46 protein-coding genes and 1 riboswitch are annotated in these 57671 nt (G+C 62.2%); of the genes, 26 read left to right on the top strand and 20 right to left on the bottom strand.

Features of this window, described 5'->3' with window-relative positions; translation table 11 throughout:
• Positions 1 to 13 precede the first annotated feature (13 nt).
• The 7 genes from SFHG_RS07715 to SFHG_RS10475 all read left to right on the top strand — a co-directional run bounded on the left by SFHG_RS07715 (position 14) and on the right by SFHG_RS10475 (position 5451).
• The gene (locus SFHG_RS07715) at positions 14 to 1861 is read left to right on the top strand and encodes an FAD-dependent oxidoreductase (protein WP_042435908.1); all 1848 of its coding nucleotides are present in this window, start codon (positions 14 to 16) and stop codon (positions 1859 to 1861) included.
• Between the two features lie 9 nt (positions 1862 to 1870).
• Positions 1871 to 2587 (top strand): hypothetical protein, encoded by a 717-nt coding sequence (locus tag SFHG_RS07710; RefSeq protein WP_202898151.1) that lies wholly within the window; start codon positions 1871 to 1873, stop codon positions 2585 to 2587.
• Between the two features lie 327 nt (positions 2588 to 2914).
• Positions 2915 to 3847 carry an FAD:protein FMN transferase gene (locus SFHG_RS07705; RefSeq protein ID WP_042435904.1) on the top strand — a complete coding sequence of 311 codons (933 nt, stop codon included), beginning with the start codon at positions 2915 to 2917 and terminating at the stop codon, positions 3845 to 3847.
• A gap of 309 nt (positions 3848 to 4156) precedes the next feature.
• Positions 4157 to 4426, top strand: coding sequence for an AbrB/MazE/SpoVT family DNA-binding domain-containing protein (locus SFHG_RS07700; protein ID WP_148514813.1), 270 nt, complete (start codon positions 4157 to 4159; stop codon positions 4424 to 4426).
• Positions 4423 to 4767 (top strand): type II toxin-antitoxin system PemK/MazF family toxin, encoded by a 345-nt coding sequence (locus SFHG_RS07695; RefSeq protein ID WP_042435901.1) that lies wholly within the window; start codon positions 4423 to 4425, stop codon positions 4765 to 4767. Before SFHG_RS07700 ends, SFHG_RS07695 begins: the two co-directional genes overlap by 4 nt.
• A gap of 119 nt (positions 4768 to 4886) precedes the next feature.
• Entirely contained in the window at positions 4887 to 5156 is a 270-nt protein-coding gene (locus SFHG_RS10640; protein WP_042435898.1) for a type II toxin-antitoxin system Phd/YefM family antitoxin, read from the top strand.
• Position 5157: 1 nt separating this feature from the next.
• Positions 5158 to 5451: a type II toxin-antitoxin system RelE/ParE family toxin gene (locus SFHG_RS10475; protein WP_162096569.1), complete on the top strand. Its 294-nt coding sequence runs from the start codon at positions 5158 to 5160 to the stop codon at positions 5449 to 5451.
• Between the two features lie 84 nt (positions 5452 to 5535).
• Here the strand turns inward: SFHG_RS10475 and SFHG_RS07685 are convergent, their stop codons facing one another.
• From SFHG_RS07685 to SFHG_RS07675, 3 genes are all read right to left on the bottom strand, one after another.
• On the bottom strand, positions 5536 to 6210 hold the full coding sequence (locus SFHG_RS07685; protein ID WP_042435894.1) for a DUF3800 domain-containing protein: 675 nt from the start codon (positions 6208 to 6210) through the stop codon (positions 5536 to 5538).
• Positions 6211 to 6384: 174 nt separating this feature from the next.
• Positions 6385 to 6738 (bottom strand): hypothetical protein, encoded by a 354-nt coding sequence (locus SFHG_RS10980; RefSeq protein WP_042435891.1) that lies wholly within the window; start codon positions 6736 to 6738, stop codon positions 6385 to 6387.
• Positions 6731 to 8047: a Y-family DNA polymerase gene (locus SFHG_RS07675; protein ID WP_042435889.1), complete on the bottom strand. Its 1317-nt coding sequence runs from the start codon at positions 8045 to 8047 to the stop codon at positions 6731 to 6733. The genes SFHG_RS10980 and SFHG_RS07675 overlap by 8 nt, the downstream gene beginning before the upstream one ends.
• 110 nt (positions 8048 to 8157) lie before the next feature.
• On the opposite strand from SFHG_RS07675, the gene SFHG_RS07670 reads away from it, so the two are divergent.
• The gene (locus SFHG_RS07670; RefSeq protein ID WP_148514812.1) at positions 8158 to 8454 is read left to right on the top strand and encodes a hypothetical protein; all 297 of its coding nucleotides are present in this window, start codon (positions 8158 to 8160) and stop codon (positions 8452 to 8454) included.
• A gap of 146 nt (positions 8455 to 8600) precedes the next feature.
• Here the strand turns inward: SFHG_RS07670 and SFHG_RS07665 are convergent, their stop codons facing one another.
• The 3 genes from SFHG_RS07665 to SFHG_RS07655 form a co-directional block, all read right to left on the bottom strand.
• Entirely contained in the window at positions 8601 to 9806 is a 1206-nt protein-coding gene (locus tag SFHG_RS07665; protein WP_042435885.1) for an ATP-binding protein, read from the bottom strand.
• A 277-nt stretch (positions 9807 to 10083) separates the two neighbouring features.
• Positions 10084 to 12075 carry a bifunctional metallophosphatase/5'-nucleotidase gene (locus tag SFHG_RS07660; RefSeq protein ID WP_042435883.1) on the bottom strand — a complete coding sequence of 664 codons (1992 nt, stop codon included), beginning with the start codon at positions 12073 to 12075 and terminating at the stop codon, positions 10084 to 10086.
• A 113-nt stretch (positions 12076 to 12188) separates the two neighbouring features.
• Positions 12189 to 12611: a peptide deformylase gene (locus SFHG_RS07655; protein ID WP_042435881.1), complete on the bottom strand. Its 423-nt coding sequence runs from the start codon at positions 12609 to 12611 to the stop codon at positions 12189 to 12191.
• A 148-nt stretch (positions 12612 to 12759) separates the two neighbouring features.
• On the opposite strand from SFHG_RS07655, the gene SFHG_RS07650 reads away from it, so the two are divergent.
• Together SFHG_RS07650 and SFHG_RS07645 are read left to right on the top strand one after the other, a co-directional pair.
• Positions 12760 to 13785, top strand: coding sequence for an EamA family transporter (locus tag SFHG_RS07650; protein WP_081469013.1), 1026 nt, complete (start codon positions 12760 to 12762; stop codon positions 13783 to 13785).
• A 424-nt stretch (positions 13786 to 14209) separates the two neighbouring features.
• Entirely contained in the window at positions 14210 to 15529 is a 1320-nt protein-coding gene (locus tag SFHG_RS07645) for a dicarboxylate/amino acid:cation symporter (protein WP_081469012.1), read from the top strand.
• Between the two features lie 123 nt (positions 15530 to 15652).
• Here SFHG_RS07645 and SFHG_RS07640 read toward each other — a convergent pair whose 3' ends face one another.
• A complete protein-coding gene (locus SFHG_RS07640; RefSeq protein ID WP_042435880.1) occupies positions 15653 to 16447 on the bottom strand; it encodes an HAD family hydrolase in 795 nt (264 codons plus the stop codon).
• A gap of 198 nt (positions 16448 to 16645) precedes the next feature.
• Complete coding sequence (gene pdxR / locus SFHG_RS07635) at positions 16646 to 18316, bottom strand: MocR-like pyridoxine biosynthesis transcription factor PdxR (RefSeq protein WP_052297866.1); 1671 nt, start codon at positions 18314 to 18316, stop codon at positions 16646 to 16648.
• 254 nt (positions 18317 to 18570) lie between these two features.
• Here pdxR and SFHG_RS07630 point away from each other — a divergent pair, with 254 nt between their 5' ends.
• The gene (locus tag SFHG_RS07630; protein WP_042435877.1) at positions 18571 to 19371 is read left to right on the top strand and encodes an SDR family NAD(P)-dependent oxidoreductase; all 801 of its coding nucleotides are present in this window, start codon (positions 18571 to 18573) and stop codon (positions 19369 to 19371) included.
• Between the two features lie 84 nt (positions 19372 to 19455).
• Here SFHG_RS07630 and SFHG_RS07625 read toward each other — a convergent pair whose 3' ends face one another.
• Both SFHG_RS07625 and SFHG_RS07620 read right to left on the bottom strand, forming a co-directional pair.
• Complete coding sequence (locus tag SFHG_RS07625; RefSeq protein WP_042435874.1) at positions 19456 to 21279, bottom strand: ABC-F family ATP-binding cassette domain-containing protein; 1824 nt, start codon at positions 21277 to 21279, stop codon at positions 19456 to 19458.
• A gap of 145 nt (positions 21280 to 21424) precedes the next feature.
• Positions 21425 to 23251: a hypothetical protein gene (locus SFHG_RS07620; RefSeq protein ID WP_042435871.1), complete on the bottom strand. Its 1827-nt coding sequence runs from the start codon at positions 23249 to 23251 to the stop codon at positions 21425 to 21427.
• Between the two features lie 143 nt (positions 23252 to 23394).
• Here SFHG_RS07620 and SFHG_RS07615 point away from each other — a divergent pair, with 143 nt between their 5' ends.
• The 8 genes from SFHG_RS07615 to SFHG_RS07580 all read left to right on the top strand — a co-directional run bounded on the left by SFHG_RS07615 (position 23395) and on the right by SFHG_RS07580 (position 32091).
• The gene (locus tag SFHG_RS07615; protein WP_042435868.1) at positions 23395 to 24276 is read left to right on the top strand and encodes a ChbG/HpnK family deacetylase; all 882 of its coding nucleotides are present in this window, start codon (positions 23395 to 23397) and stop codon (positions 24274 to 24276) included.
• Positions 24277 to 24782: 506 nt separating this feature from the next.
• A complete protein-coding gene (locus SFHG_RS07610; protein WP_042435866.1) occupies positions 24783 to 25370 on the top strand; it encodes a ClpP family protease in 588 nt (195 codons plus the stop codon).
• Positions 25371 to 25382: 12 nt separating this feature from the next.
• Entirely contained in the window at positions 25383 to 26798 is a 1416-nt protein-coding gene (locus tag SFHG_RS07605; protein ID WP_081469011.1) for a VirD4-like conjugal transfer protein, CD1115 family, read from the top strand.
• Positions 26799 to 26897: 99 nt separating this feature from the next.
• Positions 26898 to 27722, top strand: a complete 825-nt coding sequence (locus tag SFHG_RS07600) for a hypothetical protein (RefSeq protein ID WP_042435864.1) — start codon at positions 26898 to 26900, stop codon at positions 27720 to 27722.
• A 253-nt stretch (positions 27723 to 27975) separates the two neighbouring features.
• Positions 27976 to 29586, top strand: a complete 1611-nt coding sequence (locus SFHG_RS07595; protein WP_042435862.1) for a peptide chain release factor 3 — start codon at positions 27976 to 27978, stop codon at positions 29584 to 29586.
• A gap of 83 nt (positions 29587 to 29669) precedes the next feature.
• On the top strand, positions 29670 to 29975 hold the full coding sequence (locus SFHG_RS11260; RefSeq protein ID WP_081469010.1) for an LOG family protein: 306 nt from the start codon (positions 29670 to 29672) through the stop codon (positions 29973 to 29975).
• Positions 29976 to 30041: 66 nt separating this feature from the next.
• Complete coding sequence (locus SFHG_RS07585) at positions 30042 to 31001, top strand: DMT family transporter (protein WP_042435861.1); 960 nt, start codon at positions 30042 to 30044, stop codon at positions 30999 to 31001.
• Between the two features lie 313 nt (positions 31002 to 31314).
• On the top strand, positions 31315 to 32091 hold the full coding sequence (locus tag SFHG_RS07580) for a dimethylarginine dimethylaminohydrolase family protein (protein ID WP_042435858.1): 777 nt from the start codon (positions 31315 to 31317) through the stop codon (positions 32089 to 32091).
• A 252-nt stretch (positions 32092 to 32343) separates the two neighbouring features.
• On the opposite strand, the gene SFHG_RS07575 is transcribed toward SFHG_RS07580, so the two are convergent.
• Positions 32344 to 32676 carry a helix-turn-helix domain-containing protein gene (locus SFHG_RS07575; protein WP_042435855.1) on the bottom strand — a complete coding sequence of 111 codons (333 nt, stop codon included), beginning with the start codon at positions 32674 to 32676 and terminating at the stop codon, positions 32344 to 32346.
• A 131-nt stretch (positions 32677 to 32807) separates the two neighbouring features.
• Positions 32808 to 32881, bottom strand: a riboswitch (cyclic di-GMP riboswitch).
• A 508-nt stretch (positions 32882 to 33389) separates the two neighbouring features.
• On the opposite strand from SFHG_RS07575, the gene SFHG_RS07570 reads away from it, so the two are divergent.
• The 3 genes from SFHG_RS07570 (at position 33390) to nifJ (ending at position 40979) form a co-directional block, all read left to right on the top strand.
• A complete protein-coding gene (locus tag SFHG_RS07570) occupies positions 33390 to 34805 on the top strand; it encodes an alpha-isopropylmalate synthase regulatory domain-containing protein (protein WP_042435852.1) in 1416 nt (471 codons plus the stop codon).
• Entirely contained in the window at positions 34805 to 37297 is a 2493-nt protein-coding gene (locus SFHG_RS07565; protein WP_042435849.1) for an AMP-binding protein, read from the top strand. Before SFHG_RS07570 ends, SFHG_RS07565 begins: the two co-directional genes overlap by 1 nt.
• Positions 37298 to 37385: 88 nt before the next feature.
• Positions 37386 to 40979 (top strand): pyruvate:ferredoxin (flavodoxin) oxidoreductase, encoded by a 3594-nt coding sequence (gene nifJ, locus SFHG_RS07560; protein ID WP_042435847.1) that lies wholly within the window; start codon positions 37386 to 37388, stop codon positions 40977 to 40979.
• A 111-nt stretch (positions 40980 to 41090) separates the two neighbouring features.
• Here the strand turns inward: nifJ and SFHG_RS07555 are convergent, their stop codons facing one another.
• The 7 genes from SFHG_RS07555 to SFHG_RS07525 form a co-directional block, all read right to left on the bottom strand.
• Positions 41091 to 42866 (bottom strand): PAS domain-containing hybrid sensor histidine kinase/response regulator, encoded by a 1776-nt coding sequence (locus tag SFHG_RS07555; RefSeq protein ID WP_052297864.1) that lies wholly within the window; start codon positions 42864 to 42866, stop codon positions 41091 to 41093.
• Between the two features lie 100 nt (positions 42867 to 42966).
• Entirely contained in the window at positions 42967 to 43197 is a 231-nt protein-coding gene (locus tag SFHG_RS07550; RefSeq protein WP_052297863.1) for a winged helix-turn-helix domain-containing protein, read from the bottom strand.
• 299 nt (positions 43198 to 43496) lie between these two features.
• On the bottom strand, positions 43497 to 45464 hold the full coding sequence (locus SFHG_RS10170; protein WP_052297862.1) for a hypothetical protein: 1968 nt from the start codon (positions 45462 to 45464) through the stop codon (positions 43497 to 43499).
• Positions 45465 to 45720: 256 nt separating this feature from the next.
• On the bottom strand, positions 45721 to 46614 hold the full coding sequence (locus SFHG_RS07540) for an aldose 1-epimerase family protein (protein ID WP_042435842.1): 894 nt from the start codon (positions 46612 to 46614) through the stop codon (positions 45721 to 45723).
• A 221-nt stretch (positions 46615 to 46835) separates the two neighbouring features.
• Entirely contained in the window at positions 46836 to 47819 is a 984-nt protein-coding gene (locus SFHG_RS07535; RefSeq protein WP_238318306.1) for a TlpA family protein disulfide reductase, read from the bottom strand.
• A gap of 17 nt (positions 47820 to 47836) precedes the next feature.
• Complete coding sequence (locus SFHG_RS07530; RefSeq protein ID WP_238318305.1) at positions 47837 to 48685, bottom strand: 4Fe-4S binding protein; 849 nt, start codon at positions 48683 to 48685, stop codon at positions 47837 to 47839.
• 64 nt (positions 48686 to 48749) lie between these two features.
• Entirely contained in the window at positions 48750 to 48896 is a 147-nt protein-coding gene (locus tag SFHG_RS07525; protein WP_202898160.1) for a CD1871A family CXXC motif-containing protein, read from the bottom strand.
• A 72-nt stretch (positions 48897 to 48968) separates the two neighbouring features.
• Here SFHG_RS07525 and SFHG_RS07520 point away from each other — a divergent pair, with 72 nt between their 5' ends.
• Both SFHG_RS07520 and SFHG_RS07515 read left to right on the top strand, forming a co-directional pair.
• Positions 48969 to 49661, top strand: a complete 693-nt coding sequence (locus SFHG_RS07520; protein ID WP_081469008.1) for a response regulator transcription factor — start codon at positions 48969 to 48971, stop codon at positions 49659 to 49661.
• The gene (locus SFHG_RS07515) at positions 49658 to 50800 is read left to right on the top strand and encodes a sensor histidine kinase (protein WP_042435830.1); all 1143 of its coding nucleotides are present in this window, start codon (positions 49658 to 49660) and stop codon (positions 50798 to 50800) included. The genes SFHG_RS07520 and SFHG_RS07515 overlap by 4 nt, the downstream gene beginning before the upstream one ends.
• A 278-nt stretch (positions 50801 to 51078) precedes the next feature.
• Here SFHG_RS07515 and SFHG_RS07510 read toward each other — a convergent pair whose 3' ends face one another.
• Together SFHG_RS07510 and SFHG_RS07505 are read right to left on the bottom strand one after the other, a co-directional pair.
• Entirely contained in the window at positions 51079 to 52452 is a 1374-nt protein-coding gene (locus tag SFHG_RS07510) for an SPFH domain-containing protein (RefSeq protein ID WP_042435827.1), read from the bottom strand.
• 144 nt (positions 52453 to 52596) lie between these two features.
• On the bottom strand, positions 52597 to 54048 hold the full coding sequence (locus SFHG_RS07505) for a TFIIB-type zinc ribbon-containing protein (RefSeq protein ID WP_042435825.1): 1452 nt from the start codon (positions 54046 to 54048) through the stop codon (positions 52597 to 52599).
• A gap of 360 nt (positions 54049 to 54408) precedes the next feature.
• Between SFHG_RS07505 and SFHG_RS07500 the strand changes: the two genes are divergently transcribed.
• Together SFHG_RS07500 and SFHG_RS07495 are read left to right on the top strand one after the other, a co-directional pair.
• Complete coding sequence (locus tag SFHG_RS07500) at positions 54409 to 56196, top strand: hypothetical protein (protein WP_042435822.1); 1788 nt, start codon at positions 54409 to 54411, stop codon at positions 56194 to 56196.
• Complete coding sequence (locus SFHG_RS07495; RefSeq protein ID WP_042435819.1) at positions 56196 to 57632, top strand: sensor histidine kinase; 1437 nt, start codon at positions 56196 to 56198, stop codon at positions 57630 to 57632. Before SFHG_RS07500 ends, SFHG_RS07495 begins: the two co-directional genes overlap by 1 nt.
• The last annotated feature ends 39 nt before the right edge of the window (positions 57633 to 57671 follow it).

The following is a 57671-nucleotide window of genomic DNA, read 5'->3' as shown; positions in this document are numbered from 1 at the left end:
GAAAGGGGAGGACATGAGCAAGCACGATAGCGAAGCGCGCGGCATCACGCGCCGCGGCTTTCTCAGCGCCGCCTGCGCCGTAGTGGGCACCACGGCGGCGACGGCGGCCATGCCCGCGGCGGCGCTGGCTGTGGAGCAGGGCGTTATCGGCGATTGGACGGCCGACGGATCAAAGAACGTCGCCGTGCCCGACAGCGCCGCCACCAACGCCAGCGGCTTGGACGGCACGTACCGCGAGCACAACGCCGCGGCGTTCCCGGCAAACGACGCCACGCCCATCGCCCCGCGCGCGGTCCCCGAGACGTGGGACTACGAGTGCGACGTGTGCGTGGTGGGCGCGGGCGGCGGCGGGCTGAACGCGGCCGCGCGCGCGGCCGAGCTGGGCGCCGACGTCATCTGCGTGGAGGCGCTGGGCCTGCACGGCGGCAACGCGCAGTCCGCGGGCATGTGCGGCATCCTGGGCGGGTATTCCGGCCAGAACAAGAAGCACTTCGCCTTCCCCAGCTACCCCTTCGACGCGCAGGCGCTGACCGATTGGGCCATGGACGAGTACCATTACGCGGCCGACCCGAAACTCATCTACAAGATCGCCAGCGAAGGCGGCAAAAGCCTGGACTGGATGGCCGACTGCGGCGTGCGCTGGCGTTTGGGCGAGGTGCCGGTGTACGTGGCGCCGAAGAACGCCACGCTCGACCACCACGTGCTGAAGATGAAGGACGCCACCGACGCCATGTTCGCGTTCGGACAGAGAAACGGCGTGCGCTACAAGTTCCAGTGCCCGGCAACGGCGCTGGTGCGCGACGATTCGGGGCGCATCGTGGGCCTGGTGGCGCGCGAGGATTTCGGCCGCGAGGTGTACATCCACGCCAAGGGCGCCGTCATCCTGACGGCCGGCGGCTTCTGCAACAACAAGGCGCTGCTGGAGAAATACATCCCCACGGCGGCCATGGGCTGCGCGTCAAGCTACCTGGTGGGCGGCGAAACGGGCGAGTGCTTCCGCATGGGCCTGGGCGCGGGCGCCGACGTGTCGGGGTTCAACAGCTCGGCCAGCTTCGACGGCGGCGTTGACTGGCAGGCAGAAGGCGGCCAGTGGGCGCGTTTCCTGTACGACGGCATGACGCAGCTTTCGCGCCAGCCGTGGCTGACCATCGACCGTTGCGGCAACCGTCTTCGCTATATGGACAGCCGCGTGGCCGAGGACGGCGCGAACGCCATCTACGCCCTGGGCGACCTGGCCACCATCCAGATGACGCCTCCGGGGCATCGCAGCTACATCATCTTCGACGCCGATTACGAAGATCACCTGGCGGGGTTCGCGCAGGAGCATTGCCGCAAGCTCATCACGCCCGATCTGGAGCAGATCGACAAGGTTCCCGAGCATTACCGCGACTGGCATCACGGCGTGCAGGACGCCATCGACGCCGACGTGCTCAAGCGCCGCGACACGCTTGAGGAGCTGGAGGCCGACCTGGGCTTCGCGCCCGGCGTGCTCACAAGCGCGGTGGCGAAGTGGAACGAGTGCTGCGAGCGCGGCGAGGACGACTTCATGTACCCCATGCCGCCCGAGTGGCTGCACGCCATCGTAAAGCCGCCGTTCTACGGCTGCCGCATCGGCGGCAACCTGTACGGCACGAAGGCCGGCCTGCTGATCAACGACCAGATGCAGGTTGTGGGCACGAACGGCCTGGTCATCCCCGGTTTGTACGCCGGCTGGCACACCGCCGGCGGCGCGTGCGGCGAGAACAGCTACATCGGTGACCCGATCCTGGGCTCGCTCATGGGCGACGTGGGACTGGCGTTTTGCGGCGGGTACCTGTGCGGCACCTCGGCCGTGGAGCACGAATTGCAAGGCGCGAAGTAGGGAAGGGGCGTGACGGAAATGAAGGATTCCATGCGCACGATGGCGCGACCGTACGCCATCTTGTTCGCCATCGCGCTGGTGGTGGCGCTGCTTGCCCGCATCGGGCTTGCGGCGATGGACGCCGCCGGATGGCTGGCGTACGACTACATCTCGGCGTCGAGCGCGCCCATGCTCGACGTGATCTGCTCGATCTTGACCGGCTCGGCGTTCGTGGCGTTCCTGTTCGCGGCGGCGCTCACGCTGATGGTGTCCGCGGCCGGCGCGGTGCTGCAGGCGGCGCTGTTCGCGAAGGGCGTCCAGGGCGCCGGCAAGCCGGCGGCGGCGTTTCTGTGGGGCTGGGCCGCGGCGGCGATGTCGCTGGTGTGCCTGCTGGTGGTAGCCAGCGGCATTTTGAGCGACGTGCAGGTGGGCTCCATGAGCAGCAAGCTGCCGGGCGCGGGCGCGCTCGTGCTGGCGGCGGTGTGCTTCACGGCGTTTTTGGGTACGCTTCTGGGCGCGGCTTCGCAGGTCATGTGCGCGTGCATCTCGCGTGCGGGCGGACGTGCGAGTTGGAACCTGGTGGGCGCGGCGGCTGCGTGCGGCGCGGTGGTCATGGTGCTGACGGTGCTCACGTTCGCAGCCATCAACACGGCAAGCCCGAATGTGGCGGCTGTGGGCGGCCTCCTGGCGGTCGACTGCGTGGTGAACGTGGCGCTGCTGCTGGCGCCGGGCAGGTTCACGAAGTAGGGAAGTGCGGGGGCTTTTGCGGAAGCGCAAAAGCCCCTGTTCGGCGTTGTGCGAGGGGGTTGCTTGCGGATGGCGGGGTTCGCGATGGTGCCGCCAGCCCCGTTCGAGGGCGAGGTCTGCGTTGCTGGTGCATGGGTGATACCGCAAGCTCTCAGTGGCGATGGTTTTCCGTTCGTGCAAACCTCTCTGCCTGAACGGCGTGTGGGGATTCTCTACCTGCGTAAGCTTCATCGCCCAGTACCATTGTGGATGCTTGCTTAGCTGGTCCCCAGCTTTGCGCGTGGTGATTGCTGGTTTGCGAATCGTGGTTTTGGGAGGAGGCGCGGCATGCGCGAGCTTGGTTCCGTGACGTTTCGGGCGTTCGATACTGTGTGCGCCGTGTCGGCCGATGTCGATGCGGCAGCGTTGCGCGAGGTCGAAGCGCTTTGCGCGCGATACGAGCTGCTGCTGAGCCGCTTCAACCCGGAAAGCCGGCTGTTCGCGCTTAACGCTGCGGAGGGCAAGTGGATCGATGCGGGCGACGAGCTTGCCAGCGTTTTGCGTGCTGCGCTGGGATATTGCGAGCGCACGGGCGGGCTGTTCGATATCACCATGGGAAGCGTGTGCCGCCTATGGGATTTCAAGCGCGGGGTTGTGCCCGGCGGTGCCGCCATTGCCGAAGCGCTCGCGCACGTCGATTGGCGCAACGTGCAGGTTGAGGGGGTACGGGCGCGCATCATCGACCCGCAGGCAACGATCGATCTTGGCGGCATGGCGAAAGGATATATCGCAGATAGGGTGATTGACCTGCTGAAACGCCATGGCGCAACCAGCGGCGTGATCAACCTGGGCGGCAACGTGGCGTGCTTGGGCGGCAAACCCGACGGCAGCGCATGGAACGTGGGCTTGCGCGCGCCCGTGCCTTCGGGCGGCAGCTTGCAGGCCGCATCGTTCGCCAGCGTTTCCGTACGCGGGAAGTCAGTAGTGACCAGCGGCGTCTACGAGCGGTCCTTCGTGCGCAACGGTCGCGTGCTCCACCACATTTTGGACCCCCGAACAGGCAAACCGGCGGAAACGGACGTGCTGTCCGCAACCGTCATAGCCGACAAATCGCTCGACGCCGATGGCTACACCACCGCGCTCATCATCATGGGCGCCGACGAAGCCCTAACCTTCGCCGAGCAAACCCCCGGCATAGAAGCCGTCCTCCTAACCACCAACGCCCGCCTGCTAAAAACCACCGGCTTGCAAGGTGAAGGTGCGCAACTGCATGTAGGATAACGGACATAGCTAAAATAATCTGTATTGCTACTAGCGAACATACGTTCCAGTATAGTATACTAGCTGTATCCACCGAGCCAGTACGGGCGCATCGATTCAGTATAAGCCGATGCCCATTGCTACGTTTGTCTCCGGAACGTACCTAAAGCCCGTAAGATCCTCGCAATCACGGAGTTTCCTTTGCATTCTTTTTTCGTCTAGTTTCTGGGACTCTATCCGTTTGCATAGGACAAGGAAGCGAGGTTGTAACCGATGCAGCTGGTTTCTATAATGGATATACACAGATATCCATTCTTGGGAGGTAGCCCTATGGACGCAGTGCTCGGCAAATGGGGGAACAGCAAGGCCTTGCGGGTTCCAAGCGAACTGTGCAATCAGCTTGGAATCGACGTCGGCAGCGTTGCGAAGGTAACCGTCAACGAATCTTCTCGATCTCTCACATTTTCGTTTGAAGCACCGCAACAAGCTTACTCACGGAGCAAACGAATGACTATGGAAGAGTTTGCCGCAGGCTGGGAAGGCCCTAGAGTCGGTAAAGAATGGGGCGGCAGCGATGTCGGAGCCGAGGTGGTCGAATGACCTTATACGAACAAGGCGACATCATCGAAGTTGATTTCGACCCCACCCTTGGACACGAGCCGAAGAAAATGCGGCCCGCTTTAGTGGTATCTGTTGGATATTTCAACAATGTTCTCTCAAGCCTTACCGTAGTGTGCCCCATTACATCAACGGTTAACGGGCATCCCCTACATGTGAAGATAGCAAGCGATAATGCCGTACATGGATGTATATGCTTGGAGCAAATACGCGCCATCGACTTGAACAGCCCCAAACGTCGCGCCAAGAAAACAGGGCTATCAATGGATGCGGAAACCATGACGCGGGTGCTCGACGGCATCGGCGCAATGTTCGGCATCTAATTGCGTAAGGGCCCGATTCGAATGCTCGAACTGGGCCCTTGTACTAGGGGGAGGTAGCAAACTATACCACGATTATGGTATAGTGCCGATATCATGGTATATATGCAAGGAGGCTTCTCATGCCAGTTTGCGTTCCTATTAAAGAAATGAAGAACACGGCATCGTTCACCGAAACGGTCATGGAAGCTCAAGAGCCCGTTTTCGTCACAAAAAACGGTCGCGAGGCAATTGTGTCGATGTCGCCGGAGGTATACGAAGGCTTGCTTAGGGAAGCGGCTCGTGCTCGCTTGTATGATATCGTCGAGCGAGGATTGGATGATGTGCGCGCCGGTCGTGTTTCCGATGCAAAATGCGTTACTGCAAACCTGCGGGCTGCATATGGTGCTTAATGTGGTGATTTCCGAGTCCGCACAAGCCGGACTCGCGGAAGCTTGCGGCTATATAGCCGGAGTTCTGAAAGAACCATCGGCGGTCGTCACGCTGCTCGATGCATTCGACGAGTTTGTGGATGCGGTATCGCAGCTTCCTGATCTATATCCGCTTTGCAACGAGCAGCGACTTGCCGGTATGGGGATTCGCAAAGCCCTCATCAGGGGATATGTTGCACTTTATGTTCGAAACAATAGAGAAGTTTCAGTAATCGCATTCTTTCATCAGACGCAAGACTACGCAAAGCTTATATGATGATCCGCCTCTTTGTTGGGCCGTCTATCCATTGCCGTTCTCGACTTCGGCGATACTTCTATAATCCACCAAAGGCGCAGAGCATTAGCTAAGCCGTTTACGTTTGATCGCTTTCATGTAGTTGTTCTTAAACGCATGGGCGTTGCCGAACATTTTTATATCGGTACGCGTTGCTTCCTTGTTGCGGTATTTTTCCGCCGTTAGCTCAAGTGTGCACAGCATGTCAGCGGCTTGCGCGAGCATGAAATCAGCAGCATTGGTTTTGCGGAATAAAACGCTTTCCTTTGAGAGCGCGTATTCGACGGCGCCGCGCAGCGCGTGCGCAACGATTTCCTGCCCGTTGTCGTAGTAGATTTTCACCTTGTCGTACGACTGGAAAAACTCCAGGTTGTCGAAGAACAGCGTAATGACGTCGCGCTTCATTTTCGTGGCAAGCTGAGTGCTGCCGCCAACTTCTTTACGCTTATACAAGAACGTCTGATATGTGATGGGGAGTTTTTGGACGCTGATGAAGAACAAGGTAAGGTACGACTTCCTTGTTTCGAAATCCATGTACTCGAAATCGTCGTGCCCAGTCATAATAGGACCAGCGTGAAAAGGCACTTCATCAAGGCCGCGATCAGCAAGGCCTTTACGATGCCTGGTCAAATGCTCTTTTAGGTTAAATGACTGGTCATGAAAGACAAGCGTGAGTACGTAGTATTTCGAATGGCCGTCTTGCCCGCCAGATTCATCGACAAAGATACTGATTTCGCGCAATGCCCCCTCCTAAATATAAAAAAAATGCGGGAGGACACCCCCCCGCTACTTGGAGGAAACATCAAGCGATGTCTCCGATATCTTTTTACCACGCCAGCCATGCTCTTGTCTAGGTTGTTTCGAAGATTCACGAGTGCCGCATCCAATCATGGAGGGCAACGTAGCTTGTAAGCCCTAGGCGTTTCGTTCGTGTCGTAGCCCTTCTCTGATTGATTCGAACACTTCATTGTGCTGGTATCTCAGGGATGTTTCCTCGGCTTGCGTGTCGGCGGCATCAAGTGCTTCCTCGGCGTTGCCGTTTTCTACTTCGGCGATCACCTCTTCGTAGCCTTTAAGCGCTGCGAAGGGCATGAACTGGCTGCCACGATCGGGCGAGGGGACCGATACGCGCACGCCGTCGGCCGCTACGCGTTGCGCTATGCGGTCGAGCACCTGCGCGCGGTATTCGCGCTCGTCGGCCGACAGTCCCGGCCACACGTCCGGCGTGGGCAGGCCGGCGGCTACGCGTGCCTGATCAGGGCTAAGCACGATGCCCGCCTACCTGGTTGTTGCGCTCCATGGCGTTCGCCTCCTCCTTCAAGCTTGTGGCTTTCAGCAGCGCGTTCGCGCCGAAGCGCTTGCGCACATCTACCATGGCCCGCGACAGGGCGGCTTGCTTGCGCTCGTTCGCGGCGTCGTCGAACAGCGTGGGCTGCACCTTATCAGCGGGCATCAGGTCCGCCAGCGCTATGTTCACGCGACGGATGAAAAGCCCCGGCGTCACGCGGGCGCGGTAGATTTCCAACACGGCGTCGGTTAGCGCGTCCACGGCGTTGGTGGGCTTGGGCAACTTCGCCGACCCGCCCGCGCCGGCGGCCGCGGCGCCGAGCGGCCCGCACTTCTCCCACGATTGGTGGGGGAAGTTGCTGGCCGAATACCCCACGTACACGCTTGCCACCTGGGCACATAGCCCCTTCTCCACCAGCTCCAGCGCGCTGCCCAGCACCATCTCGCGCAGCAGCGTTTCCACCTCGCGGCAGCTGTAGTCGCGCATGAGCACCTGCCCGTTGGTCAGCGAATGGCCGCGCGGGCGGTAGCTGCGCGCCTGTTCGACGGTGCACGCCTCCAGGCCCCACGCGTGGTCGATAAGGTATTCGGCGTTTTTGCCGAACTCGTGGCGCAGCACCTTGGGGTTGACGGCGCAAACCCCCGCAAGGTCGTACGCGCCGTGCTTGGCCAGGCGGCGGGCGATGCCCGGCCCGATGCCCCAGATGTCGGTGATCGGGCGGTGGAACCAGATCTCGCGCTTGAACGATTCGTCGTCAAGCTGGCCGATGCCGTCGCTGGCGTGCTTCGCGCAAATGTCGAGCGCCACCTTGGCCTGGAACATGTTCGGCCCGATGCCGGCCGTGGCGGTGACGCTGGAAACCTCGAAGGCGCGCCGCATCAGGCGTTTTGCGAACGTGCGCGCGTCGGTGCGGTAGAGGCGCAGGTAGGGCGCGGCGTCGATGAAGCACTCGTCGATGGAATACACCTGCAGGTCCTGTGGGCTGACAAGCTCAAGGTAGCTGCCCACGATTTCGCCGCTGACCTGCATGTATCGTTTCATGCGAGGGATGGCGGTCAGGTACTCGATACCCGGCGGGATGTCGCGCACGCGGCAGCGGTTGCGCACGCCGGCGGCCTTCATGGCCGGCGTGATGGCAAGGCAGATGGTGTTTGCGGAACGGTCGGGATCGGCCACCACCAGGTTGGTGGTGAACGGGTCAAGACCGCGATCGGCGCATTCCACGCTGGCGTAGAACGACTTCAAATCGATGCATATAACGCAACCCGAGGTTTTGCGCAAATCCGTCACCCGCCAATCCTTTCCGTTTCTCCATCGTTTGTTCGCTAGCAATTTTCGAACGCGCGTTCGATAATACCATAGCGATGGATTTTATGACGAAAGACGGCGAAAGGCGAGGCGTGCACAAAATGTACGTCAACGTCGTGCTGCACGTGAACGATGAGGGGCGTATCGACCCGCTGGCGGTCATATGGCCTGATGGGCGCACGTTTCGCATCGACGAGGTGCTCTACCGCGGAGAGCCGGGGCAAATGCAGAAGGGGGCGAAAACGTCGCGCTTCCGCATCCGTTTCGGGCGGAAGGAAACCAATCTGTACCTGGAGCGCCGCCAAGGTTCGCCGGCGCTCGGCACCCCCGACGTCGACCGCTGGTGGGTCAACGCCATCGACAACACCCCGACTAAGCCTAGCTGCTAGGGGACGAGGTGTGCTTGCGGCAGGGTGGCCGGCAGCCCGCGACGCACGGCGCAGGAGGTGAAACAAGATGCTTTTAGCAGCAGGGCAACCGGTATCCTATAGTGTGTGGTCGCCGCGGGACGGCGGCTTCGGCGGGAGGTCGGGCTCTACTCAAGCAGCCAGTCGATCACGTTGTGCTTCTTCACGCCGTCGTAATCGGCGGTTCCGAAGATCGTGTCAAGAGTGAGCAGGATTTTGGGGTAGTTGTCGCGCACCGCCGCGAACGGCGCAAGCTCCCGCTTCAGCGTGGACTCCTCAAGCGTCGTCGCCGAAACCTGGAAGTACTGCGTATCATCGGGTTTGATGGCAACGAAGTCGATCTCGCCGTTTTCGATATCGCCGACGTACACGTCATATCCTCGACGGAGCAGCTCCAAATACACGACGTTTTCCAGGATGTGCCCGATATCGCTGTCGCTTGTTTTCACCAACGCATTGCGTAACCCCAGGTCAACCGCATAGTATTTGCAATTCGTGGAAAGAAGCTGCCTTCCTTTGACGTTGTAACGAGGTGCCGCGTACAGCGTCAGGCTGTCGGTGAGCCCTTTGATGTACTTCGACACGGTTTTCTGATCGACCTTGTTACCCGAAGACGTCAACGTATCGGCGATCTTCTTGTGCGACACCTTGCTGCCTATGTTATGCAGCAAAAACTTCGTGATATTGAGAAGCGTCGACACGTCGGAAACGCGCAGCCTGTCCACCACGTCGCGCACGATGATGGTGTCGTAAAGGCTGCGCACATATTCCTTCGCCTTTTGCTCATCGATCTGCGTTTCGGCGATAAACGGAAACGAGCCCGAGGTGATGTACTCGTTGAACAGCATATCGCGGCTCTTTTCGGCATTGCCCTCCGCCGAGCAAAACTCCTTGAACGACAGCGGCAACATCTTGAGCTCGATATAACGGCCGGAAAGAAGCGTGGCAAGCTCGCCCGACATGAAATAGGCGTTTGACCCCGTGATATAGACGTCAACGTTGTCCTTTATGAACAGCCCGTCGACCGCTTTCTCGTAGTGATCGACGTGCTGGATTTCGTCAAGGAACACGTAGGTTGTTTTGTCGGGCGCCAGCCTTGCGTTTACATAATCGTAGAGTTCCCGATAAGACGTCAGGTCCTCGTATTCAAGCTCTTCGAAGTTGATGGCGATGATTTGGTCCGCCGTAACGCCGTGCTGCATAAGGTAATCGCGGTAGATCTCGAAGAGCTTCGACTTGCCGCAGCGGCGCACGCCCGACACGACCTTGATGACATGCTTGTCTTTCCAGGAAAGCAACCACTCAAGATATCGATTCCTAGCAATAAGCTGCATGCCTCACGCCCCCTTGTTGCCGATTCGCGTCATATTCCGCATTCGGTGATAGTTTATATATGGATTATAGTCCGTAAAATGCGACATTTCCCGTGAAAATGGATTTCAATCCATTTTTGTCTGAGAGTCCGACATTTTATGGAATGTATTCCATTTCTATAGCTTCACTACGGCATTGCAAGCGCCGCGATAGGGGACGGAGCGCAAAAGCGCGAAAACGAAAGCGGGCCGAAGGGAGAGCGCCCCTCAACCCGCGAGCATTTAGACGAGCTTGTGACTATGCGCGTTCATCCTTGGTTTCCGCGTGGGTGGTGGCGAAAGCGGCTGCTCCGACTGCCGCTGTAGCGGCAACGGCTGCGGAGGCTGCCTTCAAGGTGCCATCATCGCCGGTCGGGGCAAGGGGTTTGGGGTCGCTGACGTCGTTCGCCGGCGGCTGCGGTTCGGGCTGCTCGGGCTCGGGCTTTGGCTTGGGGTCGGTGCCTGGATCGGGCCCAACTTGCGTCGCAATACGCCCCTGACCTGCGGCGCCTGCATATTGCTGCCCGATAATGCCGCGCAGGTTCAGCTGCACGTATTCCATAAGGGCATCGTTGTCCAAGCCCAGCAGCGTGACCGGGTTCTTGCACAGCATGCTGTACGAACCGCCGCCTTCCACCAGGTAGTACGAGTGGCATACCAGCGTGTATGCCGCTTGCGGGTCGATGGCCTTGCCGTGCAGCTTCGCTCTGCGCACGCGGCGCTCCTTCGCGTCGTCTATGCCGACGAACGTGCCGCCCGAGCGCAAAACAGGCGAGTCGATGTCGGTGCGGATAACGAACTCCAGCCCCTCCGAAATCTGGAGAAAGTCGCCGTTGGACTCGGGCAAGCTGCTTGCCGAGAGCTCGAGCGCATCGAGCAGGTCCTGCCCCGAAACGCTAGTGTAGCAAAGCTGGTTGTTGAAGGGGTTCACGTTGATGAGGTTGCCCTTTGTCACGTTGCCGCTGTTTAGGTTCGCGCGAACGCCGCCGCCGTTGACGAACGCGATGTCGGCCATGACGCCCGCGTTCGTCGCATAATAAAGGTATGCGTCGCACACGAAGTCGCCAAGGTTCGTTTCGTGCGCTCGCACGGCCCAGGTGTAGTTATCGTCCTCAAACGCGTACAGGTTCACCTCGGATTTGCCGATCACGGTTCCCGTTTGAGCCTCGACATCCGCAACCTTTTTGTTGATGGCATCCTGCACGCTGGCATCGCGCCCGAACGTCGCCTCCTGCACGTATGCGGGATCGCCGCTTTTGCGAGCCTCGCGCAAAAGCGTGGCCTCGAAGGCGGGCGTGCTGGCGGAGATGGTGCCGCTGTCCGGGTTGATAACGACCTGGCCCACGCTGGAGAACTGCGTGCCCGTTTGCGTGATGATGACGTTTTTGCCCTCGGCGTCTTGCTTGACCTGCACATATTCCTGGTGCGAATGGCCGTCGATGATCACGTCGATACCGCGGCAGCGCTTCGCCAACGCGTCGGAGCGCCAGATGTCGGGCGACCCGTCCTGGCCAAGGTGCGCCAGCAGCACAACGTAATCGGCGCCCGCCGCGCGTGCCTGATCCACGGCGTTTTGCACTGCCGCAGCAAGCGCCGCGCCGGTGTCGTCCTCGCAAAAGCCGTACACGCACGTATGGTCGTCGTCGCTTCGCCAGAACGATTTCGGCGACGACGCCGTCAGCGTCGCCGGCGTGGTAACCCCTACGAACGCCACGCGCGCAGTGCCGCCGTCGGCAAGCGGATAGTCCTGGATGGCGTACGGAGCGAACATAAGCGTGGGCACTTCGGGACGCTTGTCGGTGAAGTTGCAGCTCAGGTACGTGGCGTTCGCGCTTCCCACCAGATGGTTGAACTGTGGCATCCCGTAGTCGAACTCGTGGTTTCCGGGAATCACGTAGTCGTAGCCCGTTGCGTTCATGATGTCGACGAGCGCTTGGCCCTGCGTCAGCGTGCCCATGACGTTGCCCTGCACGGCGTCGCCGGCATCCACAAGCGTGACGTTCCCGCTGCCGAAAACGCCTTTGCGATCAGCAACGTAACTTGCCAGAGCCGAATACCCCAGCGGTGTCGCTCCCGTTTTATCGGCTTCGCCAACGGCGCAGTGGACGTCGTTGGTGTGCAGGATGACGATGGCGCTGCCCGCCTGCGCATCGTCGGCGAACGCGCGACGCGGCAACCCGAACACAGCGCTGCCAAGAGCGAAGGCGGTTGCACCGGCAAGGAACTGGCGACGGGAAAGCTCGTTGCTCATAAGAATGTTCCAATCTGCAAAAGGAGTCGGGCGGGGCGCCGCAATAGGGGATGCAGCGCAAACCACGCAAAAGAAAACGAGCCGAAGGGGAGTGCCCTTCGGCTCGTAAGCGCTTAGATGAACTTGCCCTTGCCGTGGTCGGCCATGTGCTGGATCAGCTGCGCGACCCAGCCGCGGAAGTCGCCCTTGCGGGGGACCAGCTTGCCATCTACCAGCTCCTCGTAGGAGACCTTGATGCGGTCGTAGCGGGTGACCGTGACGGGCTCTTCGTGGGTGAAGCAACCTTCGACCTGCTTGCTTGCAGCCAGGCCCAGCTTGATGACGGGGTTGAACATGACGTGCTGCTTGTCCTTCTCGTCAACATAGGCGAACAGGTTGTGCGTCACGCCGATCTGGTTTGCGTGCAGACAGGCGGCTTCGTCGAGCGACGCCATGGTGTCCAGCAAATCCTGCGCCACCTGGGCATCCTCGGCCGTTGCCTTCTCGCAGGGAGTGGACAGCACTGCTTCGTCGTGGACCAGTTCCTTGATAGCCATAAGACTTCCTTCGCTTCGACGCCGGCGCAAACGTGTGCGCATGCATTTCCGCATGCACGCTCGCATGCACCTGCCGACGTATTGCTCTACAATCGCTTTCGATATTCTATCGTATACGCCGCCACACATCGGGGAAGGTTTAATTTACATGGCGAAAACGAAAGCGAAGCAGCCCAACAAGCAAACAGCAGATGCCAGCCAGCCAACGGGTGGACAGCCGCTTGCTGAGCAGCCAGTAGGCGCACGGCGCCGCGTCTTCTGGATCGGCATCGCCTGCGCGCTTGCTGGCGCCGGGCTGTGGGGCGTGTCGGGCGCATGCGCCCAGCATTTGTTCTCGCATTACGGCATCACGCCCATGTTCGCCACGGCCGTGCGCTCGCTCGTGGCCACGCTGTTCTTCTTCGGCGTGCTGGTGCTACGACGCCGCTATATGCTCGAGCTGATATGGAAGAGCGAGCCGCGCGTGAAGCTGTTCTTCCTGGTGTTCGGCGGCGCGCTGTTCGTCGACCAGTTCGCGTACGCCATGACCATCGCGTTCACCAACGCCGGCACCGCCACCGTACTGCAGATGCTCAGCACGGTGTTCGTCATGCTGTTCACGTGCGTGATGGGGCGTCATTTGCCGAAAGGGAACGAATTTGCGGGCCTGATCTGCGCCTTCGTGGCGACGGTGCTTATTGCCACGCAGGGCGACCTGGGCACGCTGGTGCTGCCGGCAGCCGGTCTGTTCTGGGGCCTTTTGAACGCCGTATGCGTTGCTGTCTACGTGCTGACCCCGCGCGTCGCAGGCTTGTTCGACCGTTTCGGCAGCTTTGCGGCCACGAGCGTCGGCATGCTGGTGACGTGCGTCTGCTCGGGCATCACGTACGCCGTGCAGCTTGCCATGGGCGCGGGCGCTCCCGAGGCGGTTGCGGGCATGGATGCATTCGGTTGGCTGGTGCTCATTGGAGGCCTGGCGTTTCTGGGGACGTTCGTGTCGTTCGGGCTGTACTTGCGCGGCGTGGCGTTCGTGGGTTCGGTCACCGGAAGCTTGCTGGGCGCCATCGAGCCGATCAGCGCCAGCGTGTGCGCCTGCGTGTTCCTGGGCACGGCGTTCTCCGGCTTCGATTGGGTGGGATTGGTGCTCATGCTGATCATGCTGGCGCTGGTGACGTTGGGCGGGAAGCCAAGATAACATAAGATATATTATCGATATTGTTTGGGCCTCGCTGTCATAGCGCTTGCAACAGCGCCAACGTTGTTCCATGCGCTTGTCGCTCATTGCGCCGGAAAGTTCTTCGCCGACCTCGACGGGTTTGCTCGTATGGCCCTGCGCAAAACCTTGAGCCTTCCTGATCCGCTTGCGCAACGCTTAATGCAAGCTCTGGGTTGACCCGAACCCATGTCGCCGCGAAACCCGACAACTCGATGACGTAAAACGTACTACTGAGGTTCCTTCGCCGTCGATTTCCTTCGGCGACCGAAAACGATGGCAACTTTGGGATGTTTTCGTAGAGTTTCGGGTACAATGCGCGATTGTGCCTTATGGCGCCTCAATTGCAGCAACATGCGCACGCACCTGCTGCACAGGAAGGGTTTTTGAGTTAGAGAGGGTTCACATGTCCAAGATCAACGACCTCGAGCGAGAGGTCAAAGCAGACGTTAAGGAGGCTACGGAAGCGGTTTCCGCCGAAAACGCCGACAAGCCGTGGTTCAAACGTCTTTCCCTTACCACGTGGATTTTCATTGCGTTGGCCTTGGGCGTCGTGGCCGGCCTTGCCCTGCAGGGCACCCCTGATATCGCCACCACCTACATCAAGCCCCTGGGCACCATCTTCCTGAACCTCATCAAGATGATCGTGGTGCCGCTGGTCATCTTCTCCATGATCGCCGGCGTCATCAGCCTATCCGATATCAAGAAGGTCGGCGCCATCGGCGGCAAGACCATCGCGTACTACCTGTGCACCACCGCATGCGCCATCGTCATCGGCCTGATCATCGCGAACGTGTTCAACGTTGGCGGCGGCTACACCCTTACCGCCGACGAGCTTTCGTATGAGGCCAAGGCCGCGCCTTCTTTCATCGAGACCATCGTCAACATCTTCCCCAGCAACTTCGTGCAGCCCATGTCCGACGCCAGCATGCTGCAGATCATCGTGATTGCGCTGTTCTTCGGTTTCGGCATCCTGGCCGCCGGCAAGAAGGCGCAGCCCGTTGCCGACTTCGTCAACGGCATGTCCGAGGTGTGCATCAAGATCATGCACATGATCATCACCATCGCGCCGTTCGGTGTGTTCGGCCTGATCACCCCCGTGGTTGCCACCAACGGCCCCGACATCTTGCTGCCGCTGCTCAAGCTCATCCTGGTGGCCTACCTGGCCATGATCCTGCACATGGTGGTGGTCTACTCCGGCATGGTGAAGGCCATCGCGAAGATGGGCCCGCTGACGTTCTTCAAAGGTCAGGTCCGCGCCATGACGTTCGCCTTCGCATCCGCATCCTCCGTGGGCACGCTGCCCATCAACATGGAGTGCTCCGAGAAGCTTGGCGTGCGCCGTGAGGTCTCCAGCTTCGTGCTGCCGCTGGGCGCCACCATCAACATGGACGGTACCGCGATCTACCAAGGCGTTTGCGCCATCTTCATCGCCCAGGTGTTCGGCATCGACCTGACCATCGGCCAGCAGTGCGTCATCGTCATGACTGCCGTGCTGTCCTCCATCGGCACCGCCGGCGTCCCCGGCTCCGGCATGATCATGCTGGCCATGGTGCTGCAGTCCGTCGGCCTGCCTGTCGAGGGCATTGCGCTGGTTGCGGGCGTCGACCGCGTGCTCGACATGATGCGCACCGTCGTCAACATCACCGGCGACCAGTCCGCCGCCGTGTGCGTGGACTCCCTGGAGAAGCGCAAGGAGGCCCGCCAGGCCGCCAAAGCCGCGTAAACTGCGCGCCGCGACAAACGTTGGTCTTTATGGGATGGCTGCAGAAAAAATCCGCTGCCATCCCATTTCTTTTATTGTATCATCGAACAAGCGTTCGTTACGAAATCGTAAGTTTGATTGACGCTACTTCCCCATCATGCTGAGCAGGGCTTCCAGCTCGCGCTGCACGGCATGCTCGGTGTTGGGCCCGATCACCTTAGTGGAGATCTCCTTGATGGCGGAGCGGCCGTTGCCCATGGCAATGCTCGTGCCCACCATGCGCAGAATCTCGTAATCGTTCATGGAGTCGCCGAACGCCACCACTTCCTCGGCGCGGGCATGACGTGCGGCCATCACCTGCTTGATGCCCGTGGCCTTGCTCACGCCGCGCTGCATGACGTCGATCCATTTGCGGCCGGACGGTGCGAACACGAAGTCCTCGCCCATCTCGCGCTCCAGGATGTATGCCATATCCATGACGGCGTCATCCACGTAGATCGAGGCTTTGATGATGCTGGTGTCGGGGCGCGGCAGGTCGCGCACACGCAGCGGGTTCGGCAGGTTCTTGTCCAGCTCGCGCTCGAAGCGTTCCTCGTCGTCCAGCAGGTAGGAGATCTTGCGGTCGAACACCACCAGGTGCAAGCCGTCGAACAGGTCGACCACGTCCTTGAGCCTGCGCAGCGCGGCATGGCTGAACACCTCGCGGTCGACAAGCCGGCCCGCAACCACCACCTGCGCACCGTTGGAGGCTACGAAATCCATCTGGTCGCTCACGGGGGCGAACAGCTCCTGCAGTGTATCGAAGCGCCTACCGGAGGACGCCACAAAACCGATGCCCGCAGTCCTCAGCCGCTTGATAAGGTTGAACGTCTCAGGCGGCACATTGCCTTCGCCGTCCAGAAGCGTGCCGTCCATATCCGATGCGATGAGCTTGATCATGTTACCTCCTTTGCCGCAACGCCCCATGCGCTGCGCGTTTGTTCCGTATCCTTCGCTTCGCCGCCATTGTACGGTGCTTTTCGCAAGCGAAAACGCCGGACATGAAACCTGCGCAGGATGCTTACCGGCCGTTAACGGGACGTTGAGGGGCTGTTAACGGAAACGCGTCATCCGTATCTGCAGACTTCCTTCTCGACCCTATTCGCACTCTGGGAACACGCATGCCAGACGACGCACCGTTTCCGACAGGCGTTCCGGCTCGATGCCGGCGTAGTTCAGCACCAGTGCGGTTTCGCCGTTCGAATACTGCTCAAAACGCTTCGTTGTGCGCTCGCTTAACCCGTCGCCATCGCGCAGCAGATAGTCGTTGAACAACGAGATGTTGAGCCCCTGCTCCGCGCCGCGCTGTCTGACCTGGTCGTGCGTAAGCCTCGTGCGCACGTACAGCAAGAAGTGCGTGCCCGCGTTGCGCTCCTCAACATGCGAGATCTCCGCCAGCGGCGATTGCGCGATCTCGCGCAAAACCGCCTCGCGTTGGCGGCGATAGAAGTTTCGCGTGCGGTTGATGTGCCGCTCCAAGTGGCCCTCGTCGATGAAGCGCGCGAGCGCGTACTGCTCGAAGCTGGAAACCGTGCACGAGTAGAAGCTCATGGTGTCAACGTAGCGCGCCAGCAGCTTCGGCGGCAGCACCATGTAGCTGATGCGCAGGCTGGGCACCATGGTTTTCGAGAAGGCGTTCAGGTAAATCACCTTGTCGGACGCGTCGTCGGCGAACAGCGGCATGATCAGGCGGCCGCTGTAGCGGAACTCGCTGTCGTAATCGTCCTCGATGATATAGCGTTTGCGCGCGCTGTTCGCCCACTCGAACAGCTCCAGGCGCCGTTTGATGGGCATGACGATGCCCGTGGGGAAATGGTTTGCCGGCGAAACGTGCACCACGTCGGCGCCCGATTCTTCGAGCTCGTCCACCAGCAGGCCCGATTCGTCGATGGGAACCGGCCGCCAAGGGTTGCCGAACGCCTTGGAGATGGCGGCGAACTTGCGATAGCCGGGGTTTTCCATGGCGAACGTGGTGGTGGGCCCGAGCATCTGCAGCAGTCGACCGTACAAGTACTCGCTGCCCGCGCCGATGATGATGCAGCCGGGCGAAACGTCCATGCCGCGCGTGCGCCGCAGATACGACGCGATGGCGCGGCGCAGCTCGGGCAGGCCGTTGAACGGGATCGAACGCAGCAGGTTGTCGCTGGGAAGCGAAAGCGCCTCGCGCATGTAGCGCCCCCACACCGTAGCCGGGAATAACGACACGCTGGTGCGATTAGCCTTCAAGTCCACGAAGTACTCCGGGTCGCGGGCGCGCTCGATAGCGTGCGGGGTTTCGGCGGCGGGGGCGTCGCTAGCGGTATCGGCGGAGCTCCTGGCGGTTCTGCGATGTCTGCTGCTGCGTCCTGCCGAAGCGTCACCGAATCTCGCATCCTGAGCGTCGTGCGCAGCAAAAACGCCTCCCGCTGCCGCATTCTGCGCACCGCATTCGGCGCCGACGCTCTTTCCATCTTCGCTATTCAAATCTTTGACCTGGGATGTAACCGGCTTACACCGGAACTCCGAGACGTCTTCCACAAAATAACCGCGGCGTTGCTCGGTGCGTACGAACCCTTCCGTGATCAGCTGGTCGTATGCCGCTGTGACCGTTGCAACGCCGATATCGAGATGCTGGGCAAGGTTGCGTTTGGACGGCAGCTTCGTCCCGCAGGGGATTCGGCCGCGCGCGATGTCCTCGCGAATGGACTGGTATAGGAATTCGTAAAGCGAGCTGGTGCCGCGCGAGCGCAAATCGTACGTAAGCATACCTGCCTGCTGAGATGCCGACATGGGCTGATCCTTTCGCGTACGGCCGCAAAAGCGCGTTTTTCGGTGCGCTTGCAGCGGGAACGGCCGGTTTGAGCGGTTGAACGAACTGGTGTAACTGGTCTATCTGGTACGTAAAACTATCACTGTTTTGGTTCTTTTGACCAAACCAAATACCGATTACACTTTTGTTGCTCATTGAATCCGGCCGCAACGATTCCTTGGCTGTTGCGGCCATTTGCATGTATGCCAAGGGCACACGAAGACGGGAGACGAACATGGGTTACTTCACCGGCAAAACCATCATCATCACCGGCGCGGGCTTTGCAGCGCTGAAGGACGGTTCCGCGGGCTCCATCGGGTTCGGCATCGCCACCGCCTTCGCCAAAGAGGGCGCAAACCTTGCCATCACCGGCCGAAATGTGAAGAAGCTCGAAACCGCCAAGGAGCGTCTTGAGGGCGAGTTCGGCATCCGCGTGCTGCCTGTTCAGGCAGACGTAAATGCTCAAGCTGACAACCAGGCTGTCGTTCAGTCCGCCGTCGACCAGGTTATGGCCGAGTTCGGGCGCATCGACGCGCTGGTGAACAACGCCCAGGCCTCCGCTTCCGGCGTCACCATCGCCGACCACACCACCGCCCAGTTCGACCTGGCGCTGTATTCCGGCCTGTACGCGGCCTTCTATTACATGCAGGCGTGCTACCCGCACCTGAAGGAGACGAAGGGCTCCGTGGTGAACTTCGCCAGCGGCGCCGGTCTGTTCGGCAACTACGGCCAGTGCGCTTACGCCGCAGCTAAGGAAGGCATCCGCGGCCTGACGCGCGTCGCCGCCACCGAGTGGGGCCCCGACGGCATCAACGCCAACGTGGTTTGCCCGCTCGCCTGGACCGCTGCGCTCGAGAACTTCAAGGAACAGTACCCCGAGGCCTACGAGGCCAACGTGCACATGCCTCCGATGGGCCACTACGGCAACGTCGAGACCGAGATCGGTCGCGCCGTCGTGCAGCTGTGCGGTCCCGACTTCAAGTTCATGAGCGGCGAGACCATCACGCTGGAAGGCGGCATGGGTCTGCGCCCGTAACCTATTTCCGATTCTACCCGGATCCCTCCGGTGGAATATCAAAAGCGCCTCGGGCATCTGCGGTCCGAGGCGCTTTTGCGTGCCCTACTCCCCTAGCGCCTCAGCGGCTTCGAGCCACTGCTCATCAAGCTCGTCGATTTGGGCTTGGAAGTCGTCGATCTGCTGCTGGAACTTGCCAAGCGCCTCGAAATCGGACGGGTCAGCGGCTGCCATGTCGGCCTGTGCCTGCTCGATCTTGCCGCGCAGCGTGTTCGTCTTGTTCTCGCAGCTGCGCATGCGCTTCTTCAGCTCGCGGATCTCGCCGCCGGAAAGCTGCGGGCCGTCGCCGGCAGCAGCGTCCTTCGCGCTCTCGCTTGCCGCTGTGCCCTGCGGCGCCTTTGCGTGCGCAACCGGCTTCGGCGCGCGTGCCGACATCTCCAGGTACTCGTCAACGCCGCGCGGCAAGTGGCGGATATGCCCATCTACCAGGGCGAATTGATGATCGGTGACGCGTTCCATCAGGAAGCGGTCGTGCGTGACCAAAAGCAGCGTGCCCGGCCATGCGTCCAACAGCTCCTCGATGGCGGCCAGCATGTCGGTGTCCATGTCGTTGCCCGGCTCGTCCAGGATGAGCACGTTTGGCTCGTCGAGCAAGATGAGCATAAGGGCCAGACGGCGCTTTTGACCGCCGGACAGGTCGCACACCGGCTCGTTAAGGTCGGCACGCGAGAAGCCCAGCTTCTCCAACAGCTGCGCAGGTGTCATCTCCTTGCCGTCGAGCATCATGCGGCGCGTGTAGTTGCTAATCACCTGACGAACGCGGTCGTCACCGAAGCGGGTGAGGTTGTCCAGATGCTGCGACAGCACCGCGAACTTCACCGTTTTGCCGATCTTCACGAAGCCCGATGTGGGCGCCTGCACGCCCTGGATCACCTTCAAAAGCGTGGTTTTGCCCACGCCGTTGGCGCCGACGATGCCGTAACGATCGCCAGGCCCGATGATCCAGTCCACGCCGTCGAGCACAGGCGCGGGCTTGCCGTCGAAGCGCACCGTGACGTTCTTCAGCTCCACCACCTGCTTGCCCAGGCGCGCCATGGCCATGCGCTTGAGCTCCAGCTCGTTGCGCAACGGCGGCACGTCGGCGATCAGCTCGTGCGCGGCGTCCACGCGGAACTTCGGCTTCGTTCCGCGAGCCTTCGGGCCGCGCGCCAGCCAGGCAAGCTCGCGGCGCAGGGCGTTCTGCCGCTTCTCCTCTGCCAGAGCAGCCAAACGGTCGCGCTCGACGCGCTGCAGGATGTACGCGGAGAAGCCGCCTTCGAACGGCTCGACCACGCGGTCGTGCACCTCCCACATGCGCGTGCACACCTCGTCCAAAAACCAGCGGTCGTGCGTGACCACCAGCAATGCGCCCTGACCGGCGCGCCAGCGGTTCTTCAGATGGTTCGCCAGCCAGGTAATGGCGCGAACGTCCAGATGGTTGGTAGGCTCGTCAAGTGCCAGAATGTCCCAGTCGCCGATGAGCAGGCGCACCAGGTCGACGCGGCGGCGCTGGCCGCCGGAAAGCGTGCCCACCTTCGCATCCCAAGGGATGTCGCTGGCAAGGCCTGCGATGATGTCGCGGATGCGCGCGTCGCCGGCCCATTCGTATTCGGGGATATCGCCCACCACGGCGCGCTCGACGGTGTCGTCGTCGCTCAGCTTGTCGAACTGCCCTAGCACGCCCACGCGCACGGCACCGTTGCGCAGCACGCGGCCCTCGTCGGGCTCGAGCATGCCCGCCATCACCGACAGCAGCGTGGACTTGCCGTCGCCGTTGCGGCCCACGATGCCGATGCGATCGCCCTCGTCAACGCCCAGCGACACGCTTTCGAACACCGTTTTCGTGGGGAAATCCACGCGCACTTTCTCGCAGCCCAGCATAAACGCCATAGGTACCAACTTCCTTGCATATATAAGCGCCTTGGCCGCAACCGCGCCAAAAGCGCGAACGCGACCAAGGACCTGCATCGATTCCAACGCACCATGATATCAAATGCCCAGCCAACTATCGCCCGAGCCTCGCAATGCTGCCCGCCTACGACTTGGTCATCACGGCGACGGTCATCCAGGTGCGTTCGTAGGGGCGGTAGTAAGTGTGGTATTCCACCAGGTTGAAGCCGTCCTTTTGGCTGAGGTCGGAAATGTCGCGCGGCAGGCTGTCGTTTTGCGCCTGGCCCAGGCAGATGAAGGTGCCATGGAAGTTGTTGAAGATGATTTCCCAGCTCATCTTGCTGACAAGCGTGGGCGAATACGCCATGTACGCACGGTCCCAGTTGCCCTTCTGCCAATCCATATAGGTTTGCGGGATGTCGGGGCACATGACCGATGTGACGCCCATGTAGCCGATATCGGTGGACACAACCAGGGGCGACTGGCCGCCGTTCTGGTCGGCAACGCGGTCGACCGTTTCGCGGAACTGCTGCACGGGAACGTTGTTGGCCGGGTCGTAGTCATCGCGCACAAGCAGCGCCTGGTTCACCACGGAAGCCGCCAGCGTGACTGCCACCACGCCTGCCACCAGCGGTTTCGTACGCACATGCGACAGCACCGCCGCAATGGCGAACAGCAGCGGGCCGATGGCCACGAACAAGTAGCGGTAATACAAGATCATCGAGTTCATGACCATGGACGCCGTCCAGGAAATGGCGAACACGCCGAAGTACACCACCAGCGCAGCAGCTACCGGCGCAATAGGATCGGAGACGAGCCACGCGTAAAAGCGCTTCAAGCGCAGATGCTTCACGGGGTAGGCGGCCGCGCTCGCGCTCGCGCTCGCGGCTCCGTCCGTGCGCTGCGCCTTCGCCGCCGCGATCTGCTGCTTGCGCGCTGCGCGATGCAGCCCGATGCGCCATGCGGCCCAACGCGCTGCCCACGCGATCAAGAACGCCAGCACCACCGCGGCGGCATAACCGATGCCCTGCACGAGCACCTGCGGCACCACACCGTAGCTGCCGCGCGCCGCAAACGACAAGGGGCTCGTCAAAAACGCGTACGTGGCCAGCTCGATATAGGTGGTCGGGAACACGATCTTCGCCCAGTAGGTGCCACCTACCACGCCCATCTGGCTGGTCACGGCGGTGACGATCCACGGCAGGTACAGCGCTACCTGGGCAACGCAGCCGATGATCAGCACGCGCAGCGGTGCGCCCGCGCAAACGGCCTGCTCAGGCAGCGGATTGGAGCCGCTCTTGCGATGCCGCCAAGCACGCGCCCCAAGTGCGAATAGCAGCACGACATTGATCATGAACGCCGACATGGCGCCGAAATAATGCAGGTACGCGCACGCCAAGCTGGACGCGAAGCACGTGATCCACCAGCGCCGCGGCGTGCCCGCCCAGCATTTAAGCCCCCGAGCTGCCTCCGCGATGCGTGCCGGCGGCGTGGCCAACTGCGTGCCGATGATGCGTATGGCGTAGATAAAGCACAGCATCACGGCGAACGTGGCCCATGAGTACATGCGGATCTCAACGGCCATCAGCGAAATGTAAGGCGTGAACAGGGCGAAGAAGCTGAACAGCACGCCGGTCGCCCAGCCATGGTCGCGACGAACATGGGTATATCCCAGCACCGCCATAGCGATGGCGCCCGCCACGGTGAACAGGCGATATATGGTGATGTTCTGCCCGAACACCAGGTTCAGCACGTGCAGCGCCCAGTAGATCAACACGGGGTGCACGTCTCCGGAACTGTAGTACCAGATGTCGGCGAAGCTGTGGTTTGCGATTCCCACCGAGTAGCTTTCGTCGAACCACACGTTGCCGTGGAACGCGTCGGCGAGCAAGAAGGCGGCACCTGCAACAAGCAGGAGGATATGGAACGCGCTTGATGATAAACGTACGTGCGCGCCGCGTGAGAGCTTCATGTTGTTTGCCTTCGCCTAGAAACCTGTCATAATGCGCTGCTAGTCTAACATTGCATGCACAAGCGGGAATAACCTGCGTAGAAAAACCCGGGGGCTACCCTAGGGTTTTCACAACCGCAGGTAGATAAGGTAAGAGGGGCATTATGAGCGTCACGTTCCATGCGGACGACTACGGCATTACCGAACAGCAGGCCGCCGACATCCTTAAGCTGTCGCAGGTTTGCGGCGGCCAGGGCGCGTTGTCGTCGGTCAGCATCTTCGCGAACAGCCCCGCCTTCGAGGCGGCCGCCGAGATGGCGCGGCCCTACGTGGAATCCGGCAAGCTTGCCATGGCGTTGCACCTCAACCTGGTCGAGGGCCGTCCGTGCGCGCCGGTTGCGGAGGTTCCCCTGTTGGTCAACCAGCGCGGCACGTTCGCCAACGATTTCGTCGGCCTTCTGAAACTGTCGATGGGTGCGCAGCGCTGGGCGTTCCGTCAACAGCTCCAGCGCGAATGCGTTGCGCAGATTCAGCGTTATCTGACCGCATTTCCCCAGATGAAACGTACGATGCGCGTGGATAGCCACCAGCACACGCATGCGGTGCCGGCCGTGTTCGACGCGCTTTCCCAGGCAGTTGCGGAGCTGGGGGTCACGGTCACGCATCTGCGCTGCCCCATCGAGCCTTTGGCGCCGCACCGTGCTGCCGGCAGCAACATGCCTCCTGTCAACCTGGCGAAGGATGCGCTCATCACGTGGTTGTGGCGCAAGAACCGCGGCAAGATGCCCGCCGCATGCGAGGTCCCGCTGTTCTGCGGCGTGGTGCTCTCGGGCGCCATGGACACGGTCGATTGGCCGCTCCTGGATGCGTTCGAAAGCCTGGCAGCCGACCGCGGCAAGAACGTCCAGGTGCTGTTCCACCCGGTCAGCGTGCCGATCGAGCAATGTCTCGACCCGGAAAACGCCCCCTTCGCCGGCGCCTGCGCATCCGAGGCCCGCAACCGCGAAGCCGAACGCCTACGCTACCTGGCCGAAACCCATCGATAGCTGCCACACCGAACCCGCGGGTTGCACGCCGGCCGCTGTCCCTCAACCCGCCACACGGCGGCCAAATCCCATCCCCAGCCGGTGACCGATTATCACCGGTTATCGGACGCATCGGAAAAACAAGAATCAGGGGATTGACAGTACCCCGAACGCTTGTGCTATAGTTGGGATGCACCCGAGGGCGAAAGCCCTATTCTTCAAGGACCGATGAAATGACGCACGTCGGCGTCAGGCTGATCGGCCCATCAAGTTTCACCACCACAACTGAAGAAGAAGCCGATATGCGACCGCAAGCGTGGCTTGTTGCGCCCTGTCGTCTTGCTCAGCGCGTCTTCGCGCTGCTTACTGCATGACGAAAGCCGCAGCTTTGCGTTGCGCATCCCCGTCGGCCGGCAACGCTGCTGCGCCGCTTCCAGGATAGCGCGACGCAATGCGGCACGGCGGCAGCGCGCACCCATGCCTCGTCACGCGGTCTTCGGTAACCTGCGCCCTCGAAAGGATCGAACATGTGCGTTTCCACCTATTCCCCACTCATCCTGCATGAAACCTGCGAAGGCATCCAGCGCTTCGACGTGCGCGACCAGATGCTGGCCGACCGCCAGATCGAGCTGGCCGGCCCCATCGACGCGAGCTCGGTCGCCTGCGCCGCGCGCTGCCTGCTTCACCTGCAGAAATGCGACCCGCAAGCACCCGTCACGCTGTTTATCAACAGCCCCGGCGGCGAGGTGCAGTCGGGGCTTGCGCTCTACGACGTCATGCGCGCCATCTCCTGCCCGGTGCACACCGTGTGCATCGGCACGGCGGCCAGTATGGCGGCGTTGCTGTTCGTCGCAGGAGACCGACGTGACATGCTGCCCCACAGCCGCGTCATGATCCACGACCCGCTCATCGGCTCCATGGGCGGCAGCGCGCTATCCGTGAAGGCGCGCGCCGACGACCTCATGCGCATCCGCGACATCACGGCCGCCGTGATCGCCGAGCACACCGGCATGACGCTTGACCAGGTGTTCCAGCTAACCGCGCAAGACACCTACTTCGAAGCCGAAGCCGCCGTCGAAGCCGGTCTGGCCGACCGCGTGATCCACGAGCTGTAAGGAGAGGCAACCATGCTCAAGAACAACACCCCCGCTTTTGCCGCCAACGCCCCGACCGACCCCGCAGGCGCCGCAGAACGCAGCGCCTACCAGGGCAGCATGCTGCTCACGGCCAACCGCACGGCCGACACCGACACGTGGCGAAGCGGCCTGAGCAACAACGTGCTCGTGCTTGGCAGCTCGGGCTGCGGTAAGACGCGCAACCACCTGAAGCCGAACCTGTTGCAGGCCCAAGGCTCCTACATCGTGCTCGACTCCAAGGGCATCTTGTATCGCGAAATGGCCCCGTACCTGCGCAAACAAGGTTACCAAGTGGACCAGCTCGACTTTGTGGGCATGAACGGCACGCTGGGGTACAACCCGCTCGACCACATCCGATGTCAAGACGGGCATCCTGCCGAGCAGGACATCATCGCCATCGCCTCCGCGCTCTGCCCGCGCGAAGACCACGAGAGCGACCCGTTCTGGGCGCTTGCCGCCGCGAACTATCTGACCAGCTACATCGCCTACGTCCTTGAGGCGATGCCCGAGCAGGACCGGACCATGGCCGAGGTCATCCGCGTGTTCGATGAAGCCTGCTCCGGGCATGCCGAGCGTCTGTTCGACGAGCTGGAGCGCAAAAATCCCGGCAGCTACGCCGTGAAGCTGCGCCGGCGGGCCCAAACGACGATCAGGGCCGAGCGCATGCACGCAAGTATCGTCGGCATCATCGCGGCGAGCCTGCTGCCGCTGGGCTTCACCGGCGCCATGGCCGCCTACCAATGCCCGCGGCGCGTGGACTTCCACGAGTTTGGCCGCAAGCACTGCGCGCTGTTCGTCACCATCGACGACATGGACACCAGCTTGCGCCCCCTGACCAGCCTTTTCATCCGCCAAGCGTTTTCGTCCCTGTGCGATGCCGCCGACCACGGCTCCCCCGACGGGCGCCTGGCCGTGCCGGTTCGGCTGATGCTCGACGACTTCGCCAACCTCAACGTGGCGAACTTCGACAACATCCTGTCCGTCACGCGCAGCCGCGAGATCAGCTGCACCATCGTCTGCCAAACCGTCAGCCAGCTGGAAGCGCGCTACGGCAAGCCGGCGGCGAACTCGATCATCGGCAACTGCGACCATCAGCTGGTCCTGGGGTTTCAGGACGAGGCGACGGCGCGCTATTTCAGCTTGCGCGCGAACAAACCCGCCGCAAGTTTGCTTGCCACGCCGACCGATCGCTGGTGGCTGTTCCAGCGCGGGCATGCGGCCGTGTGCGACAAAGCCTACCAGCTGGAGCAGCATCCGCGTTACGCCGACCTTGCGGCCTGCGGGCAGGCCGAGCCGGGTGCAGACCTTACGGAGATGTGGCTGGACGACATCGACCAGGAGTTTTTCGACTTCGAGGAGCTAGGGCCCGAGGACCTCGAGCTTTTCGGGGATGCGAACGCCGCCTAGCGTAATGCCGCCGCAAGGTACAATAACCTGCAGGCAAACCGCACGCGAGGCGCCGCACCGGCGGCGCCTCGCGTCCTTCCCGCATCCGAAAGGAACCTCATGGACTTCTATAACCTGCTCTACCACGGATACACCGGCGAATATCAGCTGGTCAGCTCCTTGTATCGCAACGGGCTCGACGCCGTGCGGCCGCCTGCGGACATGGGAGTGGACGTCGTCTCGCTCAACCTGAAGGCGCAGCTCGAGAACCCGCAAGCAGCCCCCGAAACCTTCTTCTTCCAGGTGAAAACCGCCTCAACGCCCATCAACGACGCCTCCATGAGCAACGGGCTTCGTGCATTGACCACCGTGCAATTCAAGCTAAAGGAATCCGAGGTCGACCTGTTGGGCAAAAGTTCCGACCGTGCGCTTGTGTGTTACGTCTACAGCAACGACAACGACGCGCTCGCCGACGCTACCGAAGCGCCCTTCCTGTATTTCTGGCTCGACGGCACACGCATCGAGAACATCCGCCGCGCGGGCGCTTTTTTCCAGCAGCCCGGCGAGGCGAAGCTGACGCTTTCCTGCCAGCTGCGCAAGCCCGCAAGCGAGGCCGGCCACTGGTACGCCGTGATCGTCGACAAGCACGGGCGACAGGTCGAAGAGGGCTACTTAGGCACCGTCGACGGCGACAACGAGCACACCCTCGCCTCCGACGGGGCCAACCACTACAGCATCAAGGGCTACCTTGATTTCGCACGTCGAATGCGTGGAAACCAGCAGCCCGGCGAAGCCTTCGGCGCATGCCAGGGCGGCTGTGCGGCAGGCCCCGGCCCCGAAAACGCCCTTGGCGACCTTTGGCGTGCCGACGTCGAAGCCTCCTTCGGTCGGCCTTCGGCCTCTGCGGAACGAAAGGGCCCAGACGACGATTCCCCGTTCCGCTAACGCCTGCGCCATCCGGCCATCGCCTACGTATCCGAGGCCCACTACCAACCAATCGCCCTTGGTACCCCTTCCCTCATAGCCGGTCACCGCTTGCAACCGGTATTTCCTGTTCTTTCCCTATACGCTCGCAAGCTCCCCTTCCGCCGATTGGGACATCCCGCTATACTAAATAAGTTACGCACGAAACAACCCACCGGCCTTGCCGCCGCGCATGCGCGCCCGCGCAAAGCCGGTTTTTGCGGAAAGGAACCCCATGCCAACGCTGGCAGAACACATCGCGTCGCGTCGCACGTTCGCGATCATCTCGCACCCCGACGCGGGCAAAACCACGCTGACCGAGAAGCTGCTGCTGTATTCAGGCAGCATCCAGACCGCCGGCTCGGTCAAGGGAAAGGCAAGCTCGAAGCATGCCGTTTCCGACTGGATGGACATCGAGAAGGAGCGCGGCATCTCCGTCACCTCCTCCGTGCTGCAGTTCGAGCACGACGGCTGCTGCGTCAACATCCTTGACACCCCCGGTCACCAGGATTTTTCCGAGGACACGTACCGTACGCTCATGGCCGCCGACGCCGCCGTCATGGTCATCGACGCCGCCAAGGGCGTCGAGGCGCAGACGAAGAAGCTGTTCAAGGTGTGCACGCTGCGCCACATCCCCATCTTCACGTTCGTGAACAAGATGGACCGCGAAAGCCGCGACCCGTTCGAGCTCATGGAGGAGATCGAAACGGTGCTCGGCATCGGCACCTACCCCATGAACTGGCCCATCGGCAACGGCCGCACGTTCCGCGGCGTGTTCGACCGCCAAACGCGCAACGTCATCGCCTTCGACGGCGAGGGCCGCGGCAACTCCACCAAGAAGGTCGCCGAGATCGAGGCCGAGCTGGGCGACGCAGCCCTTGACGAGCTCATCGGCTCCGACAACCACCAGAACCTCATGGACGACATCGAGCTGCTCGACGGCGCCGCCGACGAGTTCGACCTGGACGCGGTCCGCGCAGGCAAGCTGTCGCCGGTGTTCTTCGGCTCGGCGCTCACCAACTTCGGCGTGGAACCGTTCCTGAAGGAATTCCTGCGCCTGGCCCCCGCGCCTCTGCCCTACACCGACACGCTCTCGGGCGACCTGGTCGACCCGCAGCGCAAGGAGTTCTCCGGCTTCGTGTTCAAGATCCAGGCGAACATGGACAAGAACCACCGCGACCGCATCGCGTTCGTGCGCATCTGCTCGGGCAAGTTCGAGCGCGGCATGGAGGCGTTCCACGTGCAGGGCGGCAAGAAGCTGAAGCTGGCAACGGGCACGTCGCTCATGGCCGACGACCGCGCAACGGTTGACGAGGCCTACGCCGGCGACATCGTGGGCCTGTTCGACCCCGGCATCTTCAGCATCGGCGACACGGTGTGCAAGGGAGAGCACGTGCAGTTCCCGCCCATCCCCACGTTCTCGCCGGAGCATTTCGCGCGCATCACGCAGGTGAACACGCTCAAGCGCAAGCAGTTCGTGAAGGGCATGCATGAGCTGGCCCAGGAAGGCGCCGTGCAGATCTTCCGCGAGCCCGGTTTCGGCATGGAAAGCGTCATCTGCGGCGTCGTCGGCGTACTGCAACTCGACGTGCTTGAAACGCGCCTGAAGAACGAATACGGCGTGGAGGTGCGTCGCCAGGGCATGCCCTACACCGACATCCGCTGGATCGCCAACGACCTCAACGAGCTGGACACCTCGCGCCTGAACATCACACGCGACACCAAGCTGGTCGAGGACATGCGCGGCGGCAGGCTGCTGTTGTTCACGAACTCATGGAACGTGAACTGGGCCATCGACCACAACCCCGACCTAAAGCTGTCCGAGGTCGGCAACGTTAACTTCTAAACAGGTCGAAAGCCGCAGGTCAAGCAGCAGGCGATAACGGCGAAGATACGATAACCGAAACATAAAGCCGAGGGCGACGGCGTTTGCGAAAGCAGGCGCGCAAAGCCCTCGGCCCTTTTGTCTCAGCCGGTTTCGCCGCACGATGTCCGGTCCCCACGCCTGGGGGCACGCGGACATTGGAGGATGTTTCGGAAGTCATTTCCCTCATAGCCCTTGCGCAGTTGGACGCGCCGTGCATACTGTTCAACTTGAACGGTTTCTACGATGATCTGCGCGCGCTTCTCAATCGAATGAGCGATATGGGGCTGTCCTCGCCGCGCAGGCAGCGGGGCATGCATTTCGCAGATTCGCTTGAAGAGGTGGCCGACATCCTAGCTCCGTTGCACTAACCGTATCGTTTCTCCGAGTTGCCAGGAGCGTGAGCAATCATGGGCGTCCCCGACAAGCAGTACCCAATGACCGTATATCGCCTCATCCTTATGACGGCGGCCGCGGTTTGGGGCCTGGGCTTCGTGATCGGCAAAAGCGCCATCGCCACCGTGGGCGCCACGTGGTTCACCGCTATCCGCTTCCTTGGGGCAGGCATCGTGCTTGTCATCCTCTTGTTTCCCCACCTCAAGCGCAATTTCTGCCGTAAAACGCTGAAGGCGGGCCTGATCATCGGCGTTGCCACGTTCATGGGCTTCTGGACGCAATTCCTAGGTCTGGGCCTGACCACGCCCTCGAAGAACGCCTTTTTGAGCGCGTGCTATTGCCTGACCGTGCCGTTCATCTGGTGGGTGGTCTCGCGTCGCCGTCCGCCCGCAAAAACCCTTATCGCCGCGGCCATCTGCACCGTCGGCATCGGGCTGGTGTCGCTCACCGAGGGCTTTTCCATCAGCTTGGGCGACGGCGTCAGCATCGCCTCGGCGTTCCTCTACGGCGCCGAAATCGTGATCATCGGCCTGGTCATGCGCGACAACGACGTCCTGACCATCACCGTTATCCAACAGTTCACCGCCGGAATCCTGGCCCTGCTGCTCGCCTTTACCACGCAGCCCATGCCCACCATGACGCAGGTTGCCACGCCCGAGTTCATCGGCGCCATGACCTACGTTGCCATGCTCTCGGCGGCCTTCGGCGCCGTGGCTCAGAACACGGCCCAGGCCCACTTATCGCCCTCCGAGGCGGGGCTGCTCTGCTCGCTTGAAAGCGTGTTCTGCGCCCTGTTCAGCGTGGTGTTCTTCGGCGAGGTGCTCACAGCTCGCATGGCGGTGGGCTTCGCGTTCATCTTCGCCGCCATCGTGGCAACCCAGCTCGGTGACAAGGGCGGCGAAGCGGCTGTGGCCGACTCCGGTGCCCACGGATCTGCAGGTTGCGAAAGCCCCGCATCGGGAAAGCCCGCCAAGCGAAACCGCGGCCGAATCGCCCGCTGACCTGCGAGTATCGCAGCGGGTTCAACCGATTTCCCTAACTAGACGCGACAGATTCGGGCCCGCGATGCCATGTCCACCCTTACTCAACCGATGGCATTTCGGCCCCGTTTCGACGGGCCCGTCGCCACCAAACGCGCCTGCCCCATACCCCCGACAGTAAGTCCGCCGTGGGCAACACTTTGTTTCCGGCTTGTTTCGGCGGCTTCGGGGCTATAATGCCCAAGGAAGCAGCTATCTTTTATCCCTACGAACGTGCCGCGCGACAAGCAGCTGCAATGCGCGCCGGCAACCATGCGCCCAAGGAGAGAGAAGCATGACGAAGTTCAACCATGTCATCATCCGCCGCCCTGGTAAGTCGCTGTGCGACGGCATCACCAGCGCACCCGAGCTGGGCCAGCCCATCTACGAGCGCGCCATCGAGGAGCACTACGACTACGAGCATGCCCTCGAGCAGTGCGGCGTCGACGTCACCGTCCTGCCTGCCCTCGAGCAGTTCCCGGACAGCTGCTTCGTTGAGGACCCGGCCGTCATCACCCGCTGCGGCGCCATCATCACCAACCCCGGCGCTGCCAGCCGCAACGGTGAGAAGGACGAGATCGAGCCCGTGGTCCGTCGCTTCTTCGACGACGAGCACGTCAAGCACATCGTCGCCCCCGGCACCCTTGATGGCGGCGACGTCATGATGGTGGGCGACCACTTCTACGTGGGCCGCTCCGCCCGCACCAACGAAGAGGGCATCCGCCAGTTCTGCGAGATCCTGGCCGGTTGGGGCCTGGAGGGCTCCGAGGTCCCGCTGGAGGAGGTCCTGCACCTCAAGACCGGCGTGAACTACATCGAGGACAACAACATGCTGGTGTCCGGCGAGTTCATCGACAAGCCCGACTTCGCCAAGTACAACAAGGTCATCGTGCCCGAGGACGAGGCTTACGGCGCGAACTGCATCTGGGTCAACGGCACCGTCATCGTGGCGGAGGGCTACCCCACCGTGCTGAAAGCCGTCCAGGACCTGGGCTACAAGACGCTGGTGGTGGACACCTCCGAGTACCGCAAGATCGACGGCGGCCTGTCCTGCCTCAGCCTGCGCTTCTAGCACACGCTTAAAACGCGCGGTCCCGCAAAGCCCAAGCGCTTCGCGGGACCGGCAACAGAAAGGCCGGCGGGCGTTCGGGAAACCGAGCAAACCCGCGGGTCTTTCCGTATTCGGGGAACCGAATCGTAAAACACGAAGAGCCTGATTCCAGATGGGAATCAGGCTCTTCGCTTTCAGGGACGAGGAACCGTCCGCAAACCCCCGCTATATTTGTAGCTACGTCGCAATGCGCCCCGTCCGCCAGGGATCATCTTACCCGGCAATCGCGTGCAGCTGCTCGTCTTTCGCCTCCGGCGTGGGCACGTGGTAGGTGTTGCTCAGACGCATGCCGTTTTCCGCATAGCGGGCCACCGAGATGATGAAGCCCTCCTTGCGCAGGCGCAGGATGGCGCGGTCGACGGTCTTCAGGCTGACCTGCAGCGCTTCTGCGATGTCGCGCTTGGACTCGGAGCAGCCCGCTGCGCCGTACGAGGCGATGAAGCCCAGGATGAGCAGCTGCGAGTTCGTCAGCGTGCGCTTGCCGTCCGCAAGCGTGATGTCGTCATCGATTTCGGTTGTGGTCTCAGCGGTCATCTCAGTCGTCATAGTCCTTCTCCATAGGTTCGCGTTCCAATGCTTATGACCCCCGCTCGCCAACAACGCAAGGCGAGCAAAACCTGCAAGCTGAACCGGAGAATAAAAAAGCAGCCAGCTGCAGTGGCTCCCCGAAAGGGGAACTGTGCAACTGGCTGCCATTTCAGGCCCTATAGCTTTGCGTCATCACCTTTCGATGATTTTGCCGATTCGAAAAATAGCACGCGGCAAACCAATTGTCAAGGGGTGTCCGCCCCTCCCCATGGCAGGCCCCCTACCACGGGTTGCATCAACTCCCCAAAAGGCAGAACGGACACGTGGGACGAACCTCCAGATAATCAAGAAACGCCATGTCAACATGCCTTTCTACAGCAAATGAGCAGGACACGCCAGAGGACGATTCCCAACTCAAACCCGACATTCCGGCATCCCTACAACTCCCCGGTGTCGAGCCCTCGCACCCCTCGTCTTCGGCCCCTTCCGGCCGTACGCACCCACACTTTTCGCAATCTGTGGATACCCGTTCCGCATACGCTTGCGATTCTGTATTAACTCTTCATTAATTTACGACAATGCCGTAGTTATGCAGCTTGATACGTTATAAGTTGCGATAATCTATCTTCTTAGCATTTGGCAGGCGTTCGGCCACCTGCGGGTGCTGCAATCAACCGCTGAGCAGCATCTTCAAAGAAGAACACGTTCGCATAGTAGGTCAGGAGTCACACATGAGAGACATACGTGTCAGCGACATCACGATGAGGGAGGCAATCGCCTCCAAGGCGCTTTCCCTATCCTTCAAGGAAAAGCTAGAAATCGTGAAGATCCTAGACCGTATCGGCGTGGGCTCCATCGAGGTCGAGGGTATCGAATCCTCCAAGGTTGACAGCTTGCGAATCAAGTCCATCGCCTCCCTGGTGAAGAACAGCACGCTTGCCGTGCCGGTGAAAATGGACGAGGACAGCATCCAGGCCGTCTGGAACGCCGCGAAGGGCGCGAAGCACGTCCGTCTGCAGGTGGAAGCGGCCGTCAGCCCCTCCTGCATGGAGTACATCCAGCGCAAGAAGGCCGACACGCTGATCGCCGACGCCGCCGAGGCGGTGGCGAAGTGCGCCCAGCTCACCGACGACGTCGAGTTCGTGGCCATCGACGCCACCCGCACCGACGTGGCCTACCTGGCCCGCGTCATCGACGCCGTGGTCGCCGCCGGCGCCAAGACGGTCACCGTCTGCGATGCGGCCGGTTCCATGCTCCCCGAGGAGTTCGCCCAGTTCATCGCCGACCTGTACCAGGCCGCGCCCCAGCTCAAGGACATCGACCTGGGCATCTCGTGCTGCAACAACCTTAATATGGCCGACGCCTGCGCCGTGGCCGGCGTCATGGCCGGCGCCTCCATCGTCAAGGCCACGTCCTACCCCATGGGCGTCGTCGCGCTGGACAACGTCGCCCGCATCCTTGCCGCTAAGGCCGACGCCCTGGGCGCTCAGAGCAAGGTGCGCGTGACCGAGCTCAAGCGCGCCATGAACCAGATCTCCCGCCTGTGCTGCGACGACCGCTCCAAGGCGTCCCTGTTCACCGGCACCGTCTCCGAGGCCGTCGAAGGCGTGGTGCTCACCGCCGGCGACGACCAAGCCACCGTCATGCAGTACGTCGAGCGTCTGGGCTATAGCCTCTCCGACGAGGACGCCGATGCGGTGTTCGAGGCTTTCAAGAAGATCGCCGCCAGCAAGGAGCGCGTGAGCGCCACCGAGCTGGACGCCATCGTGGCCTCCGCCGCGCTGCAGGTGCCGCCCACCTACACCCTGGACGGCTACGTCATCAACTCCGGCCTGAGCTTCAAGGCCACCTCGCACATCTCGTTGCGTAAGAACGGCGAGCTCATCGAGGCCGTGTCCTTGGGCGACGGCCCCATCGACTCCTCGTTCAAGTCCATCGAATCGGTCGTGGGCAAGCACTACGAGCTTGACGACTTCAGCATCCAGGCCGTCACCGAGGGCCGCGAGGCCATGGGCGAGTCGGTCGTGAAGCTGATCGCTGACGGCAAGGTGTATTCCGGCCGCGGCATCTCCACCGACATCGTCGAGTCCAGCATCCGCGCGTACATCAACGCGCTCAACAAGATCGCCTACGAGGAGCAGAACTAATGAAGCTTTCCTTTTCCACCCGCGGCTGGGCTGACCACTCCTGGGACGAGCTCGTAAGCACCGCCCTTGAAATGGATTTCTCGGGCATCGAGATCCACAACCCCATCACCAACGCGGCGTTCACCGGCAAGGGCGGCCCGCTTGACCGCTACAACACGCAGGCGACGGCCCGCGCCCTGCGCGACAAGGGCCTTTCCATCCCCGCGTTCGACTCCTCGGTCGACATCTCGGCGGGCGAGCAGCAGGTTCAGGACGCCAAGGACCTTATCGACCTGGCTCAGGCCGCAAGCGTGGGCATGGTGTGCGTGGTCGTCCAGCATGACGACGAGGATGCCATCCACGCCGCGCTCTCCCAGCTGGTCCCCTACGCCGAGGAGCACGGCGTGGTGCTGCTGATCGAATCCAGCGGCATCTTCTCCAGCACCTCGCGCCTGACCGGCATCATGGACCGCTACGCCAGCGACTACCTGGGCGCCCTGTGGGACGTCCACAACGTCTACCGCGTGGGCGGCGAAAGCCCGGCGACCACCATCAAGAACCTGGGCGCCTACGTCAAGCACGTGCACATGCGCGACTCCGACGACGACGGCTCCTTCAATCTGGTGGGCGAAGGCACCCTGCCTATCGACGAGGTGGTACGCGCACTGTCCTCCATCGACTACGACGGCTTCGTGTCGCTTGAGTGGGACCCTGCGTGGATGGCCGACCTCACCGACATGGAGGTCATCTTCCCCCATTACGTCAACTACATGGAGCAGTTCGAGGACACCCGCGGCAAGCGCCGCACGCTCTACCTCAACCACGACGGCACCGGCGAGTACGTGTGGAAGAAGGACGAGCTCATCGACCTGACCTTCCCGCAGGTGCTCGACAAGATGGTCGAGTGCTTCCCCGACCAGTACTGCTTCAAGTACACCACGCTGGACTACACGCGCACCTACGAGGAGTTCCGCGACGATGTTGACACGTTCGCCCGCGCGCTCGTGTCGATGGGCGTCAAGCCCGGCAGCAAGGTTGCCATCTGGGCCACCAACGTACCTGCCTGGTACATCACGTTTTGGGCCGCCACGAAGATCGGCGCCGTGCTGGTCACGGTGAACACCGCCTACAAGATCCACGAGGCCGAGTACCTGCTGCGCCAGTCCGACACGCACACGCTGGTTATGATCGACAGCGCGCTGGACTCCAACTACCGCCAGATCATCAACGACCTGTGCCCCGAGATCGCCGACACCAAGCCCGGCGACCAGTTGCACTGCAAGCGCCTTCCCTTCCTGCGCAACGTCATCACCGTCGGTTTCGACATGCCCGGCTGCCTGAACTTCGAGCAGGCCATGGAGCGCTCCGAGCTGGTGCCGCTTGAGAAGATCCAGCGCATGGCCGCCGAGGTGCGCCCCGACGACGTGTGCAACATGCAGTACACCTCCGGCACCACGGGCTTCCCCAAGGGCGTCATGCTCACGCACCGCAACGTGGTCAACGACGGCAAGTGCATCGGCGACCGCATGGGCCTTTCCACCGCGGACCGCTTCATGATCCACGTGCCCATGTTCCACTGCTTCGGCATGACGCTGTCCATGACGTCGTCCATGACCCACGGCGCCACCATGTGCCCCATGCCCTACTTCAGCGCGAAGGCGTCGCTGCACTGCATCACGCAGGAGAAGGTGACCGCGTTCAACGGCGTGCCCACCATGTTCATCGCCATGTTCAACCACGCCGACTACCGCAAGACCGACTTCAGCCACATGCGCACCGGCATCATGGCCGGCGCCGGCTGCCCGCCCGAGCTCATGAAGCGCGCCGCGCAGCCCGATGAGATGAACATGACCGGCATCGTGTCGGTGTACGGCCAGACCGAATCGGCCCCGGGCTCCACCATGAGCGCCTGGACCGACCCGCTCGACCTGCGCACCGAGACCGTCGGCTACGCGTTCCCGCACGTGCAGTGCAAGATCATCGATCCTGAAACCGGCGAGGAGATGCCCGACGGCCAGATCGGCGAGTTCTGCTCGCGCGGCTACAACATCATGAAGGGCTACTACAAGATGCCCGATGCCACCTTCAAGACGGTGGACGAGGACGGCTGGCTGCACTCCGGCGACCTGCTCATGCGCGACGAGCGCGGTTGCTTCGTAGCCACTGGCCGCCTGAAGGACATGATCATCCGCGGCGGCGAGAACATCTACCCCAAGGAAATCGAGGACTTCGTCATCACGCACCCCAAGGTCAGCGACTGCCAGGTGGTGGGCGTGCCCGACGCGAAGTACGGCGAAGAAGCCCTGGCCTGCATCATTCTCCAGGACGGCGAGACCATGACCGAGCCCGAGATCCGCGAGTTCATGATGAGCAACATCGCGCGCCACAAGGTGCCCCGCTACATCAAGTTCGTGGAGTCCTACCCCATGAACGCCGCCGGCAAGATCCTCAAGTACAAGATGAGGGAAGCCGCCGTCGAGGAGCTGGGCCTTCAGAACCTGGTGAAGAAGTAGCAGCTTCCATACACCGACATTTCGCGGGGGCCGTTTTGCGCGCCCCCGCTCGCGTTTTCAAACCATCGTTGCGGAGAGGGGCTTCACAATGAGCAACTATGTAACCGTCGACGGCAACCAGGCTGCGGCCCACGTTGCCTACGACTTCACCGAGGTGGCGGCCATCTACCCCATCACGCCGTCCTCGCCCATGGCCGAGCACACCGACCGCTGGAGCGCCCAGGGCCGTCTGAACATGTTCGGCCAGCGCGTGCAGCTGACCGAGATGCAGTCCGAGGCCGGCGCCATCGCCGCCATCCACGGCGTGCTGCAGGCCGGCGGCCTGGGCACCAGCTTCACGTCCAGCCAGGGCCTCATGCTCATGGTGCCCGTGCTCTACCGCATCGCCGGCGAGCGCCTGCCAGGCGTCCTGCACGTTGCCAGCCGCACCGTGGGAACCCACGCCATGAGCATCTTCGGCGACCACTCCGACGTCATGGCGTGCCGCGACACCGGCTTCGCCCAGCTCAGCTCGGGAAGCGTCCAGGAGGCCGCCGACATGGCCGCCGTGGCGCACCTTGCCGCCGTGAAGGGAAGCATCCCGTTCATGCACTTCTTCGACGGCTTCCGCACCTCCCATGAGCTCTCGCGCATCGACATGCCCGACACCAAGGAGCTGACCGCGCTCATGGATACCGAGGCGCTCGACCGCTTCCGTGCGCGCGCCCTGAACCCCGAGCACCCCATGCTGCGCGCCACCGTGCAAAACGGCGACGTGTACTTCCAGGTGCGCGAGGCGAACAACACCGCATACGACCAGCTGGCCGACGTGGTCGAAGACGTCATGGCCCAGGTGGCCGGCGTGACCGGCCGCGAATACCACGTGTTCGACTACTACGGCGCCAACGACGCCACCGACGTGGTGGTGGCAATGGGCAGCGTGTCGGGAACCGCGCAGGAGGCGTGCGACTACCTGAACGCCCGCGCGCAGGCCGACGGCACGAGCAAGCGCTACGGCTTTCTGCAGGTGCACCTGTACCGCCCGTTCTCGGCGAAGCACTTCCTGGGCGCCCTTCCCGAAACCGTGCAGCGCATCGCGGTGCTCGACCGCTGCAAGTGCATGGGCTCGGCCGGCGAGCCGCTGTTCCTGGACGTTTCCAGCGTCATCGCCAACAGCAGCCGCGCGGGCAAGGTGACCGTCATCGGCGGCCGCTACGGCCTGTCGTCCAAGGACACCGACACCGCCCAGATCGTGGCCGTGTTCGACAACCTTGCCGCGGCCGAGCCCAAGCGCGGCTTCACCATCGGCATCACCGACGACGTGACGAACCTGTCGCTTCCCGTGCGCCCGCTCGACGATTTCGAGGACGGCGACACCTACAGCTGCAAGTTCTGGGGCCTGGGCGGCGACGGCACCGTTGGCGCGAACCACAACACTATCCGCATCCTGGGCGACTGCGCCGACATGTACGCGCAGGCATACTTCGAGTACGACTCCAAGAAGTCCTTCGGCGTGACCAAGTCCCACCTGCGCCTTTCGAAGAAGCCCATCCGCAGCACCTACTACGTGAAGCGCGCGGACTTCGTGGCCTGCCACAACCAAAGCTACGTGTGCCAGTACGACATGGTGCAGGAAGTGAAGCCCGGCGGCACCTTCCTGCTCAACACCAGCTGGACGCCCGAGGAGCTTGACGCCAACCTGCCCGGCAAGATGAAGCGTTACATCGCGCAAAACGGCATCCGCCTGTTCACCGTGGACGCAGTAGAGGTTGCGCAGCGCGTGGGCCTGGGCAGCCACATCAACACCGTGCTGCAGGCGGCGTTCTTCCAGATCGCGGGCCTGATGCCCGTCGAGGAGGCGCTCGACTACATGAAGGACGCTGCCCGCAAGTCCTACGCGCGCAAGGGCGACGCCGTGGTGGCCAAGAACGTGGCGGCCATCGAAGAGGGCGCGCAGAAGTGCGTAGAAGTCGCCGTGCCCGCCAGCTGGGCGGACGCCCCGCTCGACAAGAACGCTGCCAAGGCCGACGTGCCCGCGGTGGTCGAGAACATCCTGCGCCCCGTCAACGCGCAGAAGGGAGACGACCTGCCCGTCAGCGCCTTCGCCGGCTACGAGGACGGCGTCATCGACATGGGCCTGACCGCCTACGAGAAGCGCGGCATCGCCGTGAAGACGCCCGCGTGGAACGCCGAAGCGTGCATTCAGTGCAACCACTGCGCCTTCGTGTGCCCCCACGCCGCCATCCGCCCCTACCTGCTCGACCAGGACGAGGCGCAAAACGCCCCCGAAGGGTTCACGACCGTCGCGCTCAAGGGCGACAAGAACCTGCCCGAGGGCACGCGCTACGCCATCCAGGTCAGCCAGTTCGACTGCACCAGCTGCGGCAGCTGCGCAGATGTGTGTCCGTCCAGCGCGCTGGACATGCAGCCGGCCAAGCTCACCGACCAGGCCCGCAAGCTGTGGGACTACGGCCTGACCATCTCCGACAAGGACGGCGCATTCGACCCCTACACGGTGAAGGGCTCGCAGTTCAAGCAGCCGCTGCTTGAGTTCTCCGCCGCCTGCGCGGGCTGCGGCGAGACGCCCTACGCCAAGCTGCTCACCCAGCTGTTCGGCGACCGCGTGTACTGGGCGAACGCCACGGGCTGCTCGCAGGCCTGGGGCTCGCCGTTCCCCGGCATCCCCTACACGGTGAACAAGCGCGGCTTCGGTCCCGCTTGGACCAACAGCCTGTTCGAGAACAACGCAGAGCTTTCCCTGGGCCTGTTCCTGGGTTCCGTGCAGCAGCGCGCGGTTGAGAAGGCGCGCGTGGAGAAGCTGTCCCGCGCCCTGACGCACGGGCTGGAGAAGCCGAAGGCCGACGCGGGCGACACGCCCGACGCCGCCGCCATGACCGCGATGAAGGCCGCCTGCGAGGACTACCTTGCCGCGTTCGACGACTTCGACGCGTCGCGCAAGGCCGCAGATGCCCTGGTAGCATGCGCGCAGGCTTCCATGGACAAGCTGACCAACAGCGCCAAGGAAGTGTGCCAGGAGGTGCTCAAGTTCAAAGACCAGCTGGCGAAGAAGACGTTCTGGATGTTCGGCGGCGACGGCTGGGCCTACGACATCGGCTTCGGCGGTCTGGACCACGTGGTGGCCAGCGGCGCCAACGTCAACGTGCTGGTGGTGGACACCGAGGTGTACTCCAACACCGGCGGCCAAAGCTCCAAGGCTACGCCGGCGGGCGCCGTGGCGCAGTTCGCGGCCAGCGGCAAGAAGACCGGCAAGAAGGACCTGGGCGCCATCCTCATGAGCTACGGCAACGTCTACGTGGCGCAGGTGGCCATGGGCGCCAACTACAACCAGCTGGTCAAGGTGCTCAAGGAAGCCGAGGAGTACGAGGGCCCGTCCGTGATCATCGCCTACGCGCCCTGCACCTCGCACGGCCTAAAATGCGGCATGCACGACGTCCAGGGCGAGATGAAGCGAGCGGTGGAAAGCGGTTACTGGTCGCTGTACCATTACGACCCTCGCAAGGAGAACCCCATGACGCTGGACTCCAAGGAGCCCACCATGGACTACCTGGACTTTGTCGCCGGCGAGAACCGCTTCGCCTCGCTGACCAAGTCGTTCCCCGAAGAGGCCGAAAGGCTCTTCGAGCAGGGTAAAGAGGACGCCCTTCGCCGCTTCGACCACTACCGCCGCATGGCGCAGGAATAGTAAGCGAGCGGAGAAAGCGCCATAATGCACGAAGGCCCGCGAGCGCTCGGAAAACCGAGCAGCTCGCGGGCCTTTTTGGGTTTGGGGAAGGTCAGCGCTACCGTCTGGCGGCTATTGCCGGACGCCATCTAGACCCCCATTCATCGCCGCAGCGATGACGCGCTCCGCCTTCGCCGTATCGATCGGCTTGGCCATGTGGGCGTTCATGCCGGCTTCCAGGCATTCTTGCACGTCCTCTTGGAAGGCGTTGCCCGTCATCGCGATGATGGGGATGCTTGCCGCATCGGAGCGGTCGAGGGCACGTATTGCCCTGGTAGCAGCCAGGCCGTCCATTTTCGGCATCACCACGTCCATGAGGATGACATCGAAGGTCCCGACTGGGTTTGCAGCGAACGCCTCCACCGCTTGCACGCCGTCGCCGGCGATCGACACGTACGCGCCATCGCCCTCCAGAATCGTCGCAGCGATCTCGGCATTAAGGTCGTTATCCTCAACCAGCAGCAATCGACGGCCTTTCAAGACAGATTCATTCGCCACCTGCTCGGTTTCACGCGGGGCGGGAGCCGGATCGAACGGGATGGAGATCACGAACGTGGACCCTTCGCCCAGCTCGCTGGAGATATCGATGGAGCCGCCCATCAGCTCTATGAGCTGTTTGACGATGGGCATGCCCAAGCCCGTGCCGCCGACGGTGCCCGCCACACTCGACTCGCGCGCAAAAGGCTCGAACACGCGCTTCAAGAACTCCGGGCTCATACCGATGCCGGTATCGGTGATCTCCCAGCGAAGCAAAATCTTGCCATCGAGCTGCTCGCTTGAGGTCACATGCGTTATCACTTTGCCGCCGGGGCGGTTATACTTGATGCAGTTGCTGTAGATGTTCAGGAAGATCTGGCGCAGGTACAACTCGCTGCCAAGGACATACCGATACGCGAGGCCGTCCTTCTCCTGATGACCCTCCATGCTCACGTCTGCTTCGGCGGCGAGCAGCTGCATGATGTCATCGACTTCTGCCTGCAAACGCGCCAGATCGATAGGCTCGCGCATAAGGGCAAGCTCGCCCTCACCGAGTTTGCTGGCCTGGAGCGTGTCGTCGATAAGGGAAAGCAGGTGTCTGGCGGCCGTCCTCATCTTGTCGTGGCTCTCCCACAGCAGTGCCTCGTCGTCACGGTTGCGTTCGCAGAGCTCCAAAAGCCCCAGGATGCAGTTCAAGGGGGTCCTCATGTCATGGCTCATTCGGTGGAGGAAGTCGGTCTTCACCTTGCTTGCGTGGTCCGCGCGCTCGAGAGCCTGCTCAAGGGCCTGCTGCTGGCGCGCCTGGTTCTTGACCGCGTCGTCGATGTCCACGAACACGCCCATGCACGAGCGCGCGATCCCCCGCTCGTCGCGGCGGAACTTCGCGGCGGCGCGGACCCACATGCGCCTGCCGTCCTTGCGCCGTACGCAATAGTTAACGTCGTACGGACCGCCCTCCGTTGCGGCGATGCGGAACTCGCTGTTGATGCGGGCCAGGTCGTCGGTGGCTATGAACCTGTCCATGTTCTCGCCGTTTTCAGGGAAGTCGTCCCCGCTTTCGAAACCAAGGACGCGGCGACACTCGTCTGAGAACCAGAATCCCGTGGGGTTGCCCTGCTCGTCGAAATCGGCCGTCCAGCAGGCGGCGTGCATAAGAGCGCGCACATCGGCGGCTTCCTGCTCGAAGGCGTGCTCGGCAAGGGCGCGCTGCTTCTGCTTTATTTCCATTTCCGCCTCGGCGAGCGCGCGCTGCGTCCGACGCAGCTCCTCCATGAGCAGCCGTTCGCGCTCCTCGCGATCCGCGACGCCGGCGAAGTCAAAGGAAGACGAAGCATCCCCCTGCTCCGATCCGGCTTTCAGATTGTCGTTCATGTTCGCCCCCCATCATCGGCCGATACATCCCGCTTCCGTATGACCCTAACGAAAAGCCGCCGACGCGCTGAGCCGTCGGCGGCTTGAGAACAACTGCAATCTATTGCTTTGAACCGGCTCCGATGAAGTACACGTTGCCGAGCTGGGAACCGTGTTCATCGAAACGCGCCGTCGAGACGATAAGCCCATCGTCGCGCATGCGGCGCACGGCGCGATCGACCGTCTTCGGGCACACGCCGAGCTTTTCCGCGATGGCGTTTTTGGTGTCGGAGCAACCCTGCGCACCGCACGAGGCGATATAACCGAGAATCCTCAGTTGAGAATTGGTCAACCCCACGCTTTGTTGCCGCCGAGCTGGCTCCGCTCCGGCGTGACTCACAGCAATCCCCTCACTTTTCCATAATCGGCGGAAGCCGCCGCTTAAAATCTAGCTCTGGGGTACTTTAGCGCAACGCTATCGCATGCGTCAAGCGTGATGTGTCACCCCCTATTCATCTGCTTGATTTCGATTAGTTTTGAGCCGTTATAACCGTTTTATATGGGGTTATGAACTAATTCGCGAAACCTAGCACGCAACAAATTGTTACAATCAGCGGTATTTGGGGGACGGGGGAATCCTGCCTCAACTCTTTAGTGGTTGCGGCGCCTTGCTGCGGCGACGGCTGTGGCGGCGGTTGCCCCGGCGATGCCCAGGGCGGCCGCCATCAAGGCTGCGTCATCGCCCGTTGCGGCAAGGTTGCCCGTGGCGGGTTTGTTTGCCGCAGCCTTGGCCGTTGCGGGCTTGGCGGGATCTTCGGCCTTAGTCGCGCCGCTGTTGTTGTCGCTAGGCTGCGGCTGCGGGCCAGGTGCTGCCCCTTCCGGCGTGAAGGCCAGATCGGTGCTCAGCCACAGGGTTTGAATCATACCGCTCTCGGGATCGATTTCGCTTGCTTCACCCACCTTGTAGCCGCATGCCGCGCCGTTGATCATCAGCTTAGCGTCGGGCGCGAAGTAGAAACCGCGCGCCGGCTTGAGGTACACGCCGTAGCGATACGTCACGCCGGGCTTGAAGGCGTCGATGTGGTTCGTGATGTTCTGGTCCCAGAACTCGACGGAGTTCACCTCGCTGCCGTCGCTGCCCGTCCAGTACTCGCACTGGAAGATAGCGTTCGAGCCTTCGGGGGTGCTTGCCGTGAACACCGGCTTGTCGCCTGCCTTGAAAGTGGTCGTGACGCCGTTGATCTCGATAAGGTCGATAGCCTGCCATTCGACGATCGGCTGCTCGCACAGCATATTCGCCGCATTCGGCACAAATACGCCTTCAACGGTCTTGATGGTGTTGCTCGCCCATTGGCCGTTGACGTTCACGTTGCAGTCATCGGCCAGGGTATTGCCGTCCTTAAGCCGTAGCTCAACGGAGTACATGTAGAACTTGCCCTCTTCGAACTGGGTGATCTTCTTCATGCCCGGCGCGTACTTGCCGGGATCGGAATACCAGAAGGCGACGGGCGTAAGCTCCCTGGGGTCGCTGCCGTCCATTTCCTCCCAGCACTCGTAGGCGATTTCGTACTTGTCGGCATCGACGGCAGGGATGGTCGCGGTCGCACGCGGTGCCTCGCCGGGCGCGTAGTCGGTCTTCACGTTGTCGACGTTCAGGCTCTCAAGGGCTTTCTTTTCCGCCGAGACGAGCGTGATCTCGCTGTTGATGTTGTAGCGGAGATAATAGTTGTCCCTGGTTTCGTTGATCACCACGGAACCGCCCGGCTTGTAGGCGTTGAAGATGTCATCGGGGTCGCCGGCGATGATGTTGTCACCCTCATAATCGGCGCCGGTAAACGTGAGCGTCGAGGCGACCAGAAGGTCGTCATTGCGCGTAAGCTGGTATTGGCCGCTTGCCGTGCCGCCCGTAAAGGTGAGCGTCAGCCTCATGTGATTGCCGATAGGCTCGAAATGAGCCGACACGTCAGACATGGATGCGTCCAGAACTTCGACAAGGGCGCCTGAAGCGGCATCTGCCCGGTAATACTTGGTCTCGACGATTCCGCTGAGCGGCGTTTCCGGTATACCGCCTTCCACATCGGGAAAATCGAAGGTGTACGACTGACCCTTTGCGAGCGTGATATTGCCCGGAAGCGCGCAGTCCGTGTAATGGTCGACCACGGTCGTGTTGATCTTCACGCCGCCTTCGCCGACGACGTCGGTCACACCGCGGGTCTGGATAGCGCCGTTTGCCGAAGCTGCAGCGTTATCGGCGTTGCCGTTTTGCCCTGTAGCAGCATTTTGATCTGCCGCGGCAGCGTCGTTCGCCATCGCTGCCGGTGCGGCGGGCTGGGCCTGCTGGGAAGCAGCCTGCTGGTCTGCTGAGGCGCTATTGCTTGCAGGCGCGGAAGCGGCCGGCGCCGCTGGCGCAGGCGCCGCGCTTGCCGCAGGGGCGGTTTCCGCCGCGGGCGTTGCCTGGGCTGCCGGGGCCGCAACTGCGGCAGCGTCGTTCGTTGCGGTGTCTTTGTCCGCCGTCTCGGCGGCGAGCGATGCGGCGGGCATAAACAACTGCCCCGCAATGAGAGCACTCACTCCGACGCAGGCGATTTTGGCGCCCGTGCGGCGCTCCGCCCCGTTCATTGGCGAGCAATCCTTCGCGTGTCGTGCTCGTTGTTCAGGGTGTCGTTTGCGCATAGCTGCCTCCTTGGTCAAAAGCCGGTTTCCATGGAGACACATTGCGCCGCATTCTTCTTATTGCCTAGGTTCGCATATGCGAATCCTCTCGCCCACCTGGGGTTTTGCGCGAAATCGCTTCCTTGTGCATAAGATGCTTATGAGTATGATACTCATAAGCATCTTAAATAAGCAGCGGATCGAAACTTGAAGCGGGAATCAGCTAGAACAGCGTGAGGTGAAACGTGCGCTCGTTGGTTTCGCCTGGGGCTAGCTGCGTCATGCCGGCTTTGCGCTCGAACACATCGTCCTCGTCGTGGGCGGTGGTGTGCCCGGACCACGGCTCAAGCGCCACGAACGGCGCATCGTTGGCCGCGGACCATACGCCGATATAGGGAAAGCCCGGGAACTCGACGCGCACGCCGTGCCCGCTTTTCGTGCCCAGCAGCGTGAGCATGCCGTCGGGAACGTCCGTGAACATGAGCGCATCATGGGCGAACGACGCATGCGTGAGCGCCACGGTGTCGGACCCCTGCGGGCATTCAAATGCGTTATCCCAACTCATAAGACCATCTTCGCCGATCACCGGCAGTGTGCAGGTCCAAGGACGGGCGAACTTGAGCACATAATCCTCGAAGGTTTCGTCGGCCGCATCGCCCACGGGCACATTGAACGCCGGATGCCCGCCCACGCAAAACGGCAGCGTTGCATCGCCGGTGTTCGTCACGCGAAACGTCTGGGAAAGCGTGGCCTCGCCCGTGATGACGTAGGTCATGTTCAGCTTGAAGCTATACGGATACGCGGCGCGCGTCTCGGCCGAATCGCGCAGCTCGAAGGTGACCGACGACCCATCGGCGGCGCGGTCAACCACCGCATGCTCGTAGTTGCGCGCAATGCCATGGCGCCCCATCACGCACGGCCCCTGCGCCGACTCCGCACGCCCATCGCGCAACGACCCCACGATGGGGAACAAAACCGGCGCCCGCCTGGCCCAAAACCGCGGATCGCCCTGCCACAGATACTCGTGGCCATCCAACTGCAGGCTGAGCAGCTGCGCCCCCATGGGGTCGACGGCGGCGCTCAGGCGCCCATGGCGAAGGGAAACGGGTTCGGGCATAATGGGGTCCTTTCTTTCGATACCGCTTGCTATCCTACCCGCAAAAAGCGGCGCCCGCATGATATACGGGCGCCGCCATCAAGTTTGCGCATCGCGCTTCGTTACGCGGGTCAGGACCGATGCCTTGCTCCCTCGGTTCCGCATGGAAAGCTATCGAGCCCGAAGTCCCGCGTTGCCCGCATGCCGCAAACCCTTGCCGAGCACAGCGTAACCGCCCCGCTTTATCGTCCGCTGTTCGCAATCGCCTCGTCGATCAGCGCGTCAAGCTTCTTCGCTTGCTCGCCGGACGTGATCGCACCCACGATGGGCTGTCCCACGATGTTGCCGTTGCTGTCGACCACGTAGGTGGTCGGATACGAGTACAGCTTGGAGGTGAACTTGCCGGCTTCGCTATCCGAGCCGAACCAGACGTTCTTATAAGACACGCCCTTTTTCTCCAAGATGCTCTTCGCCTCGGAAATCGCAGCTTTGTCGCCGTCAAGGGTAAAGGAATTGACGCCTACGACCGCGCCGCCCTTGTCCGCAAGCTTCTGGTTAAGCGCTTCCAATTCCCCAAGCTCGCCCACGCACGGCTTGCAGGTAGTGAACCAGAAGTTGACAACCGTAACGGTGTTGTTCGAGAACAGCTCATCGCTGCTCACGTCGTTACCGTCAAGGTCCTTTCCGTTGAAGCTCGGGAACTTCTCCGTCCCCTCGGCTTTTGCCGTCATGCCCGCGCTCTGGGCGTCAACGCTCTCGCCCTGGCTCGGCGTGCTGCCGCATCCGGGGAATTCCTGCTCCAGGGCCGCAAGCTTGTCCTCGATCCGTTTGATCTGTTCCGCCCCGGTATTCAGCGTTTCCAGTTCCTGTGCCGTGAACTTATCCTTGGCGCCTTCAAGCGTAGCTAGAAGGAAGTCGCCATAGTTGCTGCCATCCTCGATCATCGGGCTTTCCTTGCTTGCCGAAAGGAACAGCTTCTCCCAAAGCTGCGAATCGGCCGAAAGCACTTCGTTTTCCTTCTGCATAAGCTGCTCATACAGCTTCGCCGCCTCATCGGCGTTGCTCGGCTGCGCCTCGATCAACGCAGCCGCATCGGATGCGCCTGCCGGGCGCTCGTCTCCGCCGGTGCCGGCGGAGCAAGCGGCAAGACCGATCGCCAGCAGGGATGCGGCCAGCACAGCCGATATCTTCAACAGCTTCGTGTTCATATTCTTAGTCTTCCTCATCTTCATTCCTCCGTTTTTCAATCGATATCCGTCATTCGAACCCTATCCGCCTCCGCGGCGTGATGACCGCATGACACGCACGTGCCAAAGCGATAGCTGATGGCGTCAACGGGGCAAGCGTTCACGCACATCCCGCAGCGTATGCATTCAGCGTGATCCGGTGAAGCCGTCACGTCGACATCCATCTTGCAAGTCCTCGCGCACGTACCGCAGGAGATGCATTTGCCCTGATCGACCTTCATCCCCAGCAAGGAAACCTTGTTCATCAGGGCGTAGAACGCGCCAAGGGGGCAAACCCATTTGCAAAACGGCCGATAGAACAGCACGCTCAGCACAACTACTGCGATCAATGCCGCAAGCTTCCATGTGAATAGCACCCCCAACGCCGATCGGATGCCGCTATCGACGAGGGAAAGCGGGATCGCACCCTCGAGAACGCCTTGGGGACAGATGTACTTGCAGAACAGCGGGTCGCCCATGCCGACGTCGTTCACGAGCACCGCGGGCAGGAACACTACGGTCAACGCCAACACCCCGTACTTCACGTATCTCAACGGCTTGAGCTTACCCGTGGACAGCTTTTTGCCCGGAATCTTGTGCAGCAGTTCCTGCAGCCAGCCGAACGGGCACAAAAATCCGCACACGAAACGTCCCAGCAGCACGCCCGTCAAAATCAAGAACCCGGTCACGTAATACGAGAAGCTGAACTTCGACGATCCGACCACTGCTTGAAAGGCGCCGATAGGGCAAGCACCCGCAGCGGCTGGACAGGAATAGCAGTTCAAACCAGGAACGCACACTGCTTTCGAATCGCCCTGATGAATACCGCCCTTGATAAGGTTCGGCAGGTGGATATTCGAAAGCAATGCGGCACCCGCCTGGACAAACCCGCGGAAACGGCTTAAAAGCCACGACGCATGGAAGTTTCCCTTACCCAATCCCAACACACTCCAAACACAGCCTGATAGCCTTGCTGAGCACGATGTCGGCCTCACCCCGAAGGGCGCCGACGCCCACCATGGCCGCCCCGACGATCAGCAAGATCGCCTGGAATACCGCCTTCCTTGTTTTGAACAATCTGACGCTCCTTTCGTTCTCGGGCATATGTAATCATGTCTGCTATAAAATCCGCGTTAAGGAACAACACGTATGAGCCGGAGGCCCGATATGCGTATTTTGGTTGTCGAGGACGAAAAGGCGCTGTGCGACGCAATCGCCCGCAGCCTTCGCCATCTTGCCTATAGCGTCGATTGCTGCCATGATGGGCAAACGGCTATCGACCTGCTCGCCATCGAAACCTTCGACTTGGTCGTGCTCGACCTGAACCTTCCCGAAGCGGACGGCATGACGGTGCTTGAAACGCTTCGGGAAACCGACCACGACACGAAGGTGCTGATCTTATCGGCACGAAGCGACATCGCCGATAAGGTAGGCGGCTTGGACGCTGGGGCCAACGATTACCTGACAAAACCGTTTCACTTAGAAGAGCTCGCAGCCAGGATACGAAGCCTGACCCGCAGGCGATTTATTCAAGACAGCACTGTGCTGACCTGCGGAACCCTTTCTTTTGACACAAGCTCTCGTAAGGCTTGCGCAAACGATCGATCCCTTTCCCTGACTCGAAAGGAAACGGGCATATTGGAGTACCTGATGCTCAACCAAGGGCGACCGGTTAGCCAGGAGGAGCTCCTCGAGCACGTGTGGGACTGCAGCGCGAACAGCTTCAGCAATTCAGCCAGGGTCCATATGTCGGCGCTTAGGAAGAAGCTGCGCGAAGCGCTCGGGCACGACCCTATCAGCAACCGCATAGGGCAAGGCTACGTGATGGAGGAACGCGAATGAAGGACCTTTCGCTGCAATGGCGCATCACGTTGATGACGGCCGCCCTCGTCTGCGCGGCCTGCCTATCGATGAATTTCCTTGTCGGCTATTCCGGAATGCAATATATGGATGAGATCGGCAGCGAGGTATCAGCTTATAGCAACGTGAACGAGGATGCTCCCAAGTCATTCGACCCAGGAAGCGAGGACGTCGGCAATGAGCTGACGATTGTAGTGAGCGACGCGCAAAAGTCGTTCGGCACTACTAGCTGGTGCATTACCGCTGTGGTGACGCTTATCGGAGGCGTGCTCGCATACTTCGCAAGCGGCCGCGCACTCAGACCCCTACGGGCTTTCGCCGCGCAAATCGAATACGTGCAACCAGGGAATCTTGCCGATTCGAAAATCAGCGAGGACGTGCTTCCGGAATTCAAAAGGTTCAGCGAATCGTTCAACGGCATGATAAATCGCCTTGACGCGGGTTTCGCCGCGCAACGCCAGTTCTCCGGCAACGCCGCGCACGAGTTGCGCACGCCGCTGGCGCTCATGCAAGCCCAAATGGAGCTATTCGCAGTAGAACACCCTGACGTACCACCAGCGACCAACGACCTCCTTACGCTGCTGCGCGAGCAAACCGAGAGAATGTCGAGCATGACGAGCACATTGCTCGAAATGAGCGAGCTGCGCGCCATCCCCTGCAACGACGAAATCGAACTCGCGCCCCTGATCGAGGAGGTGCTAGCAGACCTCGCCCCGCTCGCCGACCAAAAGAGCATCGCCCTCGCCTGCCGCGGGAACAGCCTAATAAACGGCAGCGACCCATTGATGTATCGGATGGTGTTCAACCTTGTCGAGAACGCAATTCGCTACAGCCGCCCCGCCTCGACGATCGACGTGACCGTCGACGAGGAAGACGATCGCGTTCTCATCCGCATCGAAGACGAGGGCTTCGGAATCCCCGAACAGCACCGAGACAGCGTGTTCCAGCCGTTTTTCCGCGTTGACAAGTCTCGCAGCAGGGAATACGGGGGCGTAGGGTTGGGCCTGTCGCTGGTATGGGAAATCGCGACGCTTCACGGCGGCACGATCGAAGTCGAGAACAGCTCCAGCCACGGCACCGTCATGCTCGCAACCCTCCCTAAGCTAGGCGCTGCGAAGTAGCCGATTGGACTCTAAGCGTGCCCCAACCACGGCCCATGCGCCATGAGCGGCGCATCGTTGGCGAAAAGATCCTACCCGCAAAAAGCGGCACCCGCATGATATACGGGCGCCGCCATCAAGTTTGCGCATCGCGCTTCGCCGCGCGGGTCGGGGTCGGATGCCGCGCGGCGCGAGGGATATCGCGGGAGTGCAAGCCGCGCCGCACGCCGCGGCCAGCTCATCGCCTTACGGGAGCCTCTCACGTGAAAAGCCCGCTCCCACATCGCGCAAAAGCCGCCTTACGGGCGCTTCGTGCCGCAGTTGCTGCAGAACGCGCCGGTGTTGTGCTGGCCGCACTGGCAATCCCAGCCGCCGTCGCCTGCGGGCTTGGGACTTCCGCAGTTGCTGCAGAACTTGCCAGTGTTGGAGGCGCCGCACGAGCAGGTCCACTCACCGGCAGCCGCTGGCGGCTCGGGCTTGGGGCTGCCGCAGTTGCTGCAGAACTTGCCGGTGTTGGAGGCGCCGCAGGAGCACGTCCACGTGTCGCCGCCTGCAGCAGGTGCCGCCGCCGGCGCTGCAGCGGGCGCAGGCTCGGCGGCAGGCGCCGCGAAGCCGCCGCCTGCCGCCACGGGATACTGGCTTTGCGGGGCGCTGCCGCCCTGGCCGTACAGGCCCTGCGGGTTCATGCCGCCCACCGCGTTGGCCATGCCCATGCCCATGAAGCCCATCATGGCGCCGTTCTCGTTCGCAGCTGCCGTGCGCATGGCGTCGGCCTGCGATGCCGCCAGGTTCGCAGCCGCCATGTTCGGATCGCGCATGACCGCAGCCTTCTGCAGATCTTTGATCATCTGCTCGTCCTCTTCGGACGCCGCGATAGCGTTCACGCCGAAGCTTGCCACCTGCAGACCGCGCAGCTGGCCCCACTTCTCCGACAGCACTTCGTTCAGGGCGTCGGCAAGCTCGGTGGTGTGCGCCGGCACGGCCGAGTAACGCACGCCCATGGCGCTGATCTTCGCAAACGCCGGCTGCAGCGCTGTCAAAAGCTCGCTTTTCAGCTGCGAATCGATTTTGTCGCGCGTGTAGGGCTCCTCGACGTTACCGCACACGTTCTTGTAGAACATGAGCGGGTCGACGATCTTGTAGGAGTACTCGCCGTTGCAGCGCACGGAGATGTCCACGTCAAGGCCGATGTTGGCGTCCACCACGCGGAACGGCACCGGCTGGGCCGTACCGTACTTGTTACCCACGATCTCCTTCGCGTTGAAGAAGTACACGCGCTGGTCCTTGCCCGTGTCGCCGCCGAAGGAGAAACGCGCTCCCACGCGCTCGAACGACTTCTTGATGCGGTCGCCCAGCGTGCCGGACTCGCCGAAGAACAGGCTGGGCTCGGTGGACTTGTCGAACACGAACTCGCCCGCCTCGCCGCAGGCGTCGACGATGGCGCCTTGCTCCACGATGATCATAAACTGACCCTCGTTCACCGCGATGATCGACCCATCCGAGATGATGTTGCTCTCGCCCTTGATGTTCGAGCTGCGGCCCTTGTCGGAGATGCGCTTCTGGCCCTTCGCGCACAGCACGTCAGCCTCAAGCGAATCGCAGTAGAAGTACTCGCGCCAAGAGTCGGCCAGCACGCCGCCCGCAGCCCCGATACCCGCTTTGATCAAACCCATGATGTCCTCCTTATCCGATGCTGCCTGTTCGTTCGCTATTCCAAAACCTATTAGATAGAGCCTGGTTATACCCGATCGCGTGCGGCGGCGGCCGTTCCGTTACGGAAGCGACGATCGGCGCCGTTCACAACCGGTGGAAGTCGGTTACCGCTTGTCGTCGTCATCCGTTTCCACAAGCGTGCGCGTCTGATACGAGGTGACGAACGTGTCATCGCTGCCTGTTAAGTCGAAGCTGCCGTTGACCACGTACGCATGCGCGCTGCGCTGCTCCACCGCCGTTTTCATCTGCGAGTAGAAATAGATGCACGTGCCGGCTGCCACGACCAGCGGCACGCCCGCATCGACGCCCACGCGGGTGACGGTATCGTCGAACTGGATGAACCCGAAATCCACGCCCAGCATGACGGCGCCGACCACCAGGAAGATGCCCAAGAACCACAGCACCACCTTCAACGGCGACACCGGCAGATCGCCCACCAAGCGCCCCGTCTGCCCGTTCATGGCGAACAGGAAGTCCTTGTCCTTCCAGCGCGTATGCAGCATCCACACCGGCAGCAGCGCCTGCTTGACCTCGGAGAACGACACCTCGGCGTCCACATCGGCCGGGTCGACCTCGTCGTAGCCGGTGACGGTGTCGCGCAGCTGGTCGGCAAGCGTGTTCTCCATGCGGCGCACCGCGCGATGACAGCATGCGTCGGAGTCCTGGTCGTAGCGCTCGGCGGAGAAGCCGGGCAAGTAAGCCACCGAGAACGGGGTCAGCTCGTCGTAGTCGAACGGCTCGATGGCGTCCATGTGCTCGTCGGGCATCTTCGCCGAACCGTCGGCGGGGATGCGCGTGAACTCCGACGAGCCCTGGCGCCACGCGTTGTACACATCGGTTTCCGTGACCTCGTATTTGCCCTCGCGCCAGGTGCGTATGTTGCGCGCCTCGAAGGTGCCCTCGCCGCTGGCCGATCCGTCGTAAAGCCAGAACGGCACGTACACGCCCTGCACATGGGCGATGCGGTTTTGCGCGGCGAATTCCTTCGGAAGGAACTTCTTGCCCTTGTAGTACTCGGTAAGAGTCTGCTCGGCGGCGGCCTTGTCCAATTTGAACGGGATGACCAAGTCGGGCTTTGCGGTGTCCACGAACGAGCCGGGCGCCATGGCCTGGTTGCCGCAATAGGGGCATTCCTGGATGGCGGTGGTGGCGTCGGACGTCAGCTGCGCGCCGCACGACGAGCACAGGTAGCTGCGCATGCCGGCACGTTCCTCCTCGTTCCAGCTGGCGCGCGAGAGATACGATGCGATGGAGCTGTCGGCTTGGGCGCCCACCGCCACGGCGGCGTCGATGACGTCCTCGGTGACCACCGACGACGCCCCGGCGGCCTCGTCGGCCATGCGCTCGAAGCTTGACTGCTCGCCGGCTTCGGCACGTGCCGCCGCAGCCTCCGCCTTCTCATCGGCCTCGCGCTGCTTGGCCGCATACGCCTCCTCGACCTGGGCCGGCGTGAACGTCGATTCGCAGAATTCGCACTCGAGCATGCCGCTATCGCCCTTGTAGCGCAGCGGCCCCATGCAGTTCGGACATTGATAGTTCACCGATTCTTGGGCCATGGTTTTTCCCTTTCCCGAATGCGTATGTGGAGAAAACCTCTGGTAACAGCTTACCAAAGCAGGGCGCTTCAGAAGCGCCATGCTGTCCCATTTTCAGCCGCATTTCAGCAACCCGCGGCCCGACTTTGCGATTCGGGGAGCAATAGCCGATCGAGCGCGTACAATGAGCCGAAACGAGCGTAGGGCCAAGCGGGGATGCGGCAGCGAAGCGGGCCTCCGCGCGAAGCGGCTTCGGCCATCGGGGAGCGCCGCCGCGTCAGCGCGGGCCCTTCCGCATCAGGAAGCGTCGCCACGCCAGGGCAGGCCCTTCCGCATCAGGGGCAAACAGGGGATCAGGGAAACGGAAAGGGGAAGCCGACCATGGATGTCGACCGCAAACATGTGCTGATCGCGTGCGCCATCGCAGGCGCCGTGCTGGGCCTGGTGCTCGCCGTGCTGCAGGCCGCAGGCCCCTTCCCCACGCCAAGCCTGCACGGCATGCCCACCGGCGCATCAAGGTCGACGGGCTTCATGCTTGCCATGGCCCCCTTGTTGGCTGCCTGGGGGTTCACCATCCACCTTCGCTGCTCGGACGCGCAGATCGCGCGCTATCTGAAGGCCAACGCCGCCCTATGCATCGCCTGGCTGCTCATCGTCACGCTGAAATACCCTACCGGCAACGACCACCTGACCTCCATCATGTGGTACCTCTATTATGTGCCCATGCTGCTGACCAGCACGTTCAGCCTGTTCAGCGCCATGCGCGCCTCGGCCCTCGACCGCATGCCCGTCACAAGCTACGCGAAACGGGCCGTATTGGCCATCGATGCCGCGCTTATCGCGCTCGTGCTCACGAACAACCTGCATCATATGGTGTTCCGCTTCTCGTTCGACGACCCGCTATGGTCGGGCAGCTACACGTACGGCCCGGGGTATTGGGTGGTGCTCGGTTGGATCATCACGCAGATCGTGCTGTTCTTCGCCTGCTCGTTCGCCGCTGCGCGCAGGCAGCTGCGCAGCGCGTTCGTGCCCATGGCCCTTATCGCGGGCGTGCTGGGGGCGTACACGGTGCTCTACATCCTGCGGTTCCTGATAGGCTCGAACCTTGGGCTCGTATACAGCATTCTGCTGGTCTCCTGCCTTGAGATAGCGCTTGACCTGGGAATACTTCCTTCGTATTACTGGCGCGAATCCATGTTCTCCGCGCTGCCGTTCAACCTGCGCATCCTTTCGCGCACCGGCGAGGTGGCGCTGCACACCGCGCTGTTCCAGCCAAGCGCTCACGACGACGCGCTGCATTCCATGCTCCTGCAATCCAATCTTCCCCGGCGAAGCATCACGAGCTTCCGCACCACGGCGGTCCCCCATACGCTGTTCCGGGGCTACCACGTCACCGGCGGGTCGGCGCTGCTGGCCGAGGACGTCGCCGCCATCGACGAGCGGCGCGAGACGCTCGAGCGGCAGCAGGACAGCCTGCGGGCGCACAACGACCTGCTGAAGCACCGCCATGCCATCGACGGCGTGCTGTACCGCACGCAACAGGAACGCGCGCTCATCGACGAGATCGAGCAGACGCTTGCGGCGAAGACCCGGCGCATCGACGAGCTGCTTTCCGACCTCCCCCGCGACAACGACCCGCAAAGCCTGGCGCAGCGGCGCGAGCGGCTCACCGAGGTCAAGCTGCTCATCGCGTACTGCAAGCGAAAGGGCGGGCTTGTGCTGGCAGGGAAAAGCGACCCAGCGTTCAACCGCGAACGCCTTCAGCTGGTGTTCAACGAAACGGCCGCCGACCTGCGCACCCTGGGCATCGACTGCGCCGCGCTCGTGGACGTCAAGCGCGTGCTGCCGGCCTCCACGGTTAGCGTGCTCTACGACTGCCTCTACGATTTCGCGGCGGCCGCGTTCGCGGCAAGCGATCCCATCCTCATGCTGTTCGTCAGCGATGGCCCGGAAGCCGGCGAAGGCCCGGGCGCCCAGCGGCGCCGGCGCGTCGTGGAGATGCGCGCCGCCCTTGAGGCCGAGGAGTCGGTGCAGACCGAGAGCTACACGCGCTCCCTCGAGGAGCTGCGCCGGGTCCTCGAGCGCCGCAACGTCCGCTTCACCCTTGACATCGCGCCCGATGGCGCGACGCTGGCGGTGCAGGTGAGCGAAGACGAGGGGGTTGCGTGATGGAAGAGCTGCTGTTCACCAAGATCCCCGTGGTCGCGACGCTCACGGCCGTGTTCTTCCTGCTGACCGCCGCGCAGACGCTGCATGCGCTGTTCCTGGCGGCGCGCAAAAACGCGCGCCCGGTATCGGCTGCCTCCGTGTACGAGGCGCTGCTGGTGGTGCATCTGTACCTTGCGACCGCCACCATGTTGTCGGCGTACTCGAACCATGGCGTCCTGCTACTGCACCTGCGCGTGACGGCGCTGCCCTTGAGCGCGCTGCTTTGGTTCAACCTGGCCTTGGCCGTCATGGGGCTGGCGCTTGCCATCCGCTACCGCAAACCGGTGATGGCATGGGAGATCGCGCTGTTCGCCGCATGCTCGCCGCCCGTCATCGACGCCGCCGGCGCCTTCGCGCCGTACCTGTTCATAGCCGATGCCGCGTTCCTGACGTTCCGTGTGAGCGCCGGGCTCATCTTGGACATCCGGCGATTCCGCAACAGCATCACGCAGCTTTCCGCCATCGAGGCCGTCGACCGCCTGCCCGAGGGCCTGGCAATGGCCGACAAGGGCGGGCGCGTGCTGTACATGAACGATGCCATGCGATGGTGCCTCATGGAGCTCGGCTTCGCCACCGACCTGTCCGATGTCAGCATGCTGTGGGAAAACCTGTGCGAGATAGCGAAACGCGGTGCGGCGCCCATAAACGACGTGCTGCCCGAAGGCGTGCGCATCCAGGTCGGGGAAGGCAACGTGCGCCTGTTCAAGCGCGACACCGCCGAGGTCAACGGAAAGACGTATCGTCGCCTTGCGGCCATCGATGTCACGGAGGAGGAGCGCCTCAACATCACCATCGCGCGCACGAACGACCTGCTTGACCAGGCGAATCGCGAGTTGGAGGAGTCGCTTGCGGGCATCCGCGAGGTCGCGCGCAACGAGGCCATGCTGCACATGAAGGCGCGCGTGCACGACACCATCGGCCAGCGCCTTTCCATCCTGCATCGCTACCTTGAGGACGGCAGTAGCAACCCTGAGGCACTCGACCAGGTCACGGACCTGGTGCGCAGCATGATGGAAGACCTGGCCCGCGCCAACGGCGAGCAATCGCCCACCGAGCTGGCGTCCATCATGCACGCGTTCGAGCTGGTGGGTGTGCGCATCGAGCAGGTCGGCCTCCTGCCTGGGAAGCCGGCCGTGGCCGAGGCGTTCGTCGCCATCTGCCGCGAGGCTGCCACCAACGCCGTGAAGCATGGCCAGGCCCGCAACGTGCGCATCTCCTTTGAAGAAAGCAGCAGTTCGTATACGATGCGTGTAACCAACGATGGCTTGGCAGGTCCCGGCGATTTCCACGAGGGAACGGGGCTTCCCAGCATGCGCGAGGCCGTTGGCGCGGTCGGCGGCACCTGCCAGGTGACGGCCACCCAGCCTTTCACCCTAGAAGCGGTGGTTCCACGGTAGAATAGAGGGCATCGCCGCTGTTCCGGCGATATGCAGGGA

Origin of the sequence: Senegalimassilia anaerobia JC110, from assembly GCF_000236865.1 — a bacterium.
GTDB lineage: Bacteria > Actinomycetota > Coriobacteriia > Coriobacteriales > Eggerthellaceae > Senegalimassilia > Senegalimassilia anaerobia.
The sequence above is the reverse complement of the archived record's forward strand: the minus strand, read 5'-3'. Positions and strand labels throughout refer to the sequence as shown.

Bases quoted from the DNA above. Each gene is read 5' to 3' on its own strand.
- SFHG_RS07715 (WP_042435908.1), top strand. From the start codon at position 14: ATGAGCAAGCACGATAGCGAAGCGCGCGGCATCACGCGCCGCGGCTTT.
- SFHG_RS07705 (WP_042435904.1), top strand. From the start codon at position 2,915: ATGCGCGAGCTTGGTTCCGTGACGTTTCGGGCGTTCGATACTGTGTGC.
- SFHG_RS07700 (WP_148514813.1), top strand. From the start codon at position 4,157: ATGGACGCAGTGCTCGGCAAATGGGGGAACAGCAAGGCCTTGCGGGTT.
- SFHG_RS07695 (WP_042435901.1), top strand. From the start codon at position 4,423: ATGACCTTATACGAACAAGGCGACATCATCGAAGTTGATTTCGACCCC.
- SFHG_RS10640 (WP_042435898.1), top strand. From the start codon at position 4,887: ATGCCAGTTTGCGTTCCTATTAAAGAAATGAAGAACACGGCATCGTTC.
- SFHG_RS07665 (WP_042435885.1), bottom strand. From the start codon at position 9,806: ATGCAGCTTATTGCTAGGAATCGATATCTTGAGTGGTTGCTTTCCTGG.
- SFHG_RS07660 (WP_042435883.1), bottom strand. From the start codon at position 12,075: ATGAGCAACGAGCTTTCCCGTCGCCAGTTCCTTGCCGGTGCAACCGCC.
- SFHG_RS07655 (WP_042435881.1), bottom strand. From the start codon at position 12,611: ATGGCTATCAAGGAACTGGTCCACGACGAAGCAGTGCTGTCCACTCCC.
- SFHG_RS07650 (WP_081469013.1), top strand. From the start codon at position 12,760: ATGGCGAAAACGAAAGCGAAGCAGCCCAACAAGCAAACAGCAGATGCC.
- SFHG_RS07645 (WP_081469012.1), top strand. From the start codon at position 14,210: ATGTCCAAGATCAACGACCTCGAGCGAGAGGTCAAAGCAGACGTTAAG.
- SFHG_RS07640 (WP_042435880.1), bottom strand. From the start codon at position 16,447: ATGATCAAGCTCATCGCATCGGATATGGACGGCACGCTTCTGGACGGC.
- pdxR (WP_052297866.1), bottom strand. From the start codon at position 18,316: ATGTCGGCATCTCAGCAGGCAGGTATGCTTACGTACGATTTGCGCTCG.
- SFHG_RS07630 (WP_042435877.1), top strand. From the start codon at position 18,571: ATGGGTTACTTCACCGGCAAAACCATCATCATCACCGGCGCGGGCTTT.
- SFHG_RS07625 (WP_042435874.1), bottom strand. From the start codon at position 21,279: ATGGCGTTTATGCTGGGCTGCGAGAAAGTGCGCGTGGATTTCCCCACG.
- SFHG_RS07620 (WP_042435871.1), bottom strand. From the start codon at position 23,251: ATGAAGCTCTCACGCGGCGCGCACGTACGTTTATCATCAAGCGCGTTC.
- SFHG_RS07615 (WP_042435868.1), top strand. From the start codon at position 23,395: ATGAGCGTCACGTTCCATGCGGACGACTACGGCATTACCGAACAGCAG.
- SFHG_RS07610 (WP_042435866.1), top strand. From the start codon at position 24,783: ATGTGCGTTTCCACCTATTCCCCACTCATCCTGCATGAAACCTGCGAA.
- SFHG_RS07605 (WP_081469011.1), top strand. From the start codon at position 25,383: ATGCTCAAGAACAACACCCCCGCTTTTGCCGCCAACGCCCCGACCGAC.
- SFHG_RS07600 (WP_042435864.1), top strand. From the start codon at position 26,898: ATGGACTTCTATAACCTGCTCTACCACGGATACACCGGCGAATATCAG.
- SFHG_RS07595 (WP_042435862.1), top strand. From the start codon at position 27,976: ATGCCAACGCTGGCAGAACACATCGCGTCGCGTCGCACGTTCGCGATC.
- SFHG_RS07585 (WP_042435861.1), top strand. From the start codon at position 30,042: ATGACCGTATATCGCCTCATCCTTATGACGGCGGCCGCGGTTTGGGGC.
- SFHG_RS07580 (WP_042435858.1), top strand. From the start codon at position 31,315: ATGACGAAGTTCAACCATGTCATCATCCGCCGCCCTGGTAAGTCGCTG.
- SFHG_RS07575 (WP_042435855.1), bottom strand. From the start codon at position 32,676: ATGACGACTGAGATGACCGCTGAGACCACAACCGAAATCGATGACGAC.
- SFHG_RS07570 (WP_042435852.1), top strand. From the start codon at position 33,390: ATGAGAGACATACGTGTCAGCGACATCACGATGAGGGAGGCAATCGCC.
- SFHG_RS07565 (WP_042435849.1), top strand. From the start codon at position 34,805: ATGAAGCTTTCCTTTTCCACCCGCGGCTGGGCTGACCACTCCTGGGAC.
- nifJ (WP_042435847.1), top strand. From the start codon at position 37,386: ATGAGCAACTATGTAACCGTCGACGGCAACCAGGCTGCGGCCCACGTT.
- SFHG_RS07555 (WP_052297864.1), bottom strand. From the start codon at position 42,866: ATGAACGACAATCTGAAAGCCGGATCGGAGCAGGGGGATGCTTCGTCT.
- SFHG_RS10170 (WP_052297862.1), bottom strand. From the start codon at position 45,464: ATGAACGGGGCGGAGCGCCGCACGGGCGCCAAAATCGCCTGCGTCGGA.
- SFHG_RS07540 (WP_042435842.1), bottom strand. From the start codon at position 46,614: ATGCCCGAACCCGTTTCCCTTCGCCATGGGCGCCTGAGCGCCGCCGTC.
- SFHG_RS07535 (WP_238318306.1), bottom strand. From the start codon at position 47,819: ATGAGGAAGACTAAGAATATGAACACGAAGCTGTTGAAGATATCGGCT.
- SFHG_RS07520 (WP_081469008.1), top strand. From the start codon at position 48,969: ATGAGCCGGAGGCCCGATATGCGTATTTTGGTTGTCGAGGACGAAAAG.
- SFHG_RS07515 (WP_042435830.1), top strand. From the start codon at position 49,658: ATGAAGGACCTTTCGCTGCAATGGCGCATCACGTTGATGACGGCCGCC.
- SFHG_RS07510 (WP_042435827.1), bottom strand. From the start codon at position 52,452: ATGGGTTTGATCAAAGCGGGTATCGGGGCTGCGGGCGGCGTGCTGGCC.
- SFHG_RS07505 (WP_042435825.1), bottom strand. From the start codon at position 54,048: ATGGCCCAAGAATCGGTGAACTATCAATGTCCGAACTGCATGGGGCCG.
- SFHG_RS07500 (WP_042435822.1), top strand. From the start codon at position 54,409: ATGGATGTCGACCGCAAACATGTGCTGATCGCGTGCGCCATCGCAGGC.
- SFHG_RS07495 (WP_042435819.1), top strand. From the start codon at position 56,196: ATGGAAGAGCTGCTGTTCACCAAGATCCCCGTGGTCGCGACGCTCACG.